Source organism: Aeromonas veronii (assembly GCF_040215105.1).
Lineage (GTDB): Bacteria > Pseudomonadota > Gammaproteobacteria > Enterobacterales > Aeromonadaceae > Aeromonas > Aeromonas veronii_G.
This window is the reverse complement of sequence record NZ_CP157875.1, coordinates 2,740,533-2,797,406: the sequence shown is the minus strand read 5'-3', so window position 1 is coordinate 2,797,406 and position 56,874 is coordinate 2,740,533. Positions and strand designations below refer to the sequence as shown.

Genomic DNA, 56,874 nt, shown 5'->3' with positions numbered 1-56,874 from the left:
CAAGCCCGAGTTGCAGGTCTCGGCCGCCAGCACTCTGCCGGCGGAACATGCGGCGAGCCAGCAGCAGGCCGCTGCGGCCCAGCAGTGGCAGGTGGAGGAGATTGGCAATACCGTGACGCTGGCCGACAACGGCCAGCAGCCCGCAGCCCAGCCGGTACAGCAACCGGCCACGGCGCCGGTGACCCAGCCGGTTGCCCAGCCCAAACCCGTGGTAGTGGCCCAGAAACCGGTGGAGCAGCCCAAGCCAAAACCGGTTCCGCCCAAGCCGGTGGAGGTGAAAAAGCCCGAGCCGAGCAAGCCGCAGGTTGGCCAGATCAAGACCATGGACGATCTCATCGCGAGCAAGATGACGACCGCCACGCCGGCACCGGCCGCCGCCCCGGCCCAGGGCAGCTGGATCCTGCAACTCGGCGCCTTCAAGAACGCAGACAGTGTCAATGCCCTGGTGAGCAAGCTGCGGGCCGCCGGCTATTCGGCCCAGACCTCGCCGAGAACGCCGGTGCAGGGCCAGATCACCCGGGTCTTCATCGGGCCGGATGTCTCCAAGGCGAAGCTGCAGGGCATGCAGAGCAAGATAAGCCAGATGACAGGGCTCGGTGGCTCTGTGGTGGCCTACAACCCCTGAGGCTGACCCCTTCGCCTGCAATAAAAAACCGCGCCTTGGCGCGGTTTTTTATTAGATGCATTTCACCGGTTTGGGCAGGCCGGCTATCTTGGTCGCCTGCTTGGCGGGCCCCTCCGGGAACAGCTTGTAGAGATAGCGACTGTTGCCCTTTTCGGGGCCGTACTGCTTCTCCATCGCCTTGACCAGGGCGCGGATGGCGGGGGAGGTGTTGAACTCCAGATAAAACGCCCGCACGAAACGCACCACCTCCCAGTGAGGCTCCTCCAGCACTATGCCTTCCCGTTCGGCCAGCACCAGGGCCAGCGCCTCGCTCCATTGCTCGCTATGGCGCAGATAGCCCTTGGCATCGGTCTCGATGGTTTGGCCGTTGAATTCCAGCGGATGAGGCTCAGACATAAGGGGCTCCTCGCAAAGGGGTGATCAGGATTGGGCGGGCATGGTAGCGCCTTGCCCCTGTGTGAGCAACCGGCTCTGGTTGGCCAAATCCAGCAGCTCGTCCGCCAGCTCGCTGATGAGGCTGAGCTGCTGGGTCAGCATCAGCTGCTCCTCGCTGCTGTCCGGGGAGAGCGCGGGGCACTGCCCCTCGAGCCTCGACGGGATCTCGCCGCCCAGATGGCCGGCGGCCTGCTCCAGGGTGTGGCTGATGTGGCGGCCGATCTCGTCGAGCCCGTCCAAGGCCTCCAGCTTGTCGCGATGGGCACCGAGGGCCGAGATGTAGGAGAGCAGGGCATGGTTGCGCCAGGTAAGGGTGAAGCAGAGATCGAGGAAGCGGCGGCGCTTGCTCGGCTCCACCAGCATGCTCTGCCAGGCCATGGCCAGCTCGCTGTCGGCGAGGTGAGCGCATTTGCGGGCAACCCGGTAGTCGAGGGATTCGTCCCGCTGACGGTGCAGGCTGGTAAGTACCACCGACAGGTAGCGGGCATTGGCGGACAGGGAGTTGGCGATGAGGCTTGGCAGCCGCTTGTATTGCCAGTCCGGCCAGAGCCAGGCCACCAGGGCGTAGGAGAGCAAACAGCCGAGCAGGGTGTCGAGCAGGCGTGGCCCCAGGATGGCGAAGCCGATGCCGTCCAGCAGGTTGAACGCCATCAGCACATAGAGGGTGATGAAGCAGACCGCGGCGCTGTAGTTGCTGCGCACCTGGGTGAAGAACAGGAAGGCGGCCAGCCCCATGATGCCGAGTTGCAGGTGCAGTTCGGGGAAGAGCCAGAGCACGGGTACCCCGATGAGGATGCCGGCGAAGGTGCCGAGCATGCGCTGCACCAGCCGGCGGCGGGTGGCGCTGTAACTCGGCTGGCAGACGAAGAGCACCGTCAGCAGGATCCAGTAGCCCTTGTCGAGCTGGAAGGCCTGCAGGATGCCATAGCCCACCACCAGGCCGAGCGACAGGCGCAGGGCGTGGCGAAACACCATGGAATTCGGGGTCAGGTGCTGTCTGAGCATGGCCAGCAGCGGCAGGGGCGCCGGGTTGGCGAGGACGGGCAGATCCGCGGGGGGCAGGGCCGGGTTTTGCAGATCCTCGGCATTGGTCAGCAGTTGGTTGATGCTGGCGAGGTTGCGGCGCAAAAACTTCATCGGCGTCAGCAAGGTCTTGGGGTAGTGCTGCTTGAGATGAGTGAACTCCAGCTGATCGCCGAGGGCCTCGAGGGTCCAGTGGATGCGCTTGTGGTGGACATAGGGCTTGTGCACCAGGATGGCGTAGCCGAGCTGCTGGCACGCCTCTGAGAGTTGCAGAAACACCTCCTGGAAGCCGTCCAGCACTATGCCTTGCTTGAGCTCGGCTTCGAGTCGGCTGTAGGGGTAGTGGCTGGAGGTGGCGCGCTCCTGGATTTCCAGCGCCAGCAGATAGAGGCGCAGCAGGCTGGCGAGCTCGGGGGCGACCTGATGACGGTGGCCGGAGCGGGCGTTCAGTCGCGCATTGAGAGCCGTCTTGGTGAGGTTCAGGGCATTGACCAGGTTGATGTTGAGCTGGGCCAGGTTGTGGCGAATGGCCTGGGCGCCGTGTTCGTCCGCCGGGAAGAAGCGGGATTTCTCCAGCAGATAGCGGGCGAGGGCGAAGTAGCTCTGGGCAAGCTGCTCGTGCAGGGTCTTGTAGGGCAGCAGCCAGAGCCAGAGCAGCGACACCAGCCCGTACCAGAGGGCGCCGGCACCGAGCGCCAGGGGTTGATAGAAGAGATCCGGCGCCTTGGCGGCCCCCAGCATGGTGTAGATGGCAATCAGCAGCGAGCCGAAGCTGATGGTGGCATAGCGCTGGCCGAGCGCCCCCACCATCACGAAGATGAAGGTCGAGCCGGCCAGCCCGATGGCAAACAGCCAGGGGGTGGGGAAGAGATATTGCACGCACAGGGAGGCGAACAGGAAGCAGACCAGCGTCATGGCGAGGTTTTTCACCCGGCCCCAGAGGCTGTCGTCGGTCTCGGCGATGGCTCCGGCCACCACCCCGAGGGAGAGCAGCACGGTGAGCTGGATGTCTCCCTGTATCAGGGCGAAGGCGAGCAGCCCCAGGATGGCCAGCAGCACCTTGAGGGCGAAGTAGATATGGCTGTCAGACAGCAGGCGGCGCAACAGGCCGGCGAGATCAATGGGCATGGGGAAGGTCGTCCTTGAGCGCCGTGTTATCGACAGGGTGAGCAAGCAATGAGTGGTGCGCCAGACTGGCAAAATCCATGGACATGGGACAGGTGCAACCCTTGAGCGAATCGAAAGCGAGAGAATAGCCGCTCGGCCACAAAAGAGCCCTGATCCAAATCAGGGCCGGGTTCTTCATGCGGCTCGGTCTCTTTGCCTTGACCTTAACAGGGGAGGCAGACAATAAAAACCCCGCCGAAGCGGGGTTTTCTGTATCAGGAGACCTGATTAGTTGCGGTTGCCGCCAAGCAGGCTCAGCAGGCTCAGGAAGATGTTGTAGATGGACACGTACAGGGTCACGGTCGCGGAGATGTAGTTGGTCTCGCCGCCGCGCACGATCTGCTGGGTCGTCAGCAGGATGGCGCCGGAGGAGAACAGCATGAACATGGCGGACAGGGCCAGGCTCAGGGCACTCATCTGCAGGAAGATGTTGGCGATCATCGCCACCAGCAGCACCCAGAAACCGACGAACAGCATGCCGCCGATGAAGGAGAGATCCCGCTTGGTGGTCAGGGCATAGGCGGACAGACCGAAGAAGGTGAGCGCAGTGCCACCCAGGGCGGTCATCACGATCTCGCCGCCGCCGTTGTTCATGTACATGTTGATGATGGGGCCCAGGCTATAGCCCATCAGACCGGTCAGGGCGAAGGTGAACACCAGCCCCATGCCGTTGTCGCGGTTCTTCTGGGTCAGGAACATCAGACCGTAGACACCGACGAGGAAGATGGCCCAGTGCAGGGGCGGCATGTTCATCACGGTGGCAATCCCGGCCACCACGGCAGAGAAGCCAAGAGTGAGGGATAGCAGCATATAGGTATTGCGCAGCACCTTGTTGGTATCGCGCACGGCACCCTGGGTGCCGGTGTAGATAGAACGGGTATCCATCTTGATGTCCTCTTGATTTCCGGGTTGAGGCGGAGAATTCCGCTTCGTTAACGCATTGTATGCACTGAATGTGTGGATGACGAGCCCTGATTTCAAGTGGCCCCCCAGCCTCGTTCTCCCCACTATCCCAGAGTAAATATGTATTGCATATGAACAAGCGCCTGACGTAGTATGCCCTCCGTTCGGAGGGGTGGCAGAGCGGCTGAATGCACCGGTCTTGAAAACCGGCGATGGGCGACCATCCGTGGGTTCAAATCCCACCTCCTCCGCCATCTTCTATGGCCCAAGCGATCATGTCGTTTGGGCTTTTTTGTGTCTGATCTCGTCACAGCGGCGCCTGGAGGCACTTTCGAGGGGGCGGCGGCGCTGGCTACACTGGCTGGGTCAATGTGGGGCAGGGGATGGCTCTGCCCGCATCGGAACCATGAGTGGGAGTGCCTATGGCGGTGACATGGAAGCGTGGAGGGTTGCTGGCGATGGGGTGTGCGGCCGCCTTGATGGCGGGATGTGCGACCCTGGTGCCCGAGCCCGTCGAGTATCTGCCGCAGGATCCCCCGCCCGGTGGCCTCGCGTACGGGAAGAAGGTCTATGTGGACGATGGCCAGTGTCCGGCCAGTCAGGTGAAGCAGCTGATCGGCGGCGATGCCAAGCGGAATATTCCGCGCCAGGTGGAGTGTGTGCCCAGGCCACAATGAGAATGGGGTTGTGGTAGCGAAAAATGCTTAAAAAAAGAGCCAAGGCAGCTGCCCTGGCTCTTTTTTATGGGGCAAAGGAGGAGGGGCGGGCTAGAAGGCATCTCCCGGTACCCGTACCCAGCCCTCCATCAGGATGCGGGCTGAGCGGGACATCACCGCCTTGGTGACGGTCCACTCCCCGTTCACCTGACGAGCCTGTGCCCCCACCCGCAGGGTGCCGGAGGGGTGGCCGAAGCGCACCGCTTCCCGCTCGCCGCCACCCGCCGCCAGGTTGACCAGGGTGCCCGGGATGGCGGCCGCCGTACCGATGGCCACCGCGCAGGTGCCCATCATGGCGTGGTGCAGCTTGCCCATGGAGAGGGCCCGCACCAGCAGATCGACGTCACGGGCTTTCACTTCCTTGCCGCTGGCGGTGCGATAGTCCTTCGCCGGCGCGACGAAGGCGATCTTCGGCGTGTGTTGGCGGGTCGCGGCTTCTTCTGGCGCTTTGATGAGCCCCATGCGCAGGGCGCCGGCGATGCGGATCGCCTCGAAGCGGGCGAGGGCCTCAGGATCCGTGTTGATCGCTTCCCGCAGCTCGGTGCCCGCATAACCGATGTCCTCGGCATTGACGAAGACGGTGGGGATGCCGGCAGTAATCATGGTTGCCTGCAGGGTGCCTATGCCTGGTACTTCCAGCTTGTCTATCAGATTGCCGGTGGGGAAGAGGGCGCCGCCCTCTTCCCCATCATCCGAAGGGTCGAGAAACTCCAGCACGATTTCGGCGGCGGGGAAGGTGACCCCATCCAGCTCGAAGTCGCCGGTCTCCTGCACCTGACCCCCCATTATCGGTACATGGGCGATGATGGTCTTGCCGATGTTGGCCTGCCAGACTCGCACCATGCAGGTGCCGTTGTCCGGGATGCGGGCCGGGTCCACCAGACCCGCGTGGATGGCGAAGGCGCCGGCGCCGGTGGAGAGGTTGCCGCAGTTGCCGCTCCAGTCCACGAACGCCTTGTCGATGGCGATCTGGCCGTAAAGGTAGTCCACGTCGTGATCGGGCTGGCTGCTCTTGGAGAGGATCACGCACTTGGAGGTGGATGAGGTCGCCCCTCCCATGCCGTCGATATGGGCGCTGTAGGGGTCCGGGCTGCCGATCACCCGCATAAACAGGTTGTCGCGGGCCGGGCCGGGCACCTGGCAGGGCTCGGGCAGATCTTGCAGGCGGAAGAAGACCCCCTTGCTGGTACCGCCGCGCAGATAGGTGGCCGGGATTTTGACTTGTGGTTGGTGGGCCATAGAAATCGTCCAAAAAAGGGTGATAGAAGCTTCTCTGCTGGGGAGAAGGTGCCCGAAGGGGGAGTCGGGTGAGGGAGACGCATGTTCCCTCACCCAACCCTCTCCCAAAGGGAGGCAGGCCTGGCCCGATATTAGCTGGCGGCCTTGTGGGCCGTCGACTCCAGGAAGTCCTGGGCGAAGCGCTGCAGCACGCCGCCCGCCTCGTAGACCGAGACCTCCTCGGCGGTGTCGAGGCGACAGGTCATGGGCACCTCGACTACCTCGCCGCTGCGACGGCGGATCACGAGGGTGAGATCGGCGCGTGGTTTGCGCATCCCCACCACGTCATAGGTCTCGGTGCCGTCCAGCCCAAGGGTCACACGGGTGGTGCCCGGTTTGAACTCCAGGGGCAGTACCCCCATGCCGATGAGGTTGGTGCGGTGAATGCGCTCGAAACCTTCCGCCGCGATCACCTCCACCCCTGCCAGCCGCACCCCCTTGGCCGCCCAGTCCCGGGACGAGCCTTGCCCGTAGTCGGCGCCGGCGACGATGATGAGCGGCTGCTTGCGCTCCATGTAGGTCTCTATCGCCTCCCACATCCGCATCACCCGGCCTTCCGGCTCGACGCGAGCCAGGGAGCCCTTCTTCACGGCGCCGTTGACCACCGCCATCTCGTTGACTAGCTGGGGGTTGGCGAAGGTGGCGCGCTGGGCGGTCAGGTGATCGCCGCGGTGGGTGGCGTAGGAGTTGAAGTCCTCCTCCGGCAGGCCCATCTTGTGCAGGTATTCCCCCGCCGCGCTGCTGCGCAGTATGGCGTTGGAGGGCGAGAGGTGGTCGGTGGTGATGTTGTCTGGCAGCACCGCCAGCGGCCGCATGCCGCGCAGGGTGCGCTCACCCGCCAATGCCCCTTCCCAGTAGGGCGGGCGACGGATATAGGTGCTCTGGGGACGCCAGTCATAGAGCGGTGCCACCTTGGGACCCTGGTCTTCCTCGATGGTGAACATGGGGATATAGACCTGGCGGAACTGGGACGGTTTGACCGCCGCGCGTACCACGGCGTCGATCTCTTCATCCGACGGCCAGATGTCTTTGAGGCGGATTTCCTCGCCGTTCACCACTCCCAGCACATCCTTCTCGATATCGAAGCGGATGGTACCGGCGATGGCGTAGGCCACCACCAGGGGAGGGGAGGCGAGGAACGCCTGCTTGGCATAGGGGTGGATGCGGCCATCGAAGTTGCGGTTACCGGACAGCACGGCGGTGGCATAGAGATCCCGCTCGACGATCTCCTGCTGGATGGCGGGATCGAGCGCGCCGGACATGCCGTTGCAGGTGGTGCAAGCAAAGGCCACCACGCCGAAGCCGAGTCGCTCCAGCTCCTCGTCCAGCCCCGCTTCTTTCAGATACAGGGCGACTGTCTTGGAGCCGGGCGCGAGAGACGATTTGACCCAGGGTTTGCGCACCAGACCGAGCCGGTTGGCGTTGCGGGCCAGCAGGCCTGCGGCAATCACGTTGCGCGGGTTGCTGGTGTTGGTGCAACTGGTGATGGCGGCGATGATGACGGCGCCATCCGGCAGCAGGCCGTCGGCCTCCTGGGTGCGGGCCTTGTCCAGATCCACCGCGATGCCACGCTCCGCCAGGGCGGAGACCGGCAGGCGTCGATGGGGGTTGGAGGGTCCGGCCAGGGTGCGCACCACGCTCGACAAATCGAAGTGCAGCACGCGCTCGTACTGGGCGCTTGCGAGGGCATCGGCCCAGAGGCCCGCCTCCCTGGCGTAGGTCTCCACCAGCCTGACCTGCTCGTCGTCGCGACCGGTCAGGCGCAGGTAGTCGAGGGTTTGCTGGTCGATGAAGAACATGGCCGCGGTGGCGCCGTATTCCGGCGCCATGTTGGAGATGGTGGCCCGATCGCCGAGGGTCAGGGCGGCGGCGCCCTCGCCACGGAACTCCAGATAGGCGCCGACCACCTTCTGCTGGCGCAGGAATTCGGTCAAGGAGAGCACCACATCGGTGGCCGTGATGCCGGGTTGCGGCTTGCCGGTCAGCTCTACGCCGACGATCTCCGGCAGCCGCATCCAGGAGGCGCGCCCCAGCATGACGTTCTCGGCTTCCAACCCGCCCACCCCGACGGCGATGACGCCGAGGGCGTCAACGTGGGGAGTGTGGCTGTCGGTGCCGACGCAGGTGTCCGGGTAGGCGAGACCGCGATCGGCGTGAATGACCGGCGACATCTTCTCCAGGTTGATCTGGTGCATGATGCCGTTGCCGGGCGGGATCACCTCGATGTTCTTGAACGCCTGCTTGGTCCAGTTGATGAAGTGGAAGCGATCCTCATTGCGGCGATCCTCGATGGCGCGGTTCTTCGCAAACGCATCGGGGTCGAAGCCGCCACACTCGACGGCGAGCGAGTGATCGACGATGAGCTGCACCGGCACCACAGGGTTGACCTTGGCAGGATCACCCCCCTGATCGGCGATGGCGTCACGCAGTCCGGCGAGATCTACCAGGGCTGTCTGGCCCAGGATGTCGTGGCAGACCACCCGGGCCGGGAACCAGGGGAAGTCGCGATCACGCTTGTTCAGGGCGATCTGGGTTAGGCACTCGGTGAGGATGGCCGGATCGCATTTGCGTACCAGGTTCTCGGCGTGCACGCGGGCCGTATAGGAGAGCCTGTCCCAGGCGCCGGGCGCGATGGCCTCGACCGCCGCGCGGGCGTCGAAGTAGTCAAGCGCCGTGCCGGGCAGGGGCTTGCGGTATTGGTTGTTGACGTGGCTCATGGGCGCTCCTTGAGCGGCACGAAGCGCAGATCTTCCGGGCCGACGTAGTTGGCGCTCGGGCGGATGATCTTGCCGTCGATGCGCTGCTCGATGACGTGGGCGGACCAGCCGGAGGTGCGGGCGATGACGAACAGCGGGGTGAACATGGCGGTGGGCACCCCCATCATGTGATAGCTGACGGCGCTGAACCAGTCGAGGTTCGGGAACATCTTCTTGGCGTCCCACATTACCTCTTCGAGGCGCGCGGCGATGTCGAACATCTTGGTGTTGTGCTGCTCCTGGCTGAGATCGCTCGCCACCTGCTTGATCACGTGGTTGCGCGGGTCGGAGACGGTGTAGACGGGGTGGCCGAAGCCGATGACCACTTCTTTTCTCTCGACCCGGGCGCGAATGTCGGCCTCGGCGTCATCCGGGTTCTCGTAACGCTTCTGGATCTCGAACGCCACCTCGTTGGCGCCGCCGTGCTTGGGCCCACGCAGGGCGCCGATGGCCCCCGTGATGCAGGAGTACATGTCGGAGCCGGTGCCGGCGATGACCCGGCCGGTGAAGGTGGAGGCGTTGAACTCATGCTCGGCGTAGAGGATGAGGGAGGTGTGCATGGCGCGTACCCAGGAGGCTCGGGGCTTCTCGCCATGCAGCAGGTGCAGGAAGTGGCCGCCGATGGAGTCGTCATCGGTTTCGACGAAGATGCGTTTGCCGTTGTGGCTGAAGTGATACCAGTAGAGCAGCACGGATCCTAAGCAGGCCATCAGCTTGTCGGCGATGTCGCGGGCGCCCGGGTGGTTGTGATCGTCCTTCTCCGGGGAGAGGCAGCCGAGCACGGAGACGGCGGTGCGCATCACATCCATGGGATGGGCGCTCGGGGGCAGTTGCTCCAGGGCGGTCTTGACCCCGGTGGGCAGACCGCGCAGGGCCTTGAGCTTGGCCTTGTAGGCGGCGAGCTCAGCCACATTGGGAAGATGCCCGTGCACCAGCAGGTGGGCAATCTCCTCGAACTCGCAGCTGGTGGCCACGTCCAGGATATCGTAGCCGCGATAGTGCAGATCGTTGCCGGAGAGGCCCACGGTACACAGGGCCGTGTTGCCGGCGGCGGTGCCGGAGAGGGCGACGGATTTCTTGGGCTTGAAGCCGGTGGTCGTTTCGGGAATGGCGCTCATCACATGTTTCCTCATTCAGTCCGTTGAAGCGCCAGCCGCCAGCATGAGGCGGCTGGTCGCGGCTTATTCCTTGGTGAACAGTCTGTCCAGGGTCTGCTCGTAGTGGTGATAACCGAGGAAGTCGTAGAGGGACTCCCGGGTCTGCATGGTGTCGACCACGGCGCGCTGGTGGCCATCGCGGCGCAGCTGCTGATAGACATTGAGGGCGGCCTGATTGGCGGCGCGAGCGGCGCTCAGGGGGTAGAGCACCATGTCAACGCCGTGGTCAGCCAGTGCCTCCTTGTCAAACAGCTCGGTTTTGCCAAATTCGGTCATGTTGGCGAGGATGGGGACCCCGGCGGCCTGCTTGAAGCGATTGTACTGACCCAGCTCGGTGACCGCCTCGGCGAAGATCATGTCGGCGCCCGCCTCCACGTAGGCGGCGGCGCGCTCCAGCGCCGAGCCCAGCCCTTCCACCGCGAGGGCATCGGTGCGGGCCATGATGACGAAGCTCTCGTCCTGGCGGGCGTCTACCGCGGCCTTGATCCTGTCCACCATCTCGGCGATGGAGACCACCGCCTTGTTCGGTCTGTGACCGCAGCGCTTCTGGGCAACCTGATCTTCCATGTGGACGGCGGCCACGCTACCGCGCTCGAAGGCTCGGACGGTGCGGGCGATGTTGAAGGCGCCGCCCCAGCCCGTGTCTATGTCCACCAGCAGGGGAACCTGGGTGGCGGCCGTGATGCGTTCTGCATCAATCAGCACGTCATTCATGGAGGTCATGCCCAGATCCGGCAGGCCGAAGGAGGCGTTGGCCACCCCGGCACCGGACAGATAGAGGGCCTTGAAACCGCTGCGCTCGGCCATCAGCGCCATGTAGGCGTTGATGGTACCGACGATCTGCAGGGGTTTCTCATTGGCCAGGGCAGTGCGAAAACGGGTACCGGCCGAGGGGGATAGCTTGGACATTGTGACTCCTTTCATGGGCTTCTTGTCTGCTGCGGATAGTACTATCTGACACCACGTTTACGTTAACGTCAATGCGCCTTAGGTCGAAGGTTGAGCCCCTGGGGCGCCGCCTTCGGCGGCATTGCGATAACGTCTTTTGAGTCAAACAGATAGGCTCTTTGCTTCCAGGCAAGACCTGGTCATGGCACCGTCGCCATGGGGGTTCAAGGGGATTCTGTCCTCTTCACTACCGGGCTTCAACGGATTCGAAAGGACTGTCATGAGATGAAAAGTGGCTGTCGCCCGATGCAAAGCGGACGTTTACGTAACCCCCTAGATTCAATCCGGACGAAGATTTTCACTCACGAATGGATTGGAGAGCAGCCATGGCCAACGCCATACGCTTTTATGAAACCGGGGGCCCCGAGGTCCTGCGTTATGAAGAGATTGGTGTCGGTGAACCCGGGCCTGGCCAGGTGCGCCTGCGCCACGCCGCAGTCGGTCTCAACTATGCCGACACCTATTTTCGTAACGGCACCTACCCGATCCCGCTGCCCAATGGCCTGGGAGTCGAGGCGGCCGGTGTGGTCGACGCGGTGGGCGAGGGCGTCACCAACGTCGCCGTCGGCGATCGCGTCACCTATACCGGTTTTATCAATACCCTGGGTGCTTACTCGACCGAACGGCTGATCCCGGCCGCGCCGCTTATCAAACTGCCGGACAGCATCTCCTGCGAGACCGCCGCCGCCATGACCATGCGCGGCCTGACGTCCGCCTACCTGATGCGCCGCATTCACGACTTCAAACCCGGTGACCGCATCCTGCTGCACGCTGCGGCCGGTGGTGTGGGTCTCATCGTCGCCCAGTGGGCCAAGCTGCTGGGGCTGACGGTGATCGGTACCGTGTCGAGCGAGGCCAAGGGGGAACTGGCCCGGGCACATGGCTGCGACTACATCATCGACTACAGCCGTGAGGACGTGGCCCAGCGGGTGCGCACCCTGACCGAAGGGGCGGGGGTCGATGTGGTGTTCGACAGCGTCGGCAAGAGCACCTTCATGGGGTCGCTTGATTCGCTGAAACGCCGCGGCCTCATGGTCTGCGTCGGCACCGCCTCCGGCCCCATCGACGGCTTCAACCCCCAGTTGTTGGCCATGAAGGGTTCCCTCTACCTGACCCGGCCGGCGCTCGCCGACTACCTCGCCGATCCCGCCGAGAAGGAGGCCCTGGCGGGGGAGCTGTTCGATCACGTGGCCAGCGGCCGGATCAAGATAGAGATCAACCAGAAGTACGCGCTGCAGGACGCGGCGCAGGCGCACCGGGATCTGGAGTCTCGCAAGACCACAGGCTCCTCCATCTTCGTTATCTAGGGCGCGAGTTTCCCGCACCATGAGTGGGGAGCTTGTCCGGTCGCCTGACTTGTCATCTAGGGAGAGAGACATGCGTGTAGAACAACTGACCTGCCATATTGGCGCCGAGCTGTCTGGCGTCACGCTGGCGGATGCCGTCCACGACGGGGATCTGTTTGCACAGATCCGCGCCCAGCTGCTCAGGCACAAGGTGCTGTTCCTGCGCAATCAGGAGCTCAGCCGGGCCGATCACGTGGCCTTCGCCCGCCGCTTTGGCGAGCTGGAGGATCACCCGGTGGCGGGCAGCGATCCGGACCACCCCGGTCTGGTGCGCATCTACAAGTCGCCGGAGGTGCCAAACGATCGCTACGAGAACGCCTGGCACACGGACGCCACCTGGCGCGAGCAACCCCCCATGGGCTGCGTACTGCGCTGCGTGGAGTGTCCGCCAGTAGGGGGGGACACCCTCTGGGCCAACATGGCGGCGGCCTACGATGCACTGCCCGAGGAGATCAAACAGAAGATTGCGGGGCTGCGTGCCCGTCACAGCATAGAGGCGAGTTTTGGCGCCGCCATGCCCATCGAGAAGCGCCTCGCCCTGAAGGCCCAGTTTCCGGATGCCGAACACCCCGTGGTGCGCACCCACCCGGAGACGGACGAGAAGATCCTGTTCGTCAATGCCTTCGCCACTCACTTCACCAACTATCACACCCCGGCCCATGTGCGGGTCGGCCAAGACTACAGCATGGGGGGCAGCGATCTGCTGCGCTACCTCATTAGCCAGGCCTATATCCCCGAGTTCCAGGTGCGCTGGCGCTGGCAGCCGGGAAGCATAGCCATCTGGGACAACCGCAGCACCCAACACTATGCCGCCATGGATTATGCCCCCTGTCATCGCAAGATGGAGCGGGCCGGGATCATGGGCGACAAGCCCTTCTAGGTACGTGGAAAAATGCCAAACCATTACGCTGCCCAGGATGAGTGGAACGCCCGGGCAGAGCTTCACCTCAAGGAGAGAAACAGATGCAATTTTTTGACGATTCCCTGCACCCGGAAAACATGGAAAAGGTAGTCATCACGGTCGCGCCCTATGGCCCCGAGTGGGCGCCTGAAGACTTCCCGGAAGACATCCCCGTGACCATGGAGGAGCAGATCCAGAAGGCGGTGGAGTGCTACGAGGCGGGCGCGACCGTGCTGCACCTGCACGTGCGTGAGCTCGATGGCACCGGCTCCAAGCGACTGTCCAAGTTCAACGAGCTGATCGCCGGGGTGCGCAAGGCGGTGCCGGACATGATCATCCAGGTCGGCGGCTCCATCTCTTTTGCGCCGGAAGGGGAGGGGGAGGCGGCCAAGTGGCTCTCCGACGACACCCGCCACATGCTGGCTGAACTGACCCCGAAACCGGATCAGGTCACGGTCGCCATCAACACCACCCAGATGAACATCATGGAGCTGCTCTACCCGGAATACCTGGCAGGTACCTCCCTGGCCCATCCGGCCTATCAGGCTGCTTACAGCGAGATGACGGTCCCGGCCGGCCCGGCCTGGGTGGCGGAGCACTTGAAGCGCCTGATGGCCAACGGCATCCAGCCCCACTTCCAGCTGACCGGCATGCACGCCATGGAGACCCTGGAGCGGCTGGTGCGCAAGGGCGTCTACATGGGGCCGCTGAACCTGACCTGGATCGGCATCGGCGGCGGCTTCGATGGCCCCAACCCGTTCAACTTCTTCAACTTCGTCCACCGCGCGCCGGATGGCTGCACCCTGACCGCCGAGTCCCTGCTCAAAAACGTGCTGCCGTTCAACATGATGGCCATGTCCATGGGGCTGCACCCACGTTGCGGCATCGAGGACACCATCATCGGCCAGCACGGCCAGCGCATGAGCTCGGTGGAGCAGATCCGCCAGTGCGTGCGGGTGGCCCACGAGCTCGGCCGCGAGGTGGCCAACGGCAAGGAGGCGCGCGCCATCTATCGCATCGGGGTGCAGTACGACAGCGTCGAGGAAACCTTGCTTGCCAACGGCATGGCGCCGAACCGCTCCCAGGGCCAGAAAGGGGTGCCCCAGCGCTCCTGAGCCAGTTGGGTCGCGGTGTGAAAAATAAGCGCCGCGCCCCGTCAACTCTGTTTGCCAAAGGGCCGCAGCCCTTGCACTATGCAGCACCCGGCAACTTGAGTGATGTGTCAGTAGTGGGTTTCCAGCGGCTCCGGCCGTCGGTACCTAGACCGGGTTCCAACCCAATCTGTTGTAGCGCGAGGGATTGTATGGCTACGTATCATATCGATGAGGGCGCTCCGGCCGGTGAGGTTGCCGTGCCCCGTCGCTACGCCTGGATAGTGTTTGCACTGACCTTCGGCCTGCTCATTTCCGACTACATGTCGCGCCAGGTGCTCAACGCCGTCTTCCCCATGCTCAAGGGGGAGTGGGTGCTCTCGGACACCCAGCTCGGCCTGCTGAGCGGCATCGTGGCGCTCATGGTCGGGTTGCTCACCTTTCCGCTCTCCTTGCTGGCAGACCGTTTCGGCCGGGTGAAGAGCCTGGCCCTGATGGCCGCGCTCTGGAGTCTGGCGACCCTGGGCTGCGCCCTGGCCCAGAACTACGAGCAGATGTTCATCGCCCGCTTCCTGGTGGGGGTGGGGGAGGCCGCCTACGGCAGCGTCGGCATCGCCGTGGTGGTCTCCGTCTTCCCGCGGGAGATGCGCGCCACCCTCTCCGGCGCCTTCATCTCCGGCGGCTTGTTTGGCTCTGTGCTCGGCATGGCCAGCGGAGGCTTGCTGGCCCACTGGCTCGGCTGGCGCTGGGCCTTCGCCGGCATGGCCCTGTTCGGTCTGCTGCTGGCGGCCCTCTACCCCCTGGTGGTGAAAGAGTCGCGCATCTCGACTCCTTGCCGTGGCGCCAAGGGGGCGGCCGGGGGACGCAATCCCTTGCGCAGCCTCTATTCCAGCCGCTCGGTGATCTCGGCCTATGTGGGCAGCGGCTTGCAGCTGTTTGTCGGCGGCACCGTCATCGTCTGGATGCCGAGCTACCTCAACCGCTATTACGGCATGGAGACCGACAAGGCAGGGGCGGCGGCCGCCATCATAGTGCTGTGCAGCGGCGCCGGCATGATCCTGTGCGGCATGCTGAGCGATCGGCTGTGCAAGGCCCGGCCGGATCGCAAAATCAGCCTCGCCATCGGTTACTGCATCGGCAGCTGCGCCCTCTTGTCCCTGGCGTTCGCCCTGCCGTTCGGCCTGCCCCAGCTGGTGCTGATCTGCCTTGGCATGTTCATCGCCACCGGCACTTCGGGCCCCGCCGGCGCCATGGTGGCGAACCTCACCCACGCCAGCGTGCACGGTACCGCCTTTGCCACCCTGACGCTCGCCAACAACCTGCTCGGCCTGGCGCCTGGCCCCTTCATCACCGGCAAGGTGTCCGATCACATCGGTCTGGACAACGCCTTCCGGCTGGTGCCCATCATCAGCATCGCGGCGGCCATGGTCTTTCTCTACGCCAGGCGCCACTACCACAAGGACGTGGCAAGGCTGGAAGGGGAGTCCTCCCCGTCCATCGTCCCCGATCCCGTCCTCAACGAAGGCCACACGGAGGTCAGGGCATGAGCCGTTCCCTGCAAACCCTGAGAGTCGATGTCTATTTCGATTTCATCTGTCCCTGGTGCCTGATCGGCAAGCGCCAGCTGGATGAGGCTCTGGCCCGGCTGCGGGTCGAGCGACCCGAGTTGCGGGTTGAGCTGCGCTGGCATGGGGTGCAACTGCTGCCCTATCTGCCACTGCAGGGGGAGGATTTCCACGGGTTTTATCTGCGACGCCTCGGTAGCGAGCCCGCGGTGCGGCTGCGCCAGGCCCAGGTGCAGCAGGCCGCGGCGACCGTGGGGGGGGGTCTGGACTTTGACAAGATCCCGCGCATGCCAAACACCGCCGATGTCCATCGCCTGTGGCAACGGGCCTGCCAGTTGGGCACCCCGCAGCAGCAGGAAACACTGCTCGAATCGCTGTTCGCCAGTCACTTCCTGCAAGGAAGGGACCTGGGGGATGGGAATCTGCTGCTGGATTTGGCCGAGCAGGCCGGATTTGCGCTGGAGGCCCTGGTCAGCTGCTTGCACGGGGATGGCAGCCCCTTCTCAGGGATAGCCGAGGGGCCCGCCAGCCAAGGGGTTCCCAGCTTCGTGATGGGAGGGGGAATGACCCTCTCCGGTGCCCAGCCGGTGGAGAAACTGCTCGCCAGCCTGCGCCTGGCGGTGGCGGCCGAGGAGTGCCGGGCACAGGAAAAAGCGCGTCTCGAAGTGCCGGTCGGCCGGGTGCCTGCTTCCGGTCAGCGCGTTCTCATCGAAGGGGAGGGCAAGAGCCTGGTGCTGTTCAACATCGACGGCGAGTTTCATGCCATCGATGACAGCTGCCCTCATCAGGGCGCCTCCCTGTGCGGCGGCAAGCTGGAGGGGGAGACCATACAGTGCCGCGCCCATGGCCTGCGCTTCAACCTGCGCACCGGTTTCCTGCAGGGTTCGACCCAGCTCAGGGTCGGCCGCTACCCGGTGGAGCGGGAAGGGGATCGCCTCTTCATCGTCCTGACACCCGAGGAGAGCCTCTCATGCACGCCCTAGCCCTGCCGGATCGCTTCGCCCGGGTGCGCGAGCTGGCCCCCGGCATGACCATCAGCCTGGTGGTGGCCGCGGCCGCCACCTTCCTGGCCGAGCACTACGGTGCCCCCGTGCTGCTGTTTGCCCTGTTGCTTGGCATGGCGCTGAACTTCCTCAGCGGCGAGGGGAGCTGCAAGGCAGGCATCGAGTTCACGGCGCGCAGCGTCTTGCGCATCGGCGTCGCCCTGCTCGGCATGCGCATCACCCTGGGACAGATAGCCGAACTCGGCTGGATGCCGGTGATCCTGGTAGTGACGCTAGTGGTGGTCACCATCAGTCTCTCCGTCGTCGCCGCCAGGCTGATGGGCTTCCAGCGCCTGTTCGGCATGCTGACCGGCGGCGCCACGGCGATCTGCGGCGCCTCCGCTGCCCTGGCTCTGGCCGCCTCCCTGCCCCATCACCCGCAAAAAGAGCGGGCCACCCTGTTCACGGTGATCGGGGTCTCTGTGCTCTCGACGCTGGCGATGATCACCTATCCCATGATCGCCCGCTTCTTCGAGCTGTCCCCGGTGGAGTCGGGGGTCTTCCTCGGTGCCACCATCCACGACGTGGCCCAGGTGGTGGGGGCGGGCTACAGCATGTCCACCGAGACCGGAGATGTGGCCACCGTGGTCAAGCTGATGCGGGTCGCCATGCTGCTGCCAGTGATCCTGGTGGCGGCCATGATCACCCGGATGCAGGGGGCGGATCCCGCCTCCGGCAAGCGGCCACCCCTGTTGCCCCTGTTTGCGGTGGGTTTCCTGGTGCTGGCCTGCATCAACAGCACGGGCTGGGTACCCGCCATGGTCCAGAGCGGGGTCAATGATCTGTCGCGCTGGTGCCTGGTGATCGCCATCGCCGCCATCGGCATGAAGACCCAGCTCAGGGAGCTGGCGGCGGTGGGCATCAAACCCATCCTGCTGATGGTGGGGGAGACGGTGTTTCTCGCCGCCCTGGTGCTGCTGTTGATGCACTGGGGGATCAAGCCTTAGGACGGTGACGAGTGCGCGATGACGCCCCTGGGGACGCATCGACGCTGAATGGCCAACGGATTAGCCAGAGAGGAATCTATGAACAAGTTATATCCCAGCGCCCGGGCCGCCCTCGGCGATCTGGTGCAGGACGACATCACCATCGCATCGGGGGGCTTTGGCCTGTGCGGCATCCCGGAGCAGCTCATCGCGGCGCTTAAGGAGAGCGGCAAGCGCGGCTTCACCATCATCAGCAACAACTGCGGGGTGGATGAGTTCGGCTTGGGGCCGCTGCTCCACAGCCGCCAGATCAAGAAGATGATCTCCTCCTACGTGGGGGGCAACAAGGAGTTCGAGCGCCAGTATCTCGCCGGGGAGCTGGAGCTGGAGTTCACCCCCCAGGGGACGCTCGCCGAGAAGCTCAGAGCGGGCGGCGCCGGCATCCCGGCCTTCTTCACCCGCACCGGTTACGGGACCCAGATTGCCGAGGGCAAGGAGACCCGTCAGTTCGATGGGGACTGGTATGTGATGGAGCGCTCGCTCACCGCGGATCTCGCCATCATCAAGGGCGCCAGGGCCGACAAGGCGGGCAACCTGATGTTCAACAAGACGGCCCGCAACTTCAATCCGCTTTGCGCCAAGGCGGGCCGGGTCTGCGTCGCCGAGGTGGAGGAGATAGTCGAGGTGGGCGAGCTGGCCCCGGACGAGATCCACCTGCCCGGCATTTATGTGCAGCGGCTGGTGCTCAACCCCAATCCCAAGAAACGCATCGAAGTGCGCACCGTCATGGAGCAGAAATAAGATGGTTTTGATCCGTGAAAAGATGGCGCTGTGCATCACACAGGCGTTGCCAGTGACTTCCTGTTTTCAACATCGTGCGCTGAGGAGCAGATAACATGGCCTGGACCCGTGAAGAGATGGCGCAGCGCGCCGCAGAGGAGTTGCAGGACGGCTTCTACGTGAACCTCGGCATAGGCTTGCCAACCCTGGTGGCCAACTATATTCCCGACGGTATGGAGGTGTGGCTGCAAAGCGAGAACGGCCTGCTCGGCATCGGCCCCTTCCCGAGCGAAGAGGAGCTGGATCCGGATCTCATCAACGCCGGCAAGCAGACCATCACCACCTTGCCCGGCAGCAGTTTCTTCGACAGCGCCGAGAGTTTCGCCATGATCCGCGGCGGTCACATCAACCTGGCGCTGCTCGGCGCCATGCAGGTGTCCGAGCGCGGGGATCTCGCCAACTGGATGATCCCGGGCAAGCTGGTCAAGGGGATGGGGGGGGCCATGGATCTGGTGGCCGGGGTCAAGCGGGTGGTGGTGCTGATGGAGCACTGCGCCAGGAACGGGGAGCACAAGATCTTGGAGTGGTGCAACCTGCCCCTGACCGGAGTCGGGGTGGTGAGCCGCATCATCAGCGATTTCGCCGTGCTGGATGTGACCCCAAATGGCCTCAAACTGGCGGAGCTGGCCCCCGGCATCGACTTCGAGCAGCTGCAGGCCGCTACCGGCTGTCGCATCTGCCGCTAAATCGCGTGTAGGCTGACTCGTCGGCCATTTTCACGGCGAAGTGAAGGCGCCTGGGCCTGCTTCGCCGCTTTTATTTATTCCGCCCAGCCATCTTGCCGGGTTTTGCTCCTTGTCGGGTCTTGGCCCCAGAGGCGCTGACAATCCGCGCCACACCCTCGTCATCGTCCCTTGCCGAACCTGTTTATCCCTCGATGGAGGCCATCCGGCACCCCTTTCATCCCCGTTTTTCGGCGCCGCCAACGCCTGTCATCAAATGAAAAGTGACTGACGTTCAATGGCAAGCAGGGGGGCCGGGCTGGCCGTAGAGTCGGTAGCAACAACACAGAGCGCACCCGGGGGAATCACCCGCAAGGGGAGGAGGCAAACAGAGCGCCCCCTCATCCCCAAGGGAAGCGCCGACACTGGCACAACCGCCAGGCAAGCAGCCGAGCAACACCATCAAGCCAACGGAAACGGCGATTAAACAGAGCAACACCAACAACAAATAACAAAAGATGACACTCGGAGAGACTGTAATGGATTACAAGCACACGAGTCATGGCGCTGGCGCATTGCGCGTCAGCCTGCTGGCGACGGCCATCGCGGCCGTCCTCATGCCAAGCGTTCAGGCGGTGGAAATAGACACGGGCAGCGAAGAGTGGTCCGTGCGCTTCGACAACACCGGCAAATTCAACTACGGCATGCGCACAGAGAGTGCGGACGCCCGCATGCTCGCCACCCCGAACAACAACGACGGGGATTACAACTTCAAGGACGCCGGCGATACCGTCACCACCCGCTTCGATCTGCTGACCGAGCTCGACGTGGTGAACAAGGGCAACACCGGTTTTCGCATCAGCGCCGCCAGCTGGTATGACTACGCCTACAGCGGCGTGGGCGCCGATGAGAATCCCTTCATCAATGGCAACGACGAGCGTTCCGGCATCGCCGGCTGGGCGGGCAGACCCGCGGCGCCCGCCATGTTCGGCAGTGCGCACCTGAGCGACTACGCCGACCGCTACTACCACGGCCCCTCCGGCGAGATCCTCGATGCCTTCGTGTTCCACAACATGGAGCTAGGTGACGAGTCCCTGCTCGGGGTCAAGATAGGTCAGCACAACATCTTCTGGGGGGAGACACTGCTGAGCCCTGTGCACTCGGTGAGCTATGGCCAGTCCGGTCTGGATCTCGCCAAGCTGGCGGCATCCCCCGGCACGGAGGCGAAAGAGCTGTTTGTGCCCCGCAACCAGATCTCCGCCTCCTTCACGCTCAATCCCGAGTGGACCTTCGCGGCCCAGTATTTTCTGGACTGGAACGCGGCCCGATTGCCGGAAGCCGGCACCTATTACGGCGGCTCCGATCTGGTGGGCTTTGGCGCCCAGTCCTTCCTGCTGGGCCACACCGGCGGACCGGGTCTGGCCGGACCGAACGGCACTCTGAGCAACATCCGCCGCGGCGAGGACATAGAGCCTGGCAAGCACGGCGACTGGGGCATCATGACCAAGTGGTCCCCCGAGGCGCTGGACGCCACCCTGGGGGCCTACTATCGCCGCACCGCCGACATCCTGCCCCAGGCGGTGCTGGATGCCAGGGGTCTGAACACCGGCGGACAGGGGCTCAGAGGCATACCGACCCTGCGCAACTCAGTGGATACGGCGAGCTACAGCTTCGCTTACGGTGAAAACATCGACATTGTTGGCCTTAGCCTGTCCAAAGATGTGGCTGGGGTGAGCGTGGGCAGCGATTTGAACTATCGCCATAACATGCCGCTCTCCAGCATCCCGGCCCTGCTGAGCGCCACCGGTGCGGACAGCCTGGCCAGCGGTTTCGGTGCCTTGCCACCGCGCCATGCCAACACGGGGACCCTGGTGGATGGCAGCGATGGCTACAGCGCCACCGGTGACACCCTGCACTGGACCATCAACGGCCTGATGACCATCGCCGACACCCCATTGTTCGACTCCGCCGTGCTGCTTTCGGAGCTCTACTACAGCAACCTCCTGCACCTCGATGAGCACAACAAGGCGCTCTACAAGGGGGAAGAGAGTTATCAGGGACTCGACAAGTCGACCCGGGACAACTGGGGCCTGGCCCTCAACTTCACCCCGATCTGGTATCAGGTTTTCCCCGGTGTCGACATGAGCATGCCGCTCTCCGTCAACCTCGGCCTGAGCGGGATCTCCCCCGTGCAGGGGGGCGGGGCGGAAGACACCGGCAACTACGCGGTTGGCCTCGGCGCCACCATTTACAACCAGTACTTCGTCGACCTGAAGTACGTGGACTCCTTCGGTAAATCTGCCGAGTGCAACGACGGCGCCACCGACGGTTCCACCCCCAACGCCCTGGATGCCACCCAGCGCAACACCTGTTACGCCGGCGGTTATGCCTCCTTCTCGGGAGGCGGTGCCACCACGGAAGACAGGGGCGCCGTCTACCTGACCCTCAAGACCACTTATTGAGTCACGCGAGTGCATCGGAGAACGAGATATGAACCTGAACAAGACCCTGTTGGCCGCCTCTTTGACTCTGGCCCTCGCGGGCCAGGCCCTGGCTGCCGTCTCGACCAGCGAAGCCCAGCAACTTGGCAGCAATCTGACCCAGATAGGCGCCGAGGCGGCGGCCAATGCCGATGGCAGCATCCCCGCCTACAGCGGCGGCCTGACCACGCCCCCTGCCGGGTTCAAGGCCGGTGACAGCATGCGCCCGGATCCTTACGCCGGCGACAAACCTCTGCTGGTGATCAACGGCAAGAACGAGGGGCAGTACAAGGAGCTGTTGACCGCCACCACGGCGGAGCTGATCAAGCGCTTCCCGGATTTTCGCGTCGATGTCTACCCGACCCACCGCAGCGTGGCGCTGCCCCAGGCTGTGCTGGACAACACCAGGCAAAACGCCCTGAATGCCAAGACCCTGGAAGGGGGAATGGCGGTGGACAAGGTGCTGCCGGGTATCCCCTTCCCCATCCCCAAGACGGGGGCAGAGGCCATGTGGAACTTCCTGCTGCGCTACCAGGGGGTGAACATCGCCACCAAATATGACTCCTGGAACGTGGACTCCGCCGGGGTGGCGGCCCTTTCCACCACGGGGCAGGCGTTCATCAACTACGCCATCTACGAGGACATGAGCAAGCCCATCTCGGCCAAGGATACCTACTACCAGATGAAGCTCTACTACACGGGGCCGGCGCGCCGCGCCGGTGAGGCCATCATGCTGCGCGATGCCGCCAACCCCCTTGAGCAGCCGCGCAAGGCCTGGCAATACTTGCCGGGGCAGCGCCGGGTCAAGCTGGCGCCGAATCTGGCTTACGATACCCCGAACCCGGGCACCTCGGGGGCCGGCACCTATGACGACGTCTTCGTCTTCAACGGGGCCCTGGACCGCTTCGATTGGAAGCTGGTAGGCAAGCAGGAGATGATCGTTCCCTACAACACCTACAAGCTCACCTATCAGCCCGACGCCAAGGCCCTGACCACCCCGAACTTCCTCTCGCCGGATCAGGTGCGCTGGGAGAAACACAGGGTCTGGGTGGTGGAGGGAACCCTCAAGGCCGGCGAGCGACACATCTACGCCAAGCGCCGCTTCTACCTGGATGAAGACAGCTGGGTGGCCCTGGCCTCGGATCAGTACGACGCCCGTGGTCAGCTCTATCGCGGCTCCTTCGCGTTCCTGAGCCAGAGCTACGACAAGCAGACCCCGGATGCCACCCCTTTCATGATCTATGACCTGGTGGCGGGCACCTACAACATCAACGGCGTGGTAGGGCCATACGGCGGCATCCATTACGGCGCTTCGCTCTCCAAGGCGAAGTGGTCGCCGGAGTCCCTGGCTGGTGCCGGGATCCGCTAAGCAGTCACGGGAGCCCGGTTCGTCATTGGCGAACCGGGCTCGCCGATGTCGGCGCCTGGGCTCATGTACCCGGACGCAGCTCAAGACAAGGACGTGGTATGGGTTCATTCAAGACGTTGGCGCCACTGATGTGCTGCGCCCTGCTGATGCAGAGCGCCGGAGCGATGACGGGGCAGGCGGCCGACTATGTGGACGTACTGGACTTGCCGGCGAAAGCCAGCCCCCTGGCCGAGCACAGCCCACTGCTGAGTCTGGCCAGGGCGGGCAACCGGCTGGTGGCGGTGGGGCAACGCGGTCACATCCTCTACTCCGACAACGAGGGGCAACGCTGGCAGCAGGCTCGCGTGCCGGTGAGTGTGGATCTCACCGCCGTCGTCTTCCCCAGCCCGCTGCACGGCTGGGCCGTGGGGGGCGATGGGGTGGTGCTGGGCAGCCAGGATGGCGGCGCCAGCTGGCAGAAACAGCTGGATGGTCGCCAGATAGGCGAGCTGGTGCTTAATCATTACTCGGCGCTGGCCAAGGCAGAACCCCGGAGCGAGCTCTGGCCCCAGCTGGTGGAGGAAGGGCAACGGCTGGTGGAGGAGGGGGCGGACAAGCCCTTGCTCGGCGTCTGGTTCCAGGACGAGCGGGTGGGCTACGTTGTCGGGGTGTTCAACCTGATCCTGCGTACCGACGATGGCGGCCAGCATTGGACGCCGATGCAGGATCGCACCGACAACCCGCAGGGGTTGCACCTCAATGCCATCGCCCGGGCGGGCAGCGGCCTCTATCTCGCCGGCGAGCAGGGTTTGCTGCGCAAATGGGATGAGGGGCAGCAGCGCTTCCTGGCCCTGTCATCCCCCTACGCGGGCAGCTTCTTTGGTCTCATCGGCCAGGACAACCAGGTGATCGTCTATGGCCTGCGCGGCCACGTCTATCGCAGCACGGATGAGGGGGCGAGCTGGACCCGGCTCGCGAGCCCCTTGCCCATCAGCATCAGCGCGGCGGTGCAAGACGGTAGCGGTCAGGTGCGCCTGTTCACCCAGGCGGGCCATCTGCTTCGGGTCGACGGCAATCAGCCGCTGCAGCTGGTTCCCCAGAGCGAGCCTTCCCCTGTGGCGGGGGCGGCCCTGACGCAAGACGGCACCCTGGCGCTGGTGGGCAGCCGCGGCGTGCGTACCCTGGCTATCAAATGATGGACGGCTGCCTAAGGGGGGCCGGATAACAATAACGAGAGAGTACCCAGATATGAGCCATGTGAAGCAAGATGCGATGCCGGTGATCCGCGAACTGGCGGATTTCGATCGGCGCTCCGGCAACCTGCTGGAGCGGCTGGTGTTCAACCACAGACCCCTGTTCATGCTGCTGATGACGCTGGCGACCCTGGTGCTGGGCTATATGGCGACCACGAGGCTGGAGCTTAGACCCAGCTTCGAGAAGATGATCCCCCAGAGTCAGCCCTACATCAAAAACTTCCTGGAAAATCGCCAGTCCCTGCGCGGCCTCGGCAACGCGGTGCGGGTGGTGGTGGAGAATACCCAGGGAGACATCTTCGACCCCGACTACCTCGGCGTGCTCAAGCGGGTCAACGACGAACTGTTCCTCACCGAAGGGGTCGACCGGGCCTGGATGAAGTCCCTCTGGAGCCCGGCGGTGCGCTGGACCGAGGTGACCGAGGAGGGCTTCCAGGGTGGCCCCGTGATGCCGGATGCCTATCAGGGCACATCTGCCGATATCGAACAGCTGCGCCAGAACATCAACCGGGCCGGCATCGTCGGCAGCCTGGTGGCGAGCGATTTCAAGTCCAGCATGCTGATAGTGCCGCTCTTGGACAAGGCATCGGCCACGGGCCAACCCCTCAACTATCACGACTTCTCCCAGCGCATCGAGCAGTTGCGCGACCAGATTGAGTTCGATGGCAAGCCTCACCAGGCGGGGGAGGAGGGAACGGGCAAGTACAAGATCCGGGTCATCGGTTTTGCCAAGCTGGTGGGGGATCTCATCGATGGCCTCATCCAGGTGATCCTGTTCTTTGCCCTGGCGGTGGCGACGTCGCTGGTCATCATCTTCCTCTACACCCGCTGCGTGCGCAGCACCCTGCTGGTGGTAGGTTGTTCGCTGATCGCCGTGGTGTGGCAGCTCGGCCTCGTCGCCTGGCTCGGCTACGCCATCGATCCCTATTCCGTGCTGGTGCCCTTCCTCATCTTCGCCATCGGGGTCTCCCATGCGGCCCAGAAGATGAATGGCATCATGCAGGACATTGCCCGCGGCACCCACCGTCAGGTTGCCGCCCGTTACACCTTCCGTCGCCTGTTCCTGGCCGGGGTCACGGCGCTGCTCGCCGATGCGGTGGGTTTCGCGGTGCTGATGCTCATTGACATCCCCGTCATCCAGGATCTCGCCATCACCGCCAGCATCGGCGTGGCCGTGCTCATCTTCACCTCCCTCTTGCTGATGCCGGTGGCCCTATCCTATGTGGGGGTGGGGCGCAAGGCCGCCGAGCGGGCCCTGCGAATGGAGAACAACGCCGCCGCCCACAAGGGCTTCGGCAGGCTCTGGGATCTGCTGGACTGCTACACCGAGCGCAAGTGGGCCACCGTCGTGGTGGTGCTGGGGCTGGCCATGGGGATCGGCGGCTACTTGGTGAGCCTGAACCTGAAAGTCGGCGATCTGGACAGCGGGGCCCCCGAGCTGCGGGCCGATTCGCGCTACAACAAGGACAACGGCTACATCACAGGCCATTATGCGCTCTCGAGCGACCTGTTTGCTGTCATGGTCAAGACGGCGCCGGAGGGGTGCCTTGACTACCAGACCCTGATCCTGGCGGATCGTCTGGGCTGGGAGCTGCAGCAGCACCCCGGGGTGCAGGCCACCACCTCGTTGGTCAACGCGGTGCGCCAGATCACCGCCGGCACCTATGAGGGCAACCCCAAGCTCGCCAGCATACAGCGCAACCAGAACGTGCTGAACTACGCTGCCCAGCAGGCCTCGGTCAACAGCCCGGAGCTGTTCAACACCGACTGCTCCCTGATGCCGGTGATCGCTTACCTGAAAGATCACAAGGCCGAGACCCTGAGCGGCGTGGTGGCCATCGCCGACCAGTTTGCCCGCGACAACAGCACGGCGGATCGCCAGTTCCTGCTCGCCGCGGGTAGCGCCGGCATCGAGGCCGCCACCAATGAGGTGGTGCACGCAGCGAGCCGCACCATGCTGCTCTATGTCTACCTGGCGGTGACCATCTTCTGCCTCATCACCTTCCGTAGCTGGCGGGCGACCGTGGTGGCCCTGGTGCCCCTGATGCTCACCTCGGTACTGTGCGAGGCGCTGATGGTATTCATGGGCATCGGCGTCAAGGTGGCGACCCTGCCGGTGATCGCCCTCGGGGTCGGGATCGGTGTGGACTACGCGCTCTACCTGCTGAGCGTGCAGCTGCACTACCAGCGCCAGGGCCTCTCCCTGGTGGAGTCTTACCGCAACGCCGTGGCCTTCACCGGCCGGGTGGTGGGGCTGGTGGGCATCACCCTGGCCGCCGGTGTGGTGGGCTGGGCCTGGTCGCCCATTAAGTTCCAGGCTGACATGGGGATCCTGCTCACCTTCATGTTCCTGTGGAACATGCTGGGAGCGCTGATCGGGGTGCCGGCGCTCTCCTACTTCCTGCTGCGTGGCACCCGACCCACCCAGGCAGAGGTCGGAGAACAAGCTTCGGCGCCCCGTGGGAGCGCCGATGCCAGCGCGCCACAAGGGAGGATGGTGGCGGAGCCGTTGCCAGCCGATGCCCGCTGACGGGCGGCAAGCTGAGAACCAAGAGGGAGGCTGATGCCTCCCTCTTTTTTTGGGCGCTATCCAAGGGGCCAGGCTGGATGGAAATCAGACCGGGTGGAAAAGGGAATGCATGCGGGGTCGCGATGCGCCCTTCATCGTCTCCCCTTCGTGTGGGGTCGATGACGGGTAGCGAGCCTTGAAAAGCGAAGGGCACAGAGGGAGGCTTGATGCCTCCCTCTGTGCGTCTGGCAAAGGGGAAGGGTGTTTAGCCGTAAGCCAGGCTGGTATGGGCGCTCTGGGCCAGCTTGGGCACTATCTTGTTGCGCGAGCGCCAGGTGGCGGGCGGCATGCCGAACTGGGCATTGAACCAGCGAGTGAAGGAGCTTGGCATGGAGTACCCCAGCATGTCGGCGATGTGGCCAAGGGAATATCCCGAGTTTTGCAGGTAGCGCATCACCAGATCGCGGCGCACGTCGTTGATGAGCTCGCTGAAGGTAGCGCCGCTCTCTTCCAGATGGCGCTGCAGGGTGCGCACGTTCATGCCGAGGGTGCGGGCGATTTGCTCTATGGTGGCACGCCCCATGGGCAGCAGCAGGTAGATGGCCTTGCGCACGTCGGTCAGCAGGGATTGCTGGGTTTCCACCATGAGGGTATCGAGGTACTGGCGCGCGTGGCGGGCCATGGCCTGGTTCGCCAGGGGGTTGGGAATATCCAGATCCGTAGACTGGCAGACGATGCCGTTGAACTCGCTGCCAAACTCCAGCTTGCAGCCGAACAGGCGTTTGTGGATGGAGAGATCCGCCGGCGCCGCGTGAGTGAAGTTGACGCTGATGGGGTGCCAGTTCGCCCCAACCCCGACCTGGGAGGCGCAGAAGCGGAACATGACGCCGACCGCGAGCTCGGTGGCCTGGCGCGAGGGCATGGGGGCATCCGTGATGATCTCTTCGCGAATGATGACCGTCTTGCCCGCCTCCTCGATGAAGATGGCCAGGGCGTTATTGAACAGGTGGATGTATTGCACCATCACCTGCAAGGCTTCGCGCAGGTTGGGCTGGTAGCTGAGCAAGAGGCTCACCTCGCCAAAGTCCGACAGTTGGCGATGCTCCGCCATGCGCAGTCCCAGGCTCTGACAACCGCCGGTGCGTGCCGACAGCTCAAGCAGATTGACCACAGTCGCGACCGGGATGCGTTGATTGGGGACATCCAGTATGGAGGCGCTGAGGCCGGCTTGTGACAACAGGTTGGGGGTGTTGAGGCCCAATTGGCGGGCGACGTCGAGATAATTGGTGAGGGTAGCGGCTCTGGCTAGAAGGGTCATGATGCAGTTCCCATGGCGACGGCTCATCTGCTGGTTGTTAACTGTTTTTTATCATTTCATTTACATGGTGGGAAGCCCTATTAACTGTATTGTTAGTCATCAATAGTCGTAGGTTTCAGCTGTCCCCCCTGATATCTGTCATTTCTGCTGCCAACCTGTCCCTGTCGTAAAAAGACAAGTCCATGGCATCCAAGGTAAAGCAGCTTGCAACCGGGAGATTTAGTGTGGCTCTCATGACTGCCCGGCCATCGCCGGGCACCGGTATAAGGGACAGAGATGAAGCAATGGCAACCCAAGGCGACCGTGCTGATCGTGCCGGGCCTGCGGGATCACGTGGAGGATCACTGGCAAACGCGGCTCGCCGCCAGCCTGGACAAGGTGGCCACAGTGCCGCCCCTGACAGAGGACCGACTCAGCTGCCAGGCCAGGGTCGAGGCCATAGCGCAGGCGCTGGCCGCCATAGAGGGTCCCGTGATCCTGGTGGCTCACAGCGCAGGTGTGCTGATGGTGGCACACTGGGCAGCGAAATATGCTGATAAAGCCCATGCCATCGCAAGTGCCCTGCTGGTAACGCCACCGGATCTGGATGCCAGCTGGCCCGCTCAATACCCCAGCCCCGAGGCCATGGAGGCCGGTGGCTGGCAGCCACTGCCACGGGCTCGGTTGCCGTTCCCGAGTCTGATGGTCATGAGCCAGAATGATCCACTGGCGAGTGTGGCGGCTGTTCGTACCCTCGCCGGGGAGTGGGGGAGCGAGCTTGTGGATGCCGGGGCCGTTGGGCATATCAATCCGGCCAGCGGTTTCGGCCCCTGGCCCCTGGCCAGGACGTTGCTGGCGCGTCTTGACGCCTGATCATCCATATCGACAAGGGAACCGAGTTTCCCCGTCCACCCGGACGTGAACATGCATCTACAAGGAGTGAAGATGGTGAAGACCCGGATCATAAGCCCTGCGCAGGGAGCCCATGCCTATCCGCTGCTGATCAAGAGCCTGCTGTTGTCGGGCGTGCGTTATTACCCCGAGCAGGAGATCGTCTACGCAGACCGTCTGCGTTATGACTATCGCACGCTGAATCAGCGGATCCATCGCCTTGCCAATCTGCTGACGGCGGCGGGCGTGGGACCCGGCGACACGGTGGCCCTGCTGGACTGGGACAGCCACCGCTCTCTCGAGTGCTTCTTCGCGGTACCCATGATTGGCGCCGTGCTGCACACGGTCAACGTGCGCCTCTCGCCCGCGCAGATCGCCTACACCATGGTCCATGCCGAAGATCACCTGGTGCTGGTGCACGACGACTTCCTGCCCATGCTGGCCGATATCCAGCGTTCACTGCCCACGGTACGGGGTTACATCCGGCTGACCGATGGGGAACAGGTCCAAAGCAGTTTGCCGCTGCTCGGGGAGTACGAGGCCCTGCTGGCCGAAGCGGACAGCCGGTTTGATTTCCCGGATTTCGATGAGCACTCGGTGGCGACCCTTTTCTATACCACGGGCACCACGGGGGATCCCAAGGGGGTCTACTTCAGTCACCGCCAACTGGTACTGCATACCCTGAACGAGCTGACCCTGGCGGCCCATGCGGGCCAGTCTCTCCTCTGCTCGGACGATGTCTACATGCCCATTACTCCCATGTTTCACGTGCACGCCTGGGGCTTCCCCTATGCGGCCACCATGCTGGGGGTGAAGCAGGTCTACCCGGGTCGTTATGAGCCGAACAAGCTGGTACGCCTCTACCGGGACGAAGGGGTGACCTTCTCCCACTGCGTGCCTACCATCTTGCAGATGATCCTCGACTGCGAGGAGGCGAAGCACACCTCGCTGCAGGGGTGGAAAATGTTGCTGGGGGGCAGCGCGCTGCCCCTCGGGCTCGCCACCCAGGCCCATCGGCAGGGGATCCGGATCCAGGCTGGTTACGGCATGTCGGAGACCTGTCCGCTGCTCTGTGTGGTGCATCTGACGCAGGAAGAGCTGGCCCTGCCCATGGAGGAACAGATCGGGTTGCGGACCCGCACCGGCACCCCCATCCCCCTGGTGGATCTGCGTATCATCGATGAGCAGGGTCAGGAGGTGGTACACGACGGGGTGACCATGGGCGAGATAGTGGTGCGTGCCCCCTGGTTGACCCAGGGCTATTTGAATGAACCGGCCAAGGGGGCAGAGCTGTGGGAAGGGGGCTGGCTGCACACCGGAGACATGGCTTCCATCACCCCGGGCGGGACGGTGGAGATCAAGGACCGCATCAAGGATGTGATCAAGACAGGGGGGGAGTGGATAAGCTCACTGGCGCTGGAGAATCTCATCAGCGCTCACCCCGACGTGCATGCGGTGGCCGTGGTGGGAGTGCCGGATGAGCAGTGGGGAGAGCGTCCCCTGGCATTGGTGGTGGGCAAGGAGGGCCGCTTCCTGGAGCCTGAAGCCATCAAAGTGCACCTGCAAGGGTTCGTTGAACGGGGGCGGATCAACAAGTGGGCCATCCCGCAGCAGGTCTGCATCGTCCATGAGATCCCCAAGACCAGCGTCGGCAAGGTGAACAAAAAACTCATCCGCGAGCAGTTGCACTGTCATGATTTGAGCTCAAAATGAGTACCACATCATAAAATTGCCACAGAGCACCTCAGGCCTCGCCAATGTTTGAGGTGCCCCATTGTCTGACTCAAAGGGGCTTGACTACGCTCATTGAGTCATTACATAAGAGGCGTGCCCATGGCTAAGCAACAGGTTCATCTTGTCGACGAAGAAGTGGATTTTCCCGCCAATGAACAATTGGTTTCCACCACGGATCTGCAGGGGGTGATCACCTATGCCAATGATCATTTCTGCCGGGTGGCGGGATACAGTCGGGGAGAGATGGTTGGCCAGCACCACAACATGGTGCGGCATCCGGATATGCCCAAGGCAGCCTTCGCCGATCTCTGGGGGAAGTTGAAGCAGGGCAAGCCCTGGCGGGGCATGGTGAAGAACCGCTGCAAGGATGGCCGCTACTACTGGGTGGATGCCTATGTCACCCCCATCTTCGAGCAGGGACGGATCAACGGCTATCAGTCGGTGCGCAACCGGGCCGACCCTGAGCTCAAGCGCATTGCGGCGCGCACTTATGCAGGGCTGAAGGCGGTGGAAGGAGGGGGGCGCAAGGCGGGCCTCTCCCTGGGGGCGACCCGTCACGGCGTGGCCATCGTCGGCCTCTTGCTGATGCTGGCGGCCGGGGCCTACCTGATGGGAAGCTATGGGCCGCTGTTCATGCTGTTGCCACTGCTGTGGTTCGGACTCCTCTATCGCCACGAGATGTTCACCACTCCCCGCTACCTCAAGCAGTTGACCGAGGAGTATGACAGCCTGACCCGACTCATCTACTCGGGCAAGGATCCCAGCGCCATCGCCGATTTTCACATCAAGCTGTTGCAGGCGAGGATCCGGACCGTGCTCGGCCGGGTGGACGATGCCACCCTGTCGTTGCAGGATTTGGCGACACACCTCAAGACAGCCTCCAGCGAGGCGAGTGCCGACATCGCCGAGCAGGACATCCAGACCCAGCAGGTAGCCACCGCCATCACCGAAATGGCGGCCACCGCCCACGAGATAGCTCGCAACATTCAGGAGACGGACAACCAGATTGCCCAGGCCAAGGTGCATTGCCAGCACACGGACAAGCAACTGGAGGATACCCAGCAGCGGGTTACCGAACTGGCCACCCAGGCCGAGCATGCCTTCACGGCGGCGGTGGCCCTGGCGGAGGAGTCCGATCGCATCGGCGTGTTGATGAGCGAAATCCAGGGCATCGCGGATCAGACCAATCTGCTGGCCCTGAATGCTGCCATCGAGGCGGCGCGAGCGGGCGAGCAGGGGCGGGGCTTTGCAGTGGTGGCCGATGAGGTGCGTACCCTCTCTACCCGTACCCACAAGGCGACCGAGCAGATCCAGGGCTGCATCGGCCAGATCCAGCGCACCCTCAACGGCTGGAAGGGGATGATGCAGCAGAACCTGGCGCAGACCCAGTCCTGCGTGACCCTGACCCGTCAGGGATCCCAGAGCCTGCATCAGGTGCTGGCGGAGATTGAGCAGGTGGTGGATCTGTCGACCCAGATCTCGGCGGCGGCGGAGCAGCAGCAGGCGGTGGTCGAAGACATCAGCCAGAACGTCAACCTCATCTCCCAGCACTCTCACACCAACAGCAACAAGATGCAGGACATGGACGCCTCGAGCGATATCCTGCTCACCAAGGCGCGTCAGCTCAAATCGCTGGGACAAACCTTCGGTTGAATCCGCGATTGCCAATAGACAGCGAGGCCACCCCGGGGTGGCCTCGCTGCATTGACGGGATCAGGGCGCTCAACCCAGGACGCCCAGTCGCCGCATCGTCCCCTTGTCGTCATACATGGCCTGATCGGCGTTGATCAGCCACTGCTCCGCGCTCCAGTCGCACTCGTAGGCGCTGACGCCGACGCTGATGCCGACCGAGAGGGATTGACCATAGACCTCGAAGGGAGCGAGGATCACCCGCCGTATTCCCTCGGCCACCGCTTCGGCCTGGGTCGGGTCATGATCTGGCAGCAGGAGGACGAACTCATCGCCCGCCAGCCTGGCGAAGAAGGGGGTGTGCATCAGGTGGCGGGAGATCCGCTCCGTCAGCTGGCAGAGCAGGGCATCCCCGTAGCTGTGACCATAGCTGTCATTGACCTGCTTGAAGTTGTCGAGATCGCAAAACAGCAGGCAGCCCGGGGCTGGGTGGCGGATCTGCCGCTCCAGCTGCTCCATCAGACAGAGGCGATTGGGCAGGCCGGTCAGGGGATCGCGCCGGGCGAGCTGCAGTATCTCCTGCTCCCGCTGCTTGCGCAGGGCCACCTCCCGGTTGAGACGCTTGTTGCTGACGAAGAGGTAGATGGCCAGCAGCATGATGACGACGCCGACCCCCAGGCTCAGCAAGAACCAGGGGCGCCAGAAAGCCCACTGCTGGGAGGGAACCTGATAGAGGAAGCCATTCAGGGGCAGAGGTTGCTTGATGAGGCCTATCTCCGCGAGCTGATTCATGATGTGGGTGAAGCGATCCGGGTTCATATACCCGATCTCCACATAGAGCGGCTGTATCATCTCCTTGCTCATCTGCAGCTCGAATTCCATGTGGGCCTGACTGCGGTGAACGCCGTATTCATGACGCAGCAGGGCGATGGCCTCCTGCGGGTGGGAGAGGGCATAGCGCCACCCCTTGAGGCTGGCAGCTCTGAAGCGCTCCACCCGGTCCGGATTGGCCCGCTCCTGGGCCTGGGTGGTGAAGAGGATATCGCTGTAAAAGTCGATGCCGTAGTTGCGCGGGTTGATGACAGAGACCGGGATGCCGCGCTCCTCCAGATAGAAGGGCTCGTTGCTGATATAGGCGTTGAAGATATCTATCTTGCCGGTGATGAGGTCGTCGATGTTCACCGAGGTGGGAACGGGGATGAGTTCGCGCTCGTGCAGCCCCTGGTAGTAAAGGGTGGCCATCAGCTCGGCATCCTGATGACCGGGAAACATCATGATCCGTTTGCCCCGCATGTCGGCAACGGTGAGAATGCCGCTGTCACGGCGGGCCAGAAACACGGAAGGGGAGTGCTGGTAGACGCAGGCAAGGGCCAGCAGGGGCTCTCCCTTGGCATAACCGGTGAGGACTTCGGTGTTGCCCACCCCGAAGTCGGCACGCCCGGTCAACACCTCCTCCATCGGGCTGATGCCCTTGCCGCCCGGTCTTATCTCTACATCCAGGCCGGCGTCGGCGTAGTAGCCCTTGGCCTTGGCCATGTGATAACCCACAAACTGGGGTTGGTGGAGCCAGCGCAGTTGCAGCACCACCCGATCGGGAGGTTTGTCGGCCTGATCGCTGGCCCGTAAAGGAGCTGCGTGGCCAGCCAGGAGCAGTAGCAGCCAAAGCAAGTGTCTCGTCATCCGTGCGATTCTTGTGCTGAAGGTCTATGGGGTGTGGCCTGTGGGCCGTTTTTTTTCTTATTGATGGATTGATTCTAAAGGGTTCTGAATGTACCGCATACTCTCGCAGCAGAAAGATTTTATTGTCGTGAATAAAGGGCCAGGCCTTGGCATGCATGATGAAGCCGGGGAGGAGGGGCTGATCCATCAGGGGCTGGTCAGCCGGGTGCGTGCCGACACCGGGTTGGAGCTCTATCCGGTGCATCGGCTCGACAAGATGACCTCGGGGCTCTTGTTGCTGGCCCGGACCCCGGAAGTGAATCGGGCGCTGAGCATGGCCTTCGCCGAGCGGCGGGTGAGCAAGCAATATCTGGCGCTGTCAGACAGAAAACCGAAGAAGAAACAGGGCTGGGTCAAGGGGGACATGCAAAAAGGGCGTGGTGGCAGCTGGATGCTGGCCCGCAGTCAGGACAATCCCGCCATCAGCTGGTTCGATTCGGCATCGGTGCGGGAGGGGCTGCGGCTCTATCGCATCAAGCCCCAGACCGGCAAGACCCACCAGATCCGGGTCGCCCTGAAGAGCATCGGCGCCCCCATCCTCGGGGATGAGCGTTACGGCGGTACCGCCGCGGATCGCGGTTATCTGCACGCCTGGCGTCTTTCCTTCTCTCTGGGGGAAGAGGCATATGATTTCGTCTGTCAACCGGATGAAGGGCAGTGGTTTATGCTGTCAGAGCTGCACGACACCCTCGCTGGACTGGTGCCATGAGCCACGCGTCCGGGGTGGAGGCTGAGTGGCCGCAAACAGGGTGGATCCTGGCGGATTTTGACGACACCCTGGCACCCGATGACAGCCACGCGGGTCTGCTGCGCTACATCCTCTATCGCCGCCGCTGGCCCCTGTTGCTGCTGCCGGTCATCGGTCTTGGCGGTCTCATCTACCTGTTGCCCGGTCAAGTGTTGTCAAACCCGCGGCGCCTGGGGATCGCCCTCATCTGGTGGGCCATCACCCTCGGGCTCTCGCCCCTTGGCTGGCGCGCTCTGGTACGTGACTATTGCCGTACCCGGCCCGGCCTCTACAAAGAGGCGCGGACCCTGCTGATGGCACAGGGGGATCGCTGCTGGGTGATCTCGGCAAGCCCTCAGGCCCTGGTGCGGGCACAGCTCCATCGCCAGCTCCCCGGTCATTTACCTCACCGCATACTGGGTTCCCGCATGCGTTATCGCCGGGGTGGCCTGGTGCCCGGCTTTTACTGTCACGGCCAGCACAAGATCCTGCCCGAGATCCGGGCGCTCAAACCCTCTCTCACCTTGAGCGACAGCCTGCACGATCTGCCGCTGCTGGCGCTGGGGGAGCGGGCCTGGCTTATCAATCCGACGCCGGCACAATTGCACGCTGCACGGGCAAGCATTCCTCGAATAGAGCCCAAATCCTGGTCCCTGTAAGGCAAAGCTGACAGCCCTGTGGGTCCCTGAGAGGGGATCCACAAGGTTGCGCTTGTGATGTCACAGCTTGTTTACATCTTTCTCGGCGTCTGTCCGGAAAACTATCTGCAAACCGCCTCTTCTCTTCTGCCCGGCTCCTGCCTCTAATGAAACAAGGTATTAACAATTCGTGATTGAGGGACCTGGTGTCCTGATGCCAGCCTCCTCAATCGGGTTTCATTCATCATCGGCACACGGCCATGGGGCCGTCGCAAGGAGCGCAGCATGACCACCTCTTCCTCCCCTACCCAGACCATCAATCCCCTCGGCACCGACGGTTTCGAATTCGTGGAATACACGGCGCCGGATGCCAAGGGCATCGCCGCCCTCAAGGCACTGTTCGTCTCGTTGGGCTTTGCCGAGGTGGCGCAGCACAAGCACAAGCAGTGCTGGCTCTATCGCCAGGGGGATATCAACTTCGTGGTCAACGCCGAACCCCACTCCCAGGCGGAGCAGTTTGCCAGCCTGCACGGGCCGAGCGTCTGCGGCATGGCGTTTCGGGTGAGTGATGCGGGCCGCGCCCAGCAGTATGCCATCGCCAAGGGGGCCAAGCCGTTTGTGGGCAAGATAGGCCCCATGGAGCTCAATATCCCCGCCATCTACGGCATCGGCGAGAGTACCCTGTCGTTTGTGGACCGCTACGGCGAGCGGGGCTCCATCTACGACGTAGACTTTGTGTTTTACCCCGATTGGCAGGCCCGCATGGCGGAGGTGGACGCCGGCCTCTATGAGATCGATCACCTGACCCACAACGTGCAACGCGGCAACATGGACGTCTGGTCGAACTTCTACGAGCGGATCGGCAACTTCCGCGAAATTCGCTACTTCGATATCGAGGGCAAGCTGACCGGCCTGCATTCCCGCGCCATGACGGCCCCTTGCGGCAAGATCCGCATTCCCATCAATGAATCCGCCGATGACAAGTCCCAGATCGAGGAGTACCTGCGCCAGTACAAGGGGGAGGGGATCCAGCACATTGCCATGGCCTCCAGCGACATCTACCACACCATCCGCACGCTCAGAGGGCGGGGAACCGGCTTCATGCCTACGCCGGATACTTATTACGAAGGGGTGAACAGCCGGGTCGCCGGCCATCAGGAGGATCTGGCGGCCTTGAGTGAGCTGCGCATCCTCATCGATGGTTCACCGACCAAGGACGGCATACTGCTGCAGATCTTCACCGACACCGTCATCGGCCCCGTGTTTTTCGAGATCATCCAGCGAAAGGGTAACGAGGGGTTCGGTGAGGGGAACTTCCAGGCACTGTTCGAATCCATCGAGCTGGATCAGATCCGCCGGGGGGTGCTCCACGGCGAGAAGGACGGAGAGTTGCACGATGCGTAATTGCCACCTTGTTCACATCCGGGCAGGAGGTTGCCATGCGTAACTGGATAAGCTTTCCCCACCGGGAGGGGACCCACTCCCGCCAGGCCCACGCCGATCTGCCGGAGCAGGCCATCTACGAGCGCGAGCTCGGGCGCGCCGGCTTTTTCGGCCCGGCCACCCACATGCACCACAAGCATGCCCCCACCGACTGGGTGGGTTGGGAGGGGCCGCTGCGGCCAAGGGCTTTTGACTTGAATGGCCTGACCGAGGAGATAAGCTCCCTCTCCCCCTGGGTGATGCCGGACATTCTGCACAACGCCCACTGCCGCTACCGGGTGTGGCGCCTGTCCGAGGAGATGCCCTTCCTGGTGCGCAATGCCGACGGTGACGAGCTGCTGTTCATCCACGAGGGGAGCGGGGAGCTCTATTGTGATTACGGCCACCTGAGCGTGCGGGACGGGGACTATGTGGTGATCCCCCGTGGCACAATGTGGCGCATAGAGCCGACTGAGCCGCTGTTCATTCTGATGATAGAGGCCACGGACGACAGTTATCAGCTGCCGGACAAGGGGCTGGTGGGTAATCATGCCATCTTCGATCCGGCGGCCCTGGAGGTGCCCGCCATAGACCCGGCCTTCCTCGCCCAACAGGATGAGAATCCCTGGTCCCTGCAGATCAAGCGTCACAATCAGGTCTCGGTCGTCACCTGGCCGTTCAATCCGCTGGATGCCCAGGGCTGGCACGGGGACTTGTGCGTGGTGCGCCTCAACTGGCGCGACATTCGCCCGCTGATGAGCCATCGCTACCACCTGCCTCCCTCGGCCCATTCCACCTTCGTGGCGAGCCGTTTCGTGGTCTGCACCTTCGTGCCGCGCCCCATCGAGAGCGATCCCGGTGCCCTGCGGGTGCCTTTCTACCACAGCAACGATGACTTCGATGAGGTGCTCTTCTACCACGCCGGTGACTTCTTCAGCCGGGACAACATAGAGCGGGGCATGGTCACCTTCCATCCGGCCGGTTTCACCCATGGCCCCCATCCCAAGGCGTTCGCGGCAGGCCAGGCCTATGCCAAGAAATTTACCGACGAGGTGGCCGTGATGCTGGATACCCGGGATGCCCTGAACGTGGGCAGTCTGTGTGAGGGGGTAGAGAACCCCCGTTACGTCAACAGCTGGCTGCGCCCCGAACTCGCCCCGAGTGGCAAATAAGGATCTCTCATGAAACTGGCAACATTGAATAATGGCAAGCGTGACGGCGCCCTGGTGGTGGTGAGCCGGGATCTCTCCCGCGCCGTTCTGGTATCGGGCATAGCGCCGACCCTGCAGGGGGCGCTGGATGAATGGCCGCAGACCGCCCCCCGCCTTGCCGCCATCTATCAGGCGCTCAACGATGGGGCCCTGGCCGATGCCTTCCCCTTCGATGAGTCGGCCTGTCTCTCTCCGCTGCCCCGTGCCTACCAGTGGGCGGATGGCAGTGCCTATGTCAACCACGTGGAGCTGGTACGCAAGGCGCGCGGCGCCGAGATGCCGGAGAGCTTCTGGCACGATCCCCTGATGTATCAGGGGGGCTCCGACAGCTTCCTGGCTCCGCGCGGCGCCATCGTCATGGGGGCCGAGGAGTGGGGCATCGACTTTGAATCCGAGGTGGCCATCATCACCGACGATGTGCCCATGGGGGTAAGCCAGGAGGCGGCCGCGACCCACGTCAAGCTGCTGATGCTGGTCAACGACGTGAGCCTTCGCAACCTCATCCCGGGGGAGCTTGCCAAGGGGTTTGGCTTCTTCCAGTCCAAGCCCTCCAGCACCTTCTCGCCGGTAGCCATCACCCCGGACGAGCTCGGCCAGGATTGGCGCGATGGCAAGGTGCACCTGCCGCTGTTGACCCATCTGAACGGTGCCCTGTTCGGTGCCCCGAATGCGGGGGTGGACATGACCTTCAACTTCTTCGAGCTGATTGCCCACGCCGCCAAGACGAGGCCGCTCGGGGCAGGCTGCATCATCGGCTCCGGCACCGTCTCCAACTACGACAGAAGCGCCGGTTCCTCCTGCCTCGCCGAGCTGCGGATGCTGGAAATTATCGAGTCAGGTCAGGCCACTACACCCTTCCTGCGCTTTGGTGATACAGTGTCCATCGCGATGCAGGATCGCAACGGGATGAGTCTGTTTGGCACCATTTCACAGCGTGTCACGCAAGGGGATGCCAGCCAGACGAGCTAGGAGCCTTGGCCGATCACCGGGTCGGCAGGCGACAAGGCAGGTGCCAGTCACCTGCCATCACAGGGACAGAATATGCTGCAGTTGTTTGGATATTGGCGTTCATCGGCCAGCTTTCGCGTGCGTCTGGTGCTGCAACTGAAAGGCCTCAGTTATGAGCAGCACCCGGTCCATCTGGGCAAGGGGGAACAGAAAGAGAAGGCTTATCGCCGCGTCAATCCCCAGGGATTGGTGCCCTTTCTGGTCGATGGTGAGGTGCAGATAGGCCAGTCCGTCGCCATCATGGAGTACCTCGACGAGACCTATCCTGCCTACCCGCTGATGCCCTCCGCCGCCGAGGACAGGGCCAGGGTGCGCCAGATCGTCAACATGATCGCCTGCGACATCCATCCCCTGAACAACCTGAGGGTACTCAACTACCTGGAGCAGGAGCTGGGGCAGGGCAAGGCGCACCGTGACCAGTGGTACTGCCACTGGATCGACGAGACCTTCACCGCCCTCGAGCAGTTGCTGATGACCACGGCCGGGGTCTACAGCGTCGGCAACGAGGTGACCCTGGCGGACTGCATGCTGGTGCCCCAGGTCTACAATGCCCGCCGCTTCAACATGACCCTGAGCGACTACCCCACCATAGAGCGCATCGTCGCGAACTGTGAACAGTTGCAGGCCTTTATTCAGGCGGCTCCCGCCAATCAGCCGGATGCACAAGGGTAATTTTTTGGGGAGGGGGATGAGCTTAAACTTATAGAAAAAGTATTTGTTTTGGGCTCATGAGATTCTATGTGTTATTTACAGCTTTTTGCATGATAGAAAATGGCTTTCTCGATTTTTTAGAGAGAGTCATTTTTAGTTACCATTAATTTCGCAGCCTCGACTTACCAACAGACTAGTTATTCATTAATCGATGATGATGTGAAGCTGTATTTTGAAAAGAGGCATCACCACCTATGCATTTATATGTCGCGTATAGGTTATTTATTTGTTTTTGATTCCCATCACATTTTTCCTACTTGTTGTATGAGAGTCTTATGTATTCTTTTTATTTTATGGGGATATAATATGTCATATACAATAGACGGTAACTGGAAAGCTGGTTGGGCACTAGATCTACATACAACCAATAGTGTTATGCTTCCTGATGGAAGTTTCGAAAATACGTACTCCACAATAGGTCATGCACTTAATAGGTTGAAGTATCACAGTGAAGATCATATAGATTTTCTGGTGAATGAAATTGTGCGTTTTATGCGTACAAGAATAGTCACACAGTACATATCGGCAATTGTTCCTGTTCCGGCATCTAAAGACCGACGAATACAGCCGGTATATGTAATTGCGGAGCGAGTAGCCAAGGTGTTGAATATCACATATGACCCTAGTTATTTGGTAAAGGTAAAAAATACGGCAGAATTAAAATCTATAGAATCACCGCAGGAACGTAGCGCTCTTCTGAATGGAGCTTTTCATGTAGACGCCAGATACAAAAATAAAAAAATATTGATTGTGGATGACTTGTTTCGGTCAGGGTCGACCCTTAACGAGCTAACAAAAACCATGTATAATATCGGCCTGGTCAATGATGTATATGTAGTCACACTAACCAAAACCAGGGTGCATAGGTGATGAGTAGCGTATTTTTTTCTGGTTCAATTAGCATTAAGTCTTTACCTGAGCGCATACAGGCAAGTGTTGATCAGATAAAGGATATCGGTCAATATAATATCTTGGTTGGCGATGCAGCAGGGTTTGACATACTTCTCCAAGAATATTGTCGAAAAATAAACTTTACCAAAGTAACTGTGTATAGCATTAGCGAAATACCAAGGAACTATATTGATGGATTTAAATTGATAAATGTTCCTGTGCCAAATGATGTTAAAGGTGAGCGAAAGAGACAAACATTTAAAGATGAGAGGATGACCTTAGACTCAGATATTAGTTTTATTGTATGGGATGAGAAAAGTACAGGCTCATATAATAATATTATTAGAGCATTGCGCAATGAAAAAAAGGTAAGAGTGTTTTCTACGAAGCTGGAGCTTCCAATCAACGAGATAACTGAAGAAAACATTACTAAAATATATCATAGCTCTAATGGACTGACTGCTAGCGACGTATTAAATATGCTTTATGAGAATGGTGTAAAAGAATTTGATGATGTTAAAAAACTAAATGCATATCTTGTTAGCCATAGATACATATCGAAAAGCTCTGAAGAAAATAAATCTACATATAAAACATTAATTGATGATGTTTCATTTAATGTCATGCATCGAGGTAAACATGCAGGCATTAGATTTAGGCCTGATTTTGTAAAGACTTTAATTACTAAGCTAAAAGCCAAGAATAATAACAATGGATATGGTGGTATGAGGGGCTGAAAATACCGCCAACCATATAAGGTTGGCGATATTCATCTCAAATGTTTCGGTGTAGTCAAATTAACCAAAACATGCTTAGTAACCCTGTTGGTGGACGTCCATCACGGCGCGACCGGATGGATCGGCCATCTCCTTGAACTTGGCATCCCACTCCAATGCAGTCGGAGTGGAGCAGGCGACCGACTTGCCGTAGGGCACGGTGCGGGCGGCGGCTTCCAGCGGGAAGTGCTCGTCGAAGATGGCGCGGTAGAAATAGGCTTCCTTGGTGAGCGGGGTGTTGATGGGGAAGCGGAATGCCGCCGCCTCGAACATCTGATCCGTCACCTCTTCCTCGACCATGGCTTTGAGGCTGTCAATCCAGGAGTAACCCACGCCGTCGGAGAACTGCTCCTTCTGACGCCAGGCCACCTCGTGGGGCAGCAGCTCCTCGAACGCTTCCCGCAGGATATGCTTCTCGATCTTGCCCTTACCGCACATCTTGTCGGCGGGCTGCAGGCGCATCGCCACGTCCATGAACTCCTTGTCGAGGAAGGGCACACGGCCCTCCACGCCCCAGGCTGCCATGGATTTGTTGGCCCGCAGGCAGTCATACAGGTGCAGGGAGGCGAGTTTGCGCACGTTCTCTTCGTGGAACTCGCGGGCGTTCGGCGCCTTGTGGAAGTAGAGATAACCGCCGAACAACTCGTCCGAGCCCTCGCCCGAGAGCACCATCTTGATGCCCATCGCCTTGATATAGCGGGCCATCAGGTACATGGGGGTGGAGGCGCGGATGGTGGTGACGTCATAGGTCTCGAGGTGATAGATGACGTCCCGCAGGGCATCCAGCCCCTCTTGCACGGTGAAGTGGATCTGGTGGTGAATGGTGCCGAGGTGATCGGCCACCTTGCGGGCGGCGGCGAGATCCGGTGAGCCTTCCAGCCCCACGGCGAAGGAGTGCAACTGGGGCCACCAGGCCTCGCTCTTGCCATCGTCCTCGATGCGGCGGGCCGCATAGAGCTTGGTGATGGCGGAGATGACGGACGAATCCAGACCGCCGGAGAGCAGCACGCCGTAGGGCACGTCGCACATCAGCTGACGCTTGACCGCCGCTTCCAGCGCCGCTTTCAGTTCAGCCTTGTCGCTGACGTTCTGCTCGACCGCGCCGTATTCCATCCAGTCGCGTTTGTACCAAGTTTTAAGTTCGCCATCCTTGCTCCACAGGTAGTGTCCCGGCGGGAAGGTCTCGACGCTCTTGCACACCGGTACCAGGGCCTTCATCTCGGACGCCACGTAGAAGTTGCCGTGCTCGTCGCGGCCGGTGTAGAGGGGGATGATCCCCATGTGATCGCGACCGATGAGGTAGGCATCCTGTTCGGCGTCGTAGAGGATGAAGGCGAAGATGCCGTTCAGATCGTCGAGAAACGCCGGGCCTTTCTCCTTGTAAAGCGCCAGCAGCACTTCACAGTCGGACTTGGTCTGGAACTGGAAATCGACCTTGAGGGTCTTCTCCAGTTCCTTGTGGTTGTAGATCTCGCCGTTGACGGCCAGCACATGGGTACGCTCGGGGTTGTAGAGCGGCTGGGCGCCATTGCCCGGATCGACGATGGCCAGGCGCTCGTGCACCAGAATGGCCTTGTCAGAGCTGTAGACGCCGGACCAGTCAGGCCCGCGGTGACGCAGTCGCTTGGACATTTCCAGGGCCGACTTGCGCAGGGCGACTGCGTCGGACTTGATGTCCAGAATGCCGAAAATAGAACACATTGGCGGTAATCCTCATTGATTTTTATAGAGCCCCCCACGTTTGGGCTCGAAATTCCATTTACATTCCTCGCCAATCACAATGCCTAGCGTAAAACCCTTTTGCAAGCGGGAAAACCGCATAAAATCATGCCGCCAGCGTCAAGCGGGCGGCAGGGGAAGGGGCTGAAAAGAGGAGTCGGTTGACGGGGACGTCAAGCCGTCGCGGGCTCGAAGATCACGTAGAGCTTGCGGCAGGCGACCAGGGTTTCCCACTGCCCGACAAAGCCTGCCGGGATGACGAACTGATCACCGGGTCTGAGGTGCAATGTGCCCCCTTTATCGTCGTGGATCAGCGCCTCGCCCTCGAGCAACTGGCAATACTCGTGCTCGGTGTAGTGCACGGCCCAGCACCCGGGCTCGCAGGCCCAGAAGCCCACGTGAAACTGCTGGCTCGGGTCGGAATAGTGATTCCACAGGGTCTGGCTCGGATGGCCGGACTGGATGCGATCGGGAGCGGGCATCAGCGGAGTGGGGGAGACGGGGTGCCTGTCCAGCAGGATCCAGTCGCTGAGGTTCTTCATGAGGCCTCCTTGCAATGAGAGGGAGCGTCCTGCTCCCGTTTATTTTGTTTAACGGTGTTGCGATTAAGTTAAACGAAGAGGCGCCCCTTGCCAAGGGGCGGGGGAGGCGCAAGCCGGGGAGATCAGACGATGTCGATGTCGACCACGGAGTCGAAGATGTGGTTTGGTCGAAACGGCATGCGGTCGATGTCCGCCACCTTGCTCACCCCGGATAGCACCAGCACGGTTTCCAGTCCTGCCTGGAAGCCCGCCAGGATATCGGTGCGCAGGTTGTCGCCGATGATGATGGTGTCGTCGGAGTGGGCCTCCATCCGGTTGAGCGCCGCGCGGATGATCCAGGCACTCGGCTTGCCCACGTAGAAGGGCTTCTTGCCGGTCATTCGTTCGATGGGGGCGCAGAGGGCACCGCAGGCCGGGTACATCATGGGGCCGTGGGTGTCCGGGTTGGTGGCGATGAAGCGGGCCCCCTGATCCACGAACTTGGCGCCGAGCTGCATCATGCTCCAGTTGTAGTTGCGGGTCTCCCCCACCACCACGAAGTCGGGGTCGATGTCGGTGATGGTGAAACCGGCCTTGTAAAGCTCGTGGGTCAGGGCCCCTTCACCGATCACATAGGCCTTCTTGCCATCCTGGCGCTTGAGAAAATCGGCGGTGCCCATGGCGGAGGTGTAGAAGCACTCCTCGGGCACCTCGATGCCGGCGGAGCGGAAGCGGTTTTGCAGATCTTTCTGGGTCTGGGCCGGATAGTTGGTGAGGAACAACAGCTTGCTGCCCTGCTCCAGCAGGCGATGAACGAAGCGATCAGCCCCCGGAATGAGATCGTTGTTGTGCAGGATGACGCCGTCGATATCGCAGATGACGTTTTTCTTCATAGGGACTCCTTGTAGGGGAGGTGGTTCTCCACCTCTCATGTCTTCAATCAGTTATGGTTTTTCTGGCGCCATTATAAGGCGCTTTGATGACAAGTCTCCCCCGGCGCGCCAGATGGGCGTCCTCAAGGAATAAAAGGCGGCATACCGGCAGTTGACCCCGCGTCTTGGGGCCTGGCGGGTGAACTATCATGCTGTTAAATGCAGAAATACATACCAAATGAATCGTATGCTCTCTATTTTGTAGTCAATAACACTACCTTGGGTCGACATTGAATGGCTTAGGGATGCTTGCCCGGCTTCTGATGGACGGTGAGGGGGCCGGGCGCAGGCCAGAGTGCGAGAGGGATGCGCGGGGAGGGCGGGAGGAAAAAGCACGGGGCCCATCGCGGCGGGCCCCGTGTGAGCGGGCAAGCACGTGGCTCAGTGCCGCCCTCGCAGGGCATTGAGCAGGATGCCGATGGTGGTGCCGTTGTGCAGCACCGAGGCGACGATGGGGCTCAACAGTCCGACCGCCGCCGCCCCCAGGATGGCGGTGTTGGCGCCGATGGTGATGCGGTAGTTGTCGTGAATGAGCCCCATGGCGGCGCAGGCCAGCTCGCGGGCCTCGGCCACCCGACCGATGTCGTCCTGCAGCAGGGCAATGTCGGCGGAGATGCGGGCGATGTCGGCCCCCTTCTGCATGGCGATCCCGACGTGGGCGCCCGCCAGCGCCGGGGCATCGTTGATGCCATCCCCGACGAAGGCGATGCGGGCCCCCTCTGCGGTGAGCTGCTCTATGATGCTGGCCTTCTCCTCAGGCAGCAGCTGGGCAAACACCTCGTCGATGCCGAGCCGATCGGCGAGATCCTGGGCCCTGTCGTGGTGATCCCCGGTCAGCATCAGGATCCGCTTCACCCCGGACTGGCGCAACCGGGCGAGGGTGGCGGCGCTCTGCTCGCGTACCGTGTCGCGCAGGGCCAGCACCCCGATGAGACTGCCGCCGTAGCCGATGTAGAGCAGGGTCTTGCCCTCGTGGTAGAGGCCGTGCAGGGTCTCTTGCCAGGGGCTGACATCGATCCCCTCATCTTCTTCCACGAAGTGGCGCGAGCCCACCACGATGCGTTTGCCGTCGATCTCGCTCGCCACCCCGTGGGCGACGATGAACTCCACCTCGGTGTGATCGAAGTGGCGCCCCTCGATGTTGCGGGACGCCTCCACCACGGCGATGGCCAGGGGGTGGAAGTAGTGCTCCTCCACCGAGGCGGCGAGCCAGATGAGATCGTCCGCCGTGTAGGCGGAATCGAAGGTGATGGAATCGGTCACCACCAGATCGCCGTTGGTCAGGGTGCCGGTCTTGTCGAAGATGAAGGTATCGGCCTCGGCCAGGCGCTCGAGGGCCGTGGCCCCCTTGATGAGGATGCCCCCCTTGCCCGCGGCATACATGGCCGACTTGAAGGCCACCGGGGTGGCGAGCTTGAGGGCGCAGGAGTAGTCCGCCTGCAGCACGGCGGCGGCGCGGCGCCAGTCTCCGCTGAGCAGGTAGGCCGAGCCCGCGAGCCCGAGCACCCTCGGCACCAGCCTGTCGGCCAGCCGGGAGGCCTGCAGTTGCACCTCGCTCTTGGCGGTGAGGGACTGCTGCACATAGTCGGCGATGCGGGCGGCGGCGGTGCGCTGACCCACGTGCTCGGCGTAGATGCGCAGTCGCCCATCCTCCAGCACGGTGCCGGACATCACGGCATCGCCCCGTGCCTTGGCCACGGAGCGGCTCTCGCCGGTCATGGAGGCCTCGTTGACATAGGCCTCCCCGCCGAGCACGGTACCGTCTATCTGGATGACCATGCCGGTGGCGACGATCACCGTCTCGCCCACCTGCACCTCGCCCGCCGGCACCAGGATCTCCACCCCGTCCCGCTCGACCCAGATCTCGTCGCTGGCGGGCTTGAGCAATTCCCGCAGCATGTCATCGGATCGCCGGGAGATGGACTCTTCCAGATATTCCCCCAGCTCCAGCATGAAGGAGGTGGTGTTGGCCGCGAGATAATCGCCGCTGCCAAGGGAGATGGAGACCGCCATGCCCTCCAGCACGTGGGAGGTGAGACCGCGGGAGAAGAGCTCCCCGGCGCCGTGGCGAAGCACCGGCATCGCCATCAGCAGGGAGAGGGGCAATCGCAGCGGCACCGGCAGCAGGTTGACCCCGAGCAGGGCCGCCAGATTGGTGGCGAGCCGGGTGCGGCTGACGGCATCAGGGGGCGATGCCGGCGGGGTTAACCGGCCCGGGGGCGGGGCGAGGGAGAGGATCTGCTCCGCCAGGGATTGTATTTCGGTCACCTGCGCGTCAAAGGTGACGATAAGCGAGCTGGCCTTGGGGTTGAACCTGACCGCCTGCACCCCGGGCAGATCGGCGATGGCGTAGCGAAGCCCCGGCTGATCCAGCGGCGGCCGTCCGTGGCAGCCATAGCGCCAGCGCGCCCGTCCCCGGCACTGGTGAACCAGGCGCAGGGAGGAGAGAGCGCTCTCGCTACTCATCCTGCTCGCCGCCCTGAGCCTGCAGCTCGGCCTGCATGTCCGCCATCTGTTCCTTGAGTTCGGCCACGCCGCCGCTGATGTCGCTGTAGAGGCGCACGGCGGAGCGCACTATCTTCTCGCGCATCTCGTCGTTGCTGAGCACATAGGCCGCCGCCGCCCCGATGGCGGCCCCCAGCAGCAGTTGCTGGGTGCTGTTGCCCTGCAACTTGCCGAGCCAGCCCTGGGCTTGCCCTATGCCAGCCTGAGCGCCGTTGCCCTGTGCCATCTGTGCCTTCAACAGCTTCTTGTAGGCCTTCTTGCTCTTCTTACCCATGAGATGATTCCTTTGGCTTGTTCAATGGAGGGGAGTGTCTGTGTATGTGTCAGTCGCGGGGGGTCAGCAGCCGCTCTGCGCTGGCGATGCCGAGGATGCCGCCCGCGAGCAGCAGGCCGGCTCGCGAGAGGTTACCTTGCTCGAGGGCGTTGGCGACCCCGAGGCCGGTGGCGGTGGCAATCCCCCCCTGCAGGGCATGGCGCAGCACCTTGCGCCGGGAGCGTTTACCCGGTTTGGCGCCGCTTTGCAGTGCGCTGAGCAGCCCCCCTGCCACGGCGCCCCGGGCGAAGTGATTGGCGAGCTCGCGATTGTCGGTGGTCATGCCTTGGGCTCCTCGGGCGCTTCTTGCTCGGCCACCCCCTCGGCGTCCGGTGCGGGGGCCTGTGGCTCGCTCAACTGCTGGCGCAACCTGGCGGAGGAGTGCTCCAGGCTGGTGAGTCCGGCGATGGACACCTGGCGCAGGGAGTCTTTGGCCTTGTGAAGGGATACGGCGGGGCGGGTGCGCTGCAATGTGCGCACGGCCAAGGCACCGGCGATGGCGCCGACGATCAACGGGATCATGATATGGCTCCTTGTGAATGGGATCGCCGCGGCTGGGCGGGATCAACCATGGGAAAAGGTCTGGACATGGTGCTCGATGCGATCCAGGGCCTGGTGGACCTGTTCACACTCTTTCCCCTCGACGAGGGACTCCCACAGGGGAGGGGTTATCTGGGCCGGGTCGTACTCCACCACGCAGGAGAGGGCGGCGGGGTTGACGCGAAGATCGCGAATGCCGGGCATGGTCTCAATCATCTGCTTGAGCTGTCCCATCTGGCCAAGCTGGCTCATTTCGGCACTGCCGAGGGCCCCCAGCTTGAGTTTGAAACGAACCCGGCCGGGGATGTGGTGGGCGATGGTCAGGTGGCGGGTCAGGGCCCGCAGCTGTTCAAGGCGTGTCATGCCGTACCTTTGCTCTGCTTAATGGAAAACGTTGCGACGATGGATGGCCAGATGCACCGACAGGGCCGCGACGAACAGCCAGCCGGTGGCGGCGTGCAGGCGCTTGTGGCCGGCGTAGACCAGGGCAATGGAGAGCGGCAGGGCTACCATGGCGGTTATCTTGGCCCCCCGGTTGGCGCGTCTGCGCCAGGCCGCCTTGTGGGGACGCAGTGAGGTTCGTCGCCGTGGTGGTGCAACAGTCGGGGTCTGCGTCGACACCGGCTCAGCCTCGCCCTCAAGGCAGAGGGCCCGGATGCGGGACTCCATCTCGGACTGGGAACAGTGCGCCGTGGCGTATTGCACGATGAGGCTGAGGGCCGCCCGGTTGAGGCGGGCGCTCTGCACCCCGGGCCAGCTGGCCACTTCTGTCTGCCAGCGGGTCAATTGGGCAGGATCCGCGCTGCCCTGTCTGATGCGAAGTCGTCCCGCTACCGAGGCGACCAGCCGGGTCTGTGTGGTGCTCACAACCATGACTCCCTGAAGGGTGAGATGGGTGCACTATCTGCCTCTTGTCATGACAAGGTTTTGATCTTCATCAGACAAGTGATGATTGACTCCCGGTTTTTGGGCGCGGGGAGGAGGGGGCGATACAGAGAGTGGCTGATACAAGAGGGGGGTTAACAAAATAAACAGCCCCCGCAGGGCGGGGGCCAATAAACAGAAGGGAGAGCCGCTATCGATCAGGCGGGTTGCGGGGCGCTTTCCCCCTGATAGACGGGGTAGTCGGTGAGGCCGTGCTCGGCGCCGCCAAACAGGGTGGCCGGATCATGGGGCGCCCAGGGGTAGCCGTGGCGCAGCCGATTCGGCAGATCGGGGTTGGCCACGAAGGGGCGGCCAAAGCCAATCATGTCTGCCCAGCCCGCAGCGAGGGCGGCCCGCGCCCGCGCGCCATCGTATTTGCCGGCGTAAATGAGGGTGTTGGGGAAGGCATCCCGCAGCCCCTGCTTGAAGTTCTCCGGCATCAGGGGAGCATCGTCCCAGTCCGCTTCGGCAATGTGCAGATAGGTGACATCGAGCGTCCCCAGCAGGCGGGCGGCGGCCAGATAGGTCTGCTCCGGATTGGCATCCACGGTGCCATTCAGGGTGGTGAGGGGGGCCAGACGCACGCCGACCCGATCCGCCCCGATCTCGGCGCTCACCGCCTCGACCACCTCTTTCAAGAAGCGCAGCCGGTTCTCGAGGGAGCCGCCGTAGTTGTCGGTACGGGCATTGGACTCGGAATCCAGGAACTGGTTGATGAGATAGCCGTTGGCGGCGTGCAGCTCGATGCCGTCAAACCCCGCCTCCATGGCGTTGCGGGCGGCGCGGCGGAACTGGCCCACCACGGTGTCGATGTCGGCCTGGGTCATGGCGCGGGGCAGGGTGGTTTCCACAAACCCCGGGGCGTCGCTGCCGTTGTCCACGAAGACCTTGACCCCTTCGGCCTTGATGGCTGACGCCGAAATGGGCTGGGCGCCGCCGATGTTGTCCGGATGAGTGACCCGGCCCACGTGCCAGAGCTGGGAGAAGATGGTGCCACCCTTGGCATGGACGGCGTCCGTTACCAGCTTCCAGCCGGCGACCTGCTCGGCGCTATGGATGCCCGGGGTCCAGGCATAGCCTTTGCCGAGGGGATCGATCTGGGTGCCTTCGCTCACGATGAGACCGGCGTCGGCCCGCTGGCCGTAGTAGGTGGCCATCATGGCGTTGGCCACGTCTCCGGGCTGGCTGGCACGGGAGCGGGTCATGGGGGGCATGACGATACGGTTGTTCAGGTGCAGTTGGCCGAGGCGCAGGGGGCAGAACAGGTTGTCGTGGCTCATCTTGAATTCCTCATCGGGTGATGGTGCTGACTCTATCCCCCGCCTGCATTGAGAAAAAGAGGGGTAATCACAGAAGAGAATTGCAACTTGTGCAGCAATGGCGATGGGAGGCCAAAAAAAAGAGGGCCGACTGGCCCCCTGGTTTGATTCATTGGCATCCATTCACGCCCATGGCGTGGCCTGGCGTCAGGGCTGCAGCGCCCAGATCCTCACTCGCTCGATGCGTCGCTCGTTCACCGCCAGCACCTCGAAGTGATGCCCGCCCAGTTGCAACTGCTGGCCCTGCTCCGGCAGACTGCCGAAGTGGGAGAGCAGCATGCCCGCCAGGGTCACGTACTCATCGCTCTCGCTCACCAGACCGTCGCAATCCAGTGCCTGCTCCACCTGATGGATGTTGGTGCTGCCGTTGATAAGCCAGCCTTCCCCATCGCGGACCACGTCCGGGGTTTCGTCCTCATCCGGCAGCTCGCCGACGATGGCCTCCAGCAGATCGTGGGTGGTCACCAACCCCTGAATGACGCCGAATTCGTCCGTTACCAGGATGAGACTGCCCCTGGCCTGACGCAGCTCCGCCAGCAATCGGATCACGTTGATGGTCTGGGGCACGATGACGGGGTCGTTCTGCTTGGCGAGTGCGTGCAGAGACTGCCCCTCGTTCAGGGCGAACAGCAGGTCACGTGCCTTGACCACCCCGATGAGGTCATCCAGCCCGCCGTCACAGACCGGGAACAGGCTGTGAGGCTCCCGTTGCAGCAGGGCGCGGATCTCGTCCGGGCTGTCATTGACGTCGATCCAGGCCATCTCGGATCGCGGCGTCATGATGGTGCGGATGGATCGCTCGGCGAGAGACAGCACGCCGCTCACCATGTTGCGCTCCTCCTCGCCAAAGCCGGGGGGCAGGGGCTGTTCCTGCTCCTCGTCTTCATCCAGTTCCTGAGATGCACTGCGCTTGCTGCCTCCCATCATCTGGAAGATGGCGGCCGTGGTGCGTTCACGCAGGGGAAGCCGGGATGCGTGGCGACGGGCGCTGCGCTGGGCCAACTGGTTGAAGAACTCGATGAGCACCGAGAAACCGATGGCGGCGTAGAGGTAGCCCTTGGGAATATGGAAGCCAAACCCTTCCGCCACCAGGCTGAAACCTATCATCAGCAGGAAGCTCAGACAGAGCACCACCACGGTCGGGTGGGCGTTGACGAAGCGGGTCAGGGGCTTGGAGGCGAGCACCATCACCACCATGGCGATGGTCACCGCCGCCATCATGACCCCCAGGTGATCCACCATGCCGACGGCGGTGATGATGGAGTCCAGAGAGAAGACGGCATCCAGCACCAGGATCTGGGCGATCACCACGCCAAAGCCCGCGTAGACGCCGACCTGGCCCTGGACCTCGGGTTTGGCCTCGAGGCGCTCGTGCAGTTCGGTGGTGGCCTTGAACAGCAGGAACAGGCCACCCCCCATCAGGATGAGATCCCGACCGGAGAAGGCGAAATCGCCAAGGTGCAGCAAGGGAGTGGTGAGGGTGACCAGCCAGGACATGATGCTGAGCAGCCCAAGGCGCATCAGCAGTGCCAGGGAGAGGCCGATGATGCGGGCCTTGTCCCGTTGGGCAGGGGGGAGCTTCTTCACCAGGATGGCGATGAAGACCAGGTTGTCGATCCCGAGGACTATCTCCAGGATGATCAGGGTAAACAGACCCACCAGCAGGGCGGGATCCAGCAAGAATTCCATGTTGACCTCTAATAAAAACGAACGGCGTGGGTATCAGACACGGCAAAGGACCGTGACAAGGTTAGGCACAGTGGTCGTTCAGAGGCGCGGATTGAGCAGGTAAAGACAAGACGTGATGGGTATATACGAAGGGCGACTTCGGGGGTTGTCCATGATGGGCAATAAAACCTCGGTTAAAAGTGAGCCCTGATGATAACGGTTGTCATTGATTTGGCAATAGCGGCGTTATGAAGATGTGATGACAGCAAATGGCCGGGGAGAGTGGCAAGGGAGGCGGCGACCGCCTCCCTGTTTGTCTGCCGGTGTCGGCGGGCTGTTACAGCCAGCGTTTCTCGCGGGTGAAGCAGACCGACAGCCAGGCGTCCCCCAGGGTGTCGCCGAGGCGGGACCAGAGCTCCTGGCGCAGGGCATCCTGGCGCTCGATGGGCCACTCCTGGCCCGGGGCCACCAGGATGTTGAGTTCGAGATCGAAGCGGCGGCCACTTTTCGCCAAGTGGCTGTAGCACTCGACCCCGTGGCGCTGGCGCAGGGCCTCTATCTCGCTGGCCACCAGCCGGGAGACATCCCCCTTGGGGGCGATTTTCAGCACTTCCCGCAGGTTGCGGCCGAGAACCTTGATGGGGATCAGGGTGGCGCACAGGGCCAGCAGGGTGACCAGCACGGGATCTATGTAGCGGTTGTACTGGCCATAGCCGATGGCATCGAGGCCGATGGCCACCAGAAAACCGATGAGCAGGGTGACGCTGAGCAGGGTATCGACCAGCCACTCCTTGGAGTCGACCCGCACCAGTTCGGAATTGATCCGTTCGGCCACCGCAGACTCGACCTTGTAGATAATGGCGCAGAAGAAGGTGCAGACGGCGGCATAGATGAGGGCGTGACCGAGGTCTATCTCCCGCCCGCCGCTCATCAGGGAGCTGATGCCGCTGTGCAGGGCGCCAAGACAGAGCAGCAGTATGATGGTGCCGTTGATGACGTTGGTGATGGGCTCGAAATGGGCGTAGCCATATTGGAAGCGGGCATCGGAGGGGCGGGTGACCAGGTAGGCGGTGATGAGTCCAAGGCCCGTCATGCCCATGCTGAACAGGGTGAAGATGCCATCGAGCATGATGGCGTTGGAACCGACGAACAGGCCATAGCCGATCCCGAATAGGGCGAAGCCGATGCAGCCGAACAGCGACAGGGTCAGCGCCTGTTTTTCGGTGCGAATAAGCGTACTGATAACATGGCTGTAATGAGCCATAAATGTCCTCCTTTCAAATGGTGAAGATTGAGCGCGCAAGCGGTTTTCTAGCTGATATACTGCCCGCTCACATGTGAGCGGACCGGCCAAGGCAGCCCGAGAGAGGCGAGCCAGGCGGTCGTTGTCGCCGGCACTCCGGCATCAAGCAAAGGAAGGGAACAAGGATTCATGATCCCGAGACTCGATTACCAGGACAGTTTGTCATCCACAACTCTGCAGTTCCTCGATGTATTGGGACGCAGCGCATTTCGTGGTGATATCGAAAAGTCTTATGCAAGCCGGTTGGCGATGGCGACGGATAACAGCGTCTATCAGGTTATTCCAGAGGCGGTCCTCTATCCGCGCAGTGCGGATGATATTGCGGTGATGCTCAGGTTGGCCCAGGAGAGCGCCTACGCCAGCTTGAGTTTCTTCCCTCGCGGCGGCGGCACCGGCACCAATGGCCAGTCTCTGGGCGGCGGCATTATCGTCGATCTCTCTCGCCATATGAACCAGATCATGGAAATTAATCTGGAAGCGGGCTGGGTGCGTGCCCAGGCCGGGGTGGTGAAGGATCAGCTCAACGCCTATCTCAAGCCTCACGGCTACTTCTTCTCGCCGGATCTCTCCACCTCCAACCGCGCCACCTTAGGGGGCATGGTCAATACCGATGCGTCCGGTCAGGGGTCGCTGGTCTACGGCAAGACCTCGGATCACGTGCTGGGCCTCAAGGCGGTGCTGGAGAACGGCGACCTCATGAGCACAGAGCCGGTCAATGGCGAGCGCCTCGCGGACAAGCTGGCGCTAAAGAGCCGGGAAGGGGAGATCTACCGCACCCTCTATCGCATCGGACGCGAGCGGCGCGCCGACATCGAGGCGACTTTCCCCAAGCTCAACCGCTTCCTCACCGGTTACGATCTCAAGCATCTCTATACGCCCGACAGCGACACCCTGGATGTGAGTCGGGTGTTGTGCGGCTCGGAAGGGTCGCTGGGCTTCATCACCGAGGCCCGCCTCAACATCACCCCCATTCCGCGCTACCGCACCCTGGTCAACGTCAAGTACGACAGCTTCCCGTCCGCGCTTCGCAATGCCCCCTTCATGGTGGAGGCGCACGCCTTGTCGGTGGAGACGGTGGACTCCCGGGTGCTGGGGCTGGCCCGGGCCGACATCATCTGGCACTCGGTCAAGGAGTTCATCCAGGAGGTGCCGGGCAAGGATCTGCAGGGGCTCAATATCGTCGAGTTTGCGGACACCGATGAAACCGAGCACCAGGCCAAGGTGGCGGAGCTGTGCCGCCGCATCGACGGATTGCTGGCGAACGGGGAGGCGGGGGTCATCGGTTATCAGGTGTGCAGTCACCTGCCGAGCATCGAGACCATCTACGCCATGCGCAAGAAGTCGGTGGGGCTGCTCGGCAACGCCGAGGGGCGCAAGAAGCCGGTGGCCTTCACCGAAGACACCGCCGTGCCACCGGAATCCTTGGCCGACTTCATCATGGAGTTTCGTGCCCTGCTGGACGATCACGGCCTCGATTACGGCATGTTCGGCCACGTGGATGCCGGTGTCCTGCACGTGCGCCCGGCGCTGGATTTGTGCGATCCCGAACAAGAGGTGCTGCTGCGGCGCATCTCGGATCAGGTAGTGGCGCTCACCGCCAAATACGGCGGCCTGATGTGGGGGGAGCACGGCAAGGGGTTCAGATCCGAATACAGTCCCGCCTTCTTCGGCGAGCTGTGGGAGGAGTTGCAGCGGGTGAAGGGGGCCTTCGATCCCCAGAACCGCATCAACCCCGGCAAGATCTGCATGCCCTATGGCAGCGGCGCCGAGCTGGTGTCGGTGGATGGGCCCAAGCGCGGCAAGTTCGACCGCCAGATCCCCATCGCCGTGCGGGAAAGCTACACCCGGGCGCTGGATTGCAACGGCAACGGTCTGTGCTTCACCTTCGAGACCGACTCCCCCATGTGCCCCTCGGTCAAGATAAGCCGCGACCGTCGCCACTCGCCGAAAGGGCGGGCAGGCTTGATGCGCGAATGGCTGCGCCAGCTGGCAGAGCAGGGATTCGATCCCTTGAGCGAAGAGATTGAGCTGCAAAGCGGCGGTCTGCGCATCAAATCCATCGTCGACAAGGTGCGCAACACCCTGGCCCGCGCCCGCGGCCAGTATGACTTCTCCCACGAGGTGATGGAGGCGATGGAGGGGTGTCTGGCTTGCAAGGCCTGCACCAGCCAGTGTCCCATCAAGGTGGATGTGCCCACCTTCCGTGCCCGCTTCATGCAGCTCTATCACAGCCGCTACCTGCGCGGCCCCAAAGATTACTTCGTCGGCACCGTCGAAAGCTACGCGCCGCTCCTGGCCAAGGCCCCCAAGCTGGTCAACTTCTTCCTGGAGAAGGAGTGGGCCCAGAAGGCGACCGAGAAGAGCATCGGCATGGTGGACGTGCCCCTGCTCTCGGTGCCTACCCTGGCCGAGTCTCTTCGCGATCACCGTGCCCGCTATTTCGATCTGGCGGGACTCGAGGCCATGGGCCCCGAACAGCGTCAAAAAGTGGTTCTTATCGTACAAGACCCCTTCACCAGTTATTACGACGCGCCCGTGGTGCGAGATCTGGTGAAACTCGCGAGCAAACTCGGACTTCAGCCCTATTTGCTGCCGTTCAAACCCAACGGCAAGCCCCAGCATGTGAAGGGCTTCCTGCGTGCTTTCGCCCGCACCGCGGCCAGCAGTGCCCAGTTCCTCAACAAGGTGGCGGGACTCGGCATCCCCATGGTGGGGGTGGATCCCTCTCTGGTGCTCTGTTACCGGGACGAATATGTGAAGGCACTCGGCCCCGCCCGTGGGGACTTCCAGGTGATGCTGCCCCAGGAGTGGCTGCTCTCCTTGCCGGTAGAGAGCCTGCCCGCGGCCGAGGTCAAAGAGGAGGCTGCGGAGCCCTGGTATCTGTTTGCCCACTGCACCGAGAAGACCGCCAAGCCCTCGACTCACGGCGACTGGGGCACCCTGTTCAGCCGCTTCGGTGCCAGGTTGCAGCCGGTCTCGGTCGGTTGCTGCGGCATGGCGGGTACCTATGGTCACGATGCCAAACAGGTGGAGAACTCCAGGGGCATTTATGGCCTCAGCTGGGCGGAGCCGCTGGCGCGCCTGCCGAAGGAGCGCTGCCTCGCCACCGGTTATTCCTGCCGCAGTCAGGTCAAACGGATGGAAGGGGAGAAGCTCAAGCATCCGGTGCAGGCCTTGCTGGAACTGCTCTGATGCTGCGCCTCCCCAAGCGGTTTCGGGTGCCGCAGGCGTATCGGCGCCCGAACCTGCTGTTGTTGCCGGTGAGCCCGACTCAGGCGGTGGTGGAGTTCGTCGCCATCCTGCGCGAGCGCGAACAGCTGCATCAGTTGTTTCGCCCGGACGATCTCTGGCCGTCGGCCAGCTTCAGCCTGAGCCAGCACGAGGCGGATCTGGAGTGGCAGCGTTCGGAGTTTCTGGCCAAGCGCTCCTTCGCCTATGGCCTCTGGAGCCCGGAGCGGGAGCCCGCGTTTTGGGGGGGCGTCTATCTCTATCCCTCGGTGCTGC

General features: G+C 62.5%; 48 protein-coding genes and 1 tRNA gene (2 of these 49 running past the window's edge). 28 read left to right on the top strand and 21 right to left on the bottom strand.

Annotation, left to right across the window (positions count from 1 at the left end):
* Nucleotides 1-625, top strand: partial view of a cell division protein DedD gene (gene dedD, locus ABNP46_RS12935; RefSeq protein ID WP_349918296.1) — the 3' portion only. It extends 152 nt beyond the left edge of the window; the window shows 625 of its 777 coding nt (coding positions 153-777); the start codon falls outside the window, past its left edge; it ends in the stop codon at nt 623-625.
* Nucleotides 626-676: 51 nt separating this feature from the next.
* Here the strand turns inward: dedD and ABNP46_RS12930 are convergent, their stop codons facing one another.
* The 3 genes from ABNP46_RS12930 to ABNP46_RS12920 form a co-directional block, all read right to left on the bottom strand.
* Nucleotides 677-1,021, bottom strand: a complete 345-nt coding sequence (locus ABNP46_RS12930; protein WP_349918295.1) for a TusE/DsrC/DsvC family sulfur relay protein — start codon at nt 1,019-1,021, stop codon at nt 677-679.
* Between the two features lie 24 nt (nt 1,022-1,045).
* Nucleotides 1,046-3,211: a YccS family putative transporter gene (gene yccS / locus ABNP46_RS12925; RefSeq protein WP_349918293.1), complete on the bottom strand. Its 2,166-nt coding sequence runs from the start codon at nt 3,209-3,211 to the stop codon at nt 1,046-1,048.
* Nucleotides 3,212-3,478: 267 nt separating this feature from the next.
* Nucleotides 3,479-4,135: a Bax inhibitor-1/YccA family protein gene (locus ABNP46_RS12920; protein WP_349918291.1), complete on the bottom strand. Its 657-nt coding sequence runs from the start codon at nt 4,133-4,135 to the stop codon at nt 3,479-3,481.
* A 184-nt stretch (nt 4,136-4,319) separates the two neighbouring features.
* Here ABNP46_RS12920 and ABNP46_RS12915 point away from each other — a divergent pair.
* Nucleotides 4,320-4,407, top strand: a tRNA-Ser gene (locus ABNP46_RS12915).
* Nucleotides 4,408-4,575: 168 nt separating this feature from the next.
* Nucleotides 4,576-4,830, top strand: a complete 255-nt coding sequence (locus ABNP46_RS12910; protein ID WP_349918290.1) for a DUF6719 family protein — start codon at nt 4,576-4,578, stop codon at nt 4,828-4,830.
* A 90-nt stretch (nt 4,831-4,920) separates the two neighbouring features.
* Here ABNP46_RS12910 and prpF read toward each other — a convergent pair whose 3' ends face one another.
* The 4 genes from prpF to prpB all read right to left on the bottom strand — a co-directional run bounded on the left by prpF (nt 4,921) and on the right by prpB (nt 10,969).
* Nucleotides 4,921-6,108, bottom strand: coding sequence for a 2-methylaconitate cis-trans isomerase PrpF (prpF, locus tag ABNP46_RS12905; RefSeq protein WP_349918288.1), 1,188 nt, complete (start codon nt 6,106-6,108; stop codon nt 4,921-4,923).
* Nucleotides 6,109-6,239: 131 nt separating this feature from the next.
* A complete protein-coding gene (gene acnD / locus ABNP46_RS12900; RefSeq protein WP_349918287.1) occupies nt 6,240-8,864 on the bottom strand; it encodes a Fe/S-dependent 2-methylisocitrate dehydratase AcnD in 2,625 nt (874 codons plus the stop codon).
* Complete coding sequence (prpC, locus tag ABNP46_RS12895) at nt 8,861-10,021, bottom strand: bifunctional 2-methylcitrate synthase/citrate synthase (protein ID WP_349918285.1); 1,161 nt, start codon at nt 10,019-10,021, stop codon at nt 8,861-8,863. Before prpC ends, acnD begins: the two co-directional genes overlap by 4 nt.
* Before the next feature lie 63 nt (nt 10,022-10,084).
* Nucleotides 10,085-10,969 carry a methylisocitrate lyase gene (prpB, locus tag ABNP46_RS12890; RefSeq protein WP_349918283.1) on the bottom strand — a complete coding sequence of 295 codons (885 nt, stop codon included), beginning with the start codon at nt 10,967-10,969 and terminating at the stop codon, nt 10,085-10,087.
* Between the two features lie 365 nt (nt 10,970-11,334).
* On the opposite strand from prpB, the gene ABNP46_RS12885 reads away from it, so the two are divergent.
* The 12 genes from ABNP46_RS12885 (at nt 11,335) to ABNP46_RS12830 (ending at nt 26,993) form a co-directional block, all read left to right on the top strand.
* Entirely contained in the window at nt 11,335-12,315 is a 981-nt protein-coding gene (locus ABNP46_RS12885; protein ID WP_349918281.1) for a quinone oxidoreductase family protein, read from the top strand.
* Nucleotides 12,316-12,385: 70 nt separating this feature from the next.
* The gene (locus ABNP46_RS12880) at nt 12,386-13,234 is read left to right on the top strand and encodes a TauD/TfdA dioxygenase family protein (protein WP_349918280.1); all 849 of its coding nucleotides are present in this window, start codon (nt 12,386-12,388) and stop codon (nt 13,232-13,234) included.
* Between the two features lie 83 nt (nt 13,235-13,317).
* The gene (locus ABNP46_RS12875; RefSeq protein ID WP_349918279.1) at nt 13,318-14,370 is read left to right on the top strand and encodes a 3-keto-5-aminohexanoate cleavage protein; all 1,053 of its coding nucleotides are present in this window, start codon (nt 13,318-13,320) and stop codon (nt 14,368-14,370) included.
* A 188-nt stretch (nt 14,371-14,558) separates the two neighbouring features.
* Nucleotides 14,559-15,893 carry an MFS transporter gene (locus tag ABNP46_RS12870; RefSeq protein WP_349918278.1) on the top strand — a complete coding sequence of 445 codons (1,335 nt, stop codon included), beginning with the start codon at nt 14,559-14,561 and terminating at the stop codon, nt 15,891-15,893.
* Complete coding sequence (locus ABNP46_RS12865; protein WP_349918277.1) at nt 15,890-16,894, top strand: DsbA family protein; 1,005 nt, start codon at nt 15,890-15,892, stop codon at nt 16,892-16,894. Before ABNP46_RS12870 ends, ABNP46_RS12865 begins: the two co-directional genes overlap by 4 nt.
* On the top strand, nt 16,882-17,901 hold the full coding sequence (locus tag ABNP46_RS12860; protein WP_349918275.1) for a YeiH family protein: 1,020 nt from the start codon (nt 16,882-16,884) through the stop codon (nt 17,899-17,901). The genes ABNP46_RS12865 and ABNP46_RS12860 overlap by 13 nt, the downstream gene beginning before the upstream one ends.
* 78 nt (nt 17,902-17,979) lie before the next feature.
* Nucleotides 17,980-18,681, top strand: coding sequence for a CoA transferase subunit A (locus tag ABNP46_RS12855; RefSeq protein ID WP_349918274.1), 702 nt, complete (start codon nt 17,980-17,982; stop codon nt 18,679-18,681).
* Nucleotides 18,682-18,776: 95 nt separating this feature from the next.
* The gene (locus ABNP46_RS12850) at nt 18,777-19,406 is read left to right on the top strand and encodes a CoA transferase subunit B (protein WP_349918272.1); all 630 of its coding nucleotides are present in this window, start codon (nt 18,777-18,779) and stop codon (nt 19,404-19,406) included.
* Between the two features lie 515 nt (nt 19,407-19,921).
* Nucleotides 19,922-21,844, top strand: a complete 1,923-nt coding sequence (locus ABNP46_RS12845) for a DUF1302 domain-containing protein (RefSeq protein ID WP_349918271.1) — start codon at nt 19,922-19,924, stop codon at nt 21,842-21,844.
* A 28-nt stretch (nt 21,845-21,872) separates the two neighbouring features.
* The gene (locus ABNP46_RS12840) at nt 21,873-23,231 is read left to right on the top strand and encodes a DUF1329 domain-containing protein (RefSeq protein ID WP_349918270.1); all 1,359 of its coding nucleotides are present in this window, start codon (nt 21,873-21,875) and stop codon (nt 23,229-23,231) included.
* Nucleotides 23,232-23,329: 98 nt separating this feature from the next.
* Complete coding sequence (locus ABNP46_RS12835; protein WP_349918269.1) at nt 23,330-24,406, top strand: WD40/YVTN/BNR-like repeat-containing protein; 1,077 nt, start codon at nt 23,330-23,332, stop codon at nt 24,404-24,406.
* Between the two features lie 52 nt (nt 24,407-24,458).
* Complete coding sequence (locus ABNP46_RS12830; protein WP_349918267.1) at nt 24,459-26,993, top strand: efflux RND transporter permease subunit; 2,535 nt, start codon at nt 24,459-24,461, stop codon at nt 26,991-26,993.
* A gap of 244 nt (nt 26,994-27,237) precedes the next feature.
* Here the strand turns inward: ABNP46_RS12830 and ABNP46_RS12825 are convergent, their stop codons facing one another.
* Nucleotides 27,238-28,290 carry an AraC family transcriptional regulator gene (locus ABNP46_RS12825; RefSeq protein WP_349918266.1) on the bottom strand — a complete coding sequence of 351 codons (1,053 nt, stop codon included), beginning with the start codon at nt 28,288-28,290 and terminating at the stop codon, nt 27,238-27,240.
* A gap of 276 nt (nt 28,291-28,566) precedes the next feature.
* Here ABNP46_RS12825 and ABNP46_RS12820 point away from each other — a divergent pair, with 276 nt between their 5' ends.
* The 3 genes from ABNP46_RS12820 to ABNP46_RS12810 all read left to right on the top strand — a co-directional run bounded on the left by ABNP46_RS12820 (nt 28,567) and on the right by ABNP46_RS12810 (nt 32,547).
* Nucleotides 28,567-29,142 carry an RBBP9/YdeN family alpha/beta hydrolase gene (locus ABNP46_RS12820; protein ID WP_349918265.1) on the top strand — a complete coding sequence of 192 codons (576 nt, stop codon included), beginning with the start codon at nt 28,567-28,569 and terminating at the stop codon, nt 29,140-29,142.
* A gap of 51 nt (nt 29,143-29,193) precedes the next feature.
* The gene (locus ABNP46_RS12815; protein WP_349918264.1) at nt 29,194-30,873 is read left to right on the top strand and encodes a fatty acid--CoA ligase; all 1,680 of its coding nucleotides are present in this window, start codon (nt 29,194-29,196) and stop codon (nt 30,871-30,873) included.
* Between the two features lie 120 nt (nt 30,874-30,993).
* Entirely contained in the window at nt 30,994-32,547 is a 1,554-nt protein-coding gene (locus ABNP46_RS12810) for a methyl-accepting chemotaxis protein (protein ID WP_349918263.1), read from the top strand.
* A gap of 69 nt (nt 32,548-32,616) precedes the next feature.
* On the opposite strand, the gene ABNP46_RS12805 is transcribed toward ABNP46_RS12810, so the two are convergent.
* Entirely contained in the window at nt 32,617-34,203 is a 1,587-nt protein-coding gene (locus tag ABNP46_RS12805) for an ABC transporter substrate-binding protein (protein WP_349918262.1), read from the bottom strand.
* 88 nt (nt 34,204-34,291) lie between these two features.
* Between ABNP46_RS12805 and ABNP46_RS12800 the strand changes: the two genes are divergently transcribed.
* The 8 genes from ABNP46_RS12800 to ABNP46_RS12765 all read left to right on the top strand — a co-directional run bounded on the left by ABNP46_RS12800 (nt 34,292) and on the right by ABNP46_RS12765 (nt 41,587).
* Entirely contained in the window at nt 34,292-34,951 is a 660-nt protein-coding gene (locus ABNP46_RS12800) for a TIGR01621 family pseudouridine synthase (RefSeq protein WP_349918261.1), read from the top strand.
* Nucleotides 34,948-35,628: a haloacid dehalogenase-like hydrolase gene (locus tag ABNP46_RS12795; protein WP_349918260.1), complete on the top strand. Its 681-nt coding sequence runs from the start codon at nt 34,948-34,950 to the stop codon at nt 35,626-35,628. The genes ABNP46_RS12800 and ABNP46_RS12795 overlap by 4 nt, the downstream gene beginning before the upstream one ends.
* Nucleotides 35,629-35,892: 264 nt before the next feature.
* The gene (gene hppD, locus ABNP46_RS12790; RefSeq protein ID WP_349918259.1) at nt 35,893-37,011 is read left to right on the top strand and encodes a 4-hydroxyphenylpyruvate dioxygenase; all 1,119 of its coding nucleotides are present in this window, start codon (nt 35,893-35,895) and stop codon (nt 37,009-37,011) included.
* 35 nt (nt 37,012-37,046) lie between these two features.
* Nucleotides 37,047-38,201: a homogentisate 1,2-dioxygenase gene (locus ABNP46_RS12785; RefSeq protein ID WP_349918257.1), complete on the top strand. Its 1,155-nt coding sequence runs from the start codon at nt 37,047-37,049 to the stop codon at nt 38,199-38,201.
* 9 nt (nt 38,202-38,210) lie between these two features.
* The gene (locus ABNP46_RS12780; protein ID WP_349918255.1) at nt 38,211-39,209 is read left to right on the top strand and encodes a fumarylacetoacetate hydrolase family protein; all 999 of its coding nucleotides are present in this window, start codon (nt 38,211-38,213) and stop codon (nt 39,207-39,209) included.
* Between the two features lie 72 nt (nt 39,210-39,281).
* On the top strand, nt 39,282-39,920 hold the full coding sequence (gene maiA / locus ABNP46_RS12775) for a maleylacetoacetate isomerase (RefSeq protein WP_349918253.1): 639 nt from the start codon (nt 39,282-39,284) through the stop codon (nt 39,918-39,920).
* 345 nt (nt 39,921-40,265) lie between these two features.
* Nucleotides 40,266-40,829: a ComF family protein gene (locus ABNP46_RS12770; RefSeq protein WP_349918252.1), complete on the top strand. Its 564-nt coding sequence runs from the start codon at nt 40,266-40,268 to the stop codon at nt 40,827-40,829.
* A complete protein-coding gene (locus tag ABNP46_RS12765; RefSeq protein ID WP_349918251.1) occupies nt 40,829-41,587 on the top strand; it encodes a hypothetical protein in 759 nt (252 codons plus the stop codon). The genes ABNP46_RS12770 and ABNP46_RS12765 overlap by 1 nt, the downstream gene beginning before the upstream one ends.
* A 75-nt stretch (nt 41,588-41,662) precedes the next feature.
* Here ABNP46_RS12765 and asnB read toward each other — a convergent pair whose 3' ends face one another.
* The 12 genes from asnB to ABNP46_RS12705 all read right to left on the bottom strand — a co-directional run bounded on the left by asnB (nt 41,663) and on the right by ABNP46_RS12705 (nt 53,331).
* Nucleotides 41,663-43,327, bottom strand: a complete 1,665-nt coding sequence (gene asnB, locus ABNP46_RS12760; RefSeq protein WP_349918250.1) for an asparagine synthase B — start codon at nt 43,325-43,327, stop codon at nt 41,663-41,665.
* A gap of 191 nt (nt 43,328-43,518) precedes the next feature.
* On the bottom strand, nt 43,519-43,887 hold the full coding sequence (locus tag ABNP46_RS12755) for a cupin domain-containing protein (RefSeq protein WP_349918248.1): 369 nt from the start codon (nt 43,885-43,887) through the stop codon (nt 43,519-43,521).
* A 122-nt stretch (nt 43,888-44,009) separates the two neighbouring features.
* Entirely contained in the window at nt 44,010-44,759 is a 750-nt protein-coding gene (locus tag ABNP46_RS12750) for an HAD-IIA family hydrolase (RefSeq protein WP_349918247.1), read from the bottom strand.
* Between the two features lie 420 nt (nt 44,760-45,179).
* On the bottom strand, nt 45,180-47,264 hold the full coding sequence (locus ABNP46_RS12745) for a heavy metal translocating P-type ATPase (RefSeq protein WP_349918245.1): 2,085 nt from the start codon (nt 47,262-47,264) through the stop codon (nt 45,180-45,182).
* A complete protein-coding gene (locus ABNP46_RS12740) occupies nt 47,257-47,577 on the bottom strand; it encodes a hypothetical protein (RefSeq protein WP_349918244.1) in 321 nt (106 codons plus the stop codon). Before ABNP46_RS12740 ends, ABNP46_RS12745 begins: the two co-directional genes overlap by 8 nt.
* A 49-nt stretch (nt 47,578-47,626) precedes the next feature.
* Nucleotides 47,627-47,899, bottom strand: a complete 273-nt coding sequence (locus tag ABNP46_RS12735) for a hypothetical protein (protein ID WP_349918243.1) — start codon at nt 47,897-47,899, stop codon at nt 47,627-47,629.
* Nucleotides 47,896-48,138 carry a hypothetical protein gene (locus tag ABNP46_RS12730; protein WP_349918242.1) on the bottom strand — a complete coding sequence of 81 codons (243 nt, stop codon included), beginning with the start codon at nt 48,136-48,138 and terminating at the stop codon, nt 47,896-47,898. Before ABNP46_RS12730 ends, ABNP46_RS12735 begins: the two co-directional genes overlap by 4 nt.
* Nucleotides 48,139-48,180: 42 nt before the next feature.
* Nucleotides 48,181-48,519, bottom strand: coding sequence for a hypothetical protein (locus ABNP46_RS12725; protein ID WP_349918241.1), 339 nt, complete (start codon nt 48,517-48,519; stop codon nt 48,181-48,183).
* Nucleotides 48,520-48,537: 18 nt separating this feature from the next.
* Nucleotides 48,538-49,023 (bottom strand): hypothetical protein, encoded by a 486-nt coding sequence (locus ABNP46_RS12720; RefSeq protein ID WP_349918240.1) that lies wholly within the window; start codon nt 49,021-49,023, stop codon nt 48,538-48,540.
* A gap of 215 nt (nt 49,024-49,238) precedes the next feature.
* Nucleotides 49,239-50,360 carry an alkene reductase gene (locus ABNP46_RS12715; protein ID WP_349918239.1) on the bottom strand — a complete coding sequence of 374 codons (1,122 nt, stop codon included), beginning with the start codon at nt 50,358-50,360 and terminating at the stop codon, nt 49,239-49,241.
* Between the two features lie 186 nt (nt 50,361-50,546).
* Entirely contained in the window at nt 50,547-52,088 is a 1,542-nt protein-coding gene (locus ABNP46_RS12710; protein WP_349918238.1) for a TerC family protein, read from the bottom strand.
* Nucleotides 52,089-52,404: 316 nt separating this feature from the next.
* A complete protein-coding gene (locus tag ABNP46_RS12705; RefSeq protein WP_349918237.1) occupies nt 52,405-53,331 on the bottom strand; it encodes a cation diffusion facilitator family transporter in 927 nt (308 codons plus the stop codon).
* Nucleotides 53,332-53,499: 168 nt separating this feature from the next.
* On the opposite strand from ABNP46_RS12705, the gene ydiJ reads away from it, so the two are divergent.
* Both ydiJ and ABNP46_RS12695 read left to right on the top strand, forming a co-directional pair.
* A complete protein-coding gene (gene ydiJ / locus ABNP46_RS12700; RefSeq protein ID WP_349918235.1) occupies nt 53,500-56,562 on the top strand; it encodes a D-2-hydroxyglutarate dehydrogenase YdiJ in 3,063 nt (1,020 codons plus the stop codon).
* On the top strand, nt 56,562-56,874 hold the 5' portion of the coding sequence (locus ABNP46_RS12695) for a hypothetical protein (protein ID WP_349918234.1). Its footprint extends 176 nt past the window's final position; only the first 313 of its 489 coding nucleotides appear in the window; its start codon is at nt 56,562-56,564; its stop codon lies off the right edge, out of view. Before ydiJ ends, ABNP46_RS12695 begins: the two co-directional genes overlap by 1 nt.

What these genes read in the sequence shown, in the direction of transcription:
- ABNP46_RS12930 (WP_349918295.1), bottom strand. Translation starts at nt 1,021, where the DNA reads ATGTCTGAGCCTCATCCGCTGGAATTCAACGGCCAAACCATCGAGACC.
- yccS (WP_349918293.1), bottom strand. Translation starts at nt 3,211, where the DNA reads ATGCCCATTGATCTCGCCGGCCTGTTGCGCCGCCTGCTGTCTGACAGC.
- ABNP46_RS12920 (WP_349918291.1), bottom strand. Translation starts at nt 4,135, where the DNA reads ATGGATACCCGTTCTATCTACACCGGCACCCAGGGTGCCGTGCGCGAT.
- ABNP46_RS12910 (WP_349918290.1), top strand. Translation starts at nt 4,576, where the DNA reads ATGGCGGTGACATGGAAGCGTGGAGGGTTGCTGGCGATGGGGTGTGCG.
- prpF (WP_349918288.1), bottom strand. Translation starts at nt 6,108, where the DNA reads ATGGCCCACCAACCACAAGTCAAAATCCCGGCCACCTATCTGCGCGGC.
- acnD (WP_349918287.1), bottom strand. Translation starts at nt 8,864, where the DNA reads ATGAGCCACGTCAACAACCAATACCGCAAGCCCCTGCCCGGCACGGCG.
- prpC (WP_349918285.1), bottom strand. Translation starts at nt 10,021, where the DNA reads ATGAGCGCCATTCCCGAAACGACCACCGGCTTCAAGCCCAAGAAATCC.
- prpB (WP_349918283.1), bottom strand. Translation starts at nt 10,969, where the DNA reads ATGTCCAAGCTATCCCCCTCGGCCGGTACCCGTTTTCGCACTGCCCTG.
- ABNP46_RS12885 (WP_349918281.1), top strand. Translation starts at nt 11,335, where the DNA reads ATGGCCAACGCCATACGCTTTTATGAAACCGGGGGCCCCGAGGTCCTG.
- ABNP46_RS12880 (WP_349918280.1), top strand. Translation starts at nt 12,386, where the DNA reads ATGCGTGTAGAACAACTGACCTGCCATATTGGCGCCGAGCTGTCTGGC.
- ABNP46_RS12875 (WP_349918279.1), top strand. Translation starts at nt 13,318, where the DNA reads ATGCAATTTTTTGACGATTCCCTGCACCCGGAAAACATGGAAAAGGTA.
- ABNP46_RS12870 (WP_349918278.1), top strand. Translation starts at nt 14,559, where the DNA reads ATGGCTACGTATCATATCGATGAGGGCGCTCCGGCCGGTGAGGTTGCC.
- ABNP46_RS12865 (WP_349918277.1), top strand. Translation starts at nt 15,890, where the DNA reads ATGAGCCGTTCCCTGCAAACCCTGAGAGTCGATGTCTATTTCGATTTC.
- ABNP46_RS12860 (WP_349918275.1), top strand. Translation starts at nt 16,882, where the DNA reads ATGCACGCCCTAGCCCTGCCGGATCGCTTCGCCCGGGTGCGCGAGCTG.
- ABNP46_RS12855 (WP_349918274.1), top strand. Translation starts at nt 17,980, where the DNA reads ATGAACAAGTTATATCCCAGCGCCCGGGCCGCCCTCGGCGATCTGGTG.
- ABNP46_RS12850 (WP_349918272.1), top strand. Translation starts at nt 18,777, where the DNA reads ATGGCCTGGACCCGTGAAGAGATGGCGCAGCGCGCCGCAGAGGAGTTG.
- ABNP46_RS12845 (WP_349918271.1), top strand. Translation starts at nt 19,922, where the DNA reads ATGGATTACAAGCACACGAGTCATGGCGCTGGCGCATTGCGCGTCAGC.
- ABNP46_RS12840 (WP_349918270.1), top strand. Translation starts at nt 21,873, where the DNA reads ATGAACCTGAACAAGACCCTGTTGGCCGCCTCTTTGACTCTGGCCCTC.
- ABNP46_RS12835 (WP_349918269.1), top strand. Translation starts at nt 23,330, where the DNA reads ATGGGTTCATTCAAGACGTTGGCGCCACTGATGTGCTGCGCCCTGCTG.
- ABNP46_RS12830 (WP_349918267.1), top strand. Translation starts at nt 24,459, where the DNA reads ATGAGCCATGTGAAGCAAGATGCGATGCCGGTGATCCGCGAACTGGCG.
- ABNP46_RS12825 (WP_349918266.1), bottom strand. Translation starts at nt 28,290, where the DNA reads ATGACCCTTCTAGCCAGAGCCGCTACCCTCACCAATTATCTCGACGTC.
- ABNP46_RS12820 (WP_349918265.1), top strand. Translation starts at nt 28,567, where the DNA reads ATGAAGCAATGGCAACCCAAGGCGACCGTGCTGATCGTGCCGGGCCTG.
- ABNP46_RS12815 (WP_349918264.1), top strand. Translation starts at nt 29,194, where the DNA reads ATGCATCTACAAGGAGTGAAGATGGTGAAGACCCGGATCATAAGCCCT.
- ABNP46_RS12810 (WP_349918263.1), top strand. Translation starts at nt 30,994, where the DNA reads ATGGCTAAGCAACAGGTTCATCTTGTCGACGAAGAAGTGGATTTTCCC.
- ABNP46_RS12805 (WP_349918262.1), bottom strand. Translation starts at nt 34,203, where the DNA reads ATGACGAGACACTTGCTTTGGCTGCTACTGCTCCTGGCTGGCCACGCA.
- ABNP46_RS12800 (WP_349918261.1), top strand. Translation starts at nt 34,292, where the DNA reads ATGTACCGCATACTCTCGCAGCAGAAAGATTTTATTGTCGTGAATAAA.
- ABNP46_RS12795 (WP_349918260.1), top strand. Translation starts at nt 34,948, where the DNA reads ATGAGCCACGCGTCCGGGGTGGAGGCTGAGTGGCCGCAAACAGGGTGG.
- hppD (WP_349918259.1), top strand. Translation starts at nt 35,893, where the DNA reads ATGACCACCTCTTCCTCCCCTACCCAGACCATCAATCCCCTCGGCACC.
- ABNP46_RS12785 (WP_349918257.1), top strand. Translation starts at nt 37,047, where the DNA reads ATGCGTAACTGGATAAGCTTTCCCCACCGGGAGGGGACCCACTCCCGC.
- ABNP46_RS12780 (WP_349918255.1), top strand. Translation starts at nt 38,211, where the DNA reads ATGAAACTGGCAACATTGAATAATGGCAAGCGTGACGGCGCCCTGGTG.
- maiA (WP_349918253.1), top strand. Translation starts at nt 39,282, where the DNA reads ATGCTGCAGTTGTTTGGATATTGGCGTTCATCGGCCAGCTTTCGCGTG.
- ABNP46_RS12770 (WP_349918252.1), top strand. Translation starts at nt 40,266, where the DNA reads ATGTCATATACAATAGACGGTAACTGGAAAGCTGGTTGGGCACTAGAT.
- ABNP46_RS12765 (WP_349918251.1), top strand. Translation starts at nt 40,829, where the DNA reads ATGAGTAGCGTATTTTTTTCTGGTTCAATTAGCATTAAGTCTTTACCT.
- asnB (WP_349918250.1), bottom strand. Translation starts at nt 43,327, where the DNA reads ATGTGTTCTATTTTCGGCATTCTGGACATCAAGTCCGACGCAGTCGCC.
- ABNP46_RS12755 (WP_349918248.1), bottom strand. Translation starts at nt 43,887, where the DNA reads ATGAAGAACCTCAGCGACTGGATCCTGCTGGACAGGCACCCCGTCTCC.
- ABNP46_RS12750 (WP_349918247.1), bottom strand. Translation starts at nt 44,759, where the DNA reads ATGAAGAAAAACGTCATCTGCGATATCGACGGCGTCATCCTGCACAAC.
- ABNP46_RS12745 (WP_349918245.1), bottom strand. Translation starts at nt 47,264, where the DNA reads ATGAGTAGCGAGAGCGCTCTCTCCTCCCTGCGCCTGGTTCACCAGTGC.
- ABNP46_RS12740 (WP_349918244.1), bottom strand. Translation starts at nt 47,577, where the DNA reads ATGGGTAAGAAGAGCAAGAAGGCCTACAAGAAGCTGTTGAAGGCACAG.
- ABNP46_RS12735 (WP_349918243.1), bottom strand. Translation starts at nt 47,899, where the DNA reads ATGACCACCGACAATCGCGAGCTCGCCAATCACTTCGCCCGGGGCGCC.
- ABNP46_RS12730 (WP_349918242.1), bottom strand. Translation starts at nt 48,138, where the DNA reads ATGATCCCGTTGATCGTCGGCGCCATCGCCGGTGCCTTGGCCGTGCGC.
- ABNP46_RS12725 (WP_349918241.1), bottom strand. Translation starts at nt 48,519, where the DNA reads ATGACACGCCTTGAACAGCTGCGGGCCCTGACCCGCCACCTGACCATC.
- ABNP46_RS12715 (WP_349918239.1), bottom strand. Translation starts at nt 50,360, where the DNA reads ATGAGCCACGACAACCTGTTCTGCCCCCTGCGCCTCGGCCAACTGCAC.
- ABNP46_RS12710 (WP_349918238.1), bottom strand. Translation starts at nt 52,088, where the DNA reads ATGGAATTCTTGCTGGATCCCGCCCTGCTGGTGGGTCTGTTTACCCTG.
- ABNP46_RS12705 (WP_349918237.1), bottom strand. Translation starts at nt 53,331, where the DNA reads ATGGCTCATTACAGCCATGTTATCAGTACGCTTATTCGCACCGAAAAA.
- ydiJ (WP_349918235.1), top strand. Translation starts at nt 53,500, where the DNA reads ATGATCCCGAGACTCGATTACCAGGACAGTTTGTCATCCACAACTCTG.